Below are 57671 nucleotides of genomic sequence, written 5' to 3' on the forward strand. Positions count from 1 at the left end.
ATCGAATTGGACACTAACAATCAGTCTTATCTAGAAGTTAAACATGAACTAGTCAAAGAGATTGCTCAACTAGAGTTGGCTATCACGGACTTACAGGATAAGCTCACTCATCTTAATAAAGTGGCCGAAGTGCTGCTCAATCTTAACAACTCAGATTCAGAAAGCAGACGTTTAGCCAGATATGATTATGAAAAGATGAACCTGACTGCTGCCGTGCAACTGGAACAAGTTGAGGAAGAAATCAAGTCAGCTCAGCAAGTCTTGGATAAGTTGATAAATGATTATGAATATAAAGTTAACAGACTAGAGCAATTTAGCCAAACACTTTGCTGTTCTACACCTTCTTTGAACCGTATAGACTATCTAAATACAAATGGATTTGATTTCTAATAAATTTTATGGATTTAGTTTCTGTGGTATCAATGACTCCAAACACTCGATAATGATTTCTGTAAAGTTCTTCATAGTCAATGTGACTTCCAATGATGATAATATTTGCAAGTTCTGAACGAGTTCGTATATCTTGTAAATAAAAATTCAGCTGATTTGCTGATAAAAATATTGATTTTATGATAAAATAGGTAGTAGGGACATGAGATTTATAGGGATGATAGTATAGAGAAATTTTGATGTCACGATATTTTGTTTTACTTAATAGATATATCTTTGTTATGAAAGCGATAAAGAAACTAATCAAAGAATTTGGAAAAATTTCAATCATAAATATTCCTTTCCAAAGTTTAGTATGTAGTAGTTTATCATTATTTTAGTTAGTCTTATATGGCATTTCCTGAATGGTTATTAAATTTTCTTAAATAGGAAATAACTTGCCATTCAGGATGTTTCAATTACCATTTGGGATTGAGGACGGATGGATCATTGGTTTTGTGATATTCTTTCATTAAAGGAGGGAAACCAATGAATTTTATGATGATAAAAACGAAACAACATGCGATGAAGGTGAGGATAGCTGATATTTATTACATAAAATCACATCCAGTCAAACCGCACTATATTGAGATTGTGACTGAAAAAAGGAACTATGATGTTTTAGAGAAACTTCAGAATATAGAAAGCCTATATTCAGATTATTTTGTTAGATGTCATAGAAATTGTTTAGTCAATATTTCAAAAGTGACTGAGATTAATTTGCAAGGTAAGACGATTCTTCTTGGAGATGAGGGTGCACATCAGGTTCGTTTTTCTAGACGTCGTTATCAACAGTTAGTAGAACAATGGCTCAATAAAGGAGATTTTTAGTATGGATATTTTTGTGTTGGAAGATGATTTTTTACAACAAACTCGACTTGAGCAAGTGATTAAAAGATTGCTAGAGAGGCATCAGATTGAGCCGACGTATTTTGACATTTTTGGAAAGCCTGATCAGTTGATTAGCGCAATTCATAAGAGAGGTTCTCATCAGCTGTTCTTTTTGGATATTGAGATAAAGTCAGAAGAACTCAAAGGTCTTCAAGTTGCGAAACAGATTCGAGCGATAGACCCTTATGCGATTATTGTATTTGTAACAACTCACTCTGAGTTTATGCCATTATCATTTCGTTATCAAGTATTGGCATTGGATTATATTGATAAGGAATTAGCTGAGAGTGACTTTGAATCTCGCATAGAAACAGCTCTACTCTACGCAAAGAGTAAGGAGGGGAAAACAATAGCTGATGATTCTTTTTATTTCAAATCGAAATATGCTCAGGTTCAATATCCTTTTGAAGACGTCTATTATATAGAGACTTCTCCACGTCCTCATCGAGTTATCCTTTATACGAAGACTGACCGAATGGAATTTACTGCGAGCTTATCAGATATTTTAAAACAGGAGAAGAGATTAGTGCAATGTCATCGTTCATTTGCTATCAATCCTAAGAATGTTATCAAGGTTGACAGGCAGGCTAAGGTCCTTTATTTTCCGAATGGAGCAAGTTGTTTGATTGCACGACAAAAGATGGAGGCAATCTTGTCAGTGATTGAGCATCTACACTAATGGAGGAGGCTTTATGAAGATTATTCAATTCCTAATTGAGGCCTTTCTATCTAATGGTTTAGTTATCGTCTTATTTTTTGATATCAATCGTATCAAATTTTCTCCTCGATCTATTTTCATAGCATTTGTACTTAAAATATTGATAGCTTTTGTTTTAGCGACTGTGAAGCAGGTGATGCCAAATAATGTGTTGGATTATTTATATGAGCCACTGTATGCTTTGTTGTTGGCTTATGTATTGTTGAAACCGCTACCTAAAACCTTGATTGTTTTTTATGGTTTGTTCCCAGTTACCTTATGGAATCTTTTTTATCGTGTCAATTCTTATTTTATTTTAAGTTTATTGGAGCAGGGTAAGGTTTTATCATTAAGTGACAACATTTATTATTTTAGTGGTTTTCTAAGTGTAGTTCTTGTCTTTCTTTTTCTCAAATGGCTACGGTATGATTTTATCAAGTTACAGACCAGTCTGATTGACTTGAAAGATCGACGAGTGCTTTACCGCGCAAACTGGGCTATGGTCTTCTATTATGCCTTGATGCAATGTCTAACTTATTTAGAGTATGGAGAAGGGATTGTGACCCGTGATTATCGTAGATTGATTTTAGTGGTTTATCTCATTATTTTTATGGGGTTTATCAAGCAATTAGATAGGCATGTAAGAGAAAAATTGCAAGAGAAATTACAGTTTCAACAAGATTTACAGCTGAGCAATATGGAAAATTACAGCCATCATGTTGAAGAGCTTTATCGGGAGGTGAGGGGATTTCGACATGATTATGCCAACCTGTTGACGACCTTGCGGTTAAGTATTGAGGACAACAATATGTCTCAAATCAAGGAAATTTACGAAACGGTATTGAAGGATTCGCATAAAAGATTACGGAATCAGAAATATGACATCGGTCGCTTGATGAATATCCCTAACTCAGCCTTAAAAAGTCTATTAGCAGCAAAGTTTATGCAGGCTAGTGAGAATCATATATCAGTCACCCTAGAAGTCCCTGAAGTTATTGAGCCAAGAGGCATGGAGTTGGTTGATTTTATCACGATTGTGTCGATTTTATGTGACAATGCCATTGATGCTGCGATAGGAACTGCTGTGCCTAAAATCAACATTGCCTTATTGCATGTCGCTGATAAACAGATGTTGATTATTGAAAATTCCATGAAAGAAGAAGTAATTGATACCTCAGAAATCTATTCTTTTGAGAGCAGTTCCAAGGGGAGCAATAGAGGAGTTGGCCTATACAATGTGATGAAAATCCTCGAACACTACCCAAATACCTCGCTCAATACGACCAGTCAGAACCATACCTTCTGTCAGATTTTAGAGATAGGTTTTGACCAGTCATAACCACCCGTGAAAACGGGTGGCTTGTACACCGGCTATAAGCCGTTTCCCTCCAGCGGCGCCTAAAGACGCTCGCTGAACTTCGTTCAGGTTAGCTTCTATTACTTGACTAAGGTCCGTAACAACGGGCTTTTATCTTGTTCTAAAACCTCCATCTGAAAATGGATCTTCATACTCTTTAACACTCAACTTATCAAGAGCGATGTCAGTCTTTTCCTGATCACGGATATACTTCGCAACAGTTTTCTCGTTTAATTCTACCGTACTGACGTAATAGCCTCTTGCCCAAAACTTGCGATTTCCATACTTATATTTTAAATTCGCATGTTTATCAAATATCATTAAGGCACTTTTGCTTTTCAGATAGCCCATAAAATCAGAAATCGCAAGTTTTGGAGGAATTAGAACTAACATGTGAACATGATCTGACATCATGTGACCTTCAATAATTTCAACTCCTTTATATTGGCATAGATGACGGAAAATCTCGATTAAATCCTGCCTAATTTTGTAGTATATGGCTTTTCTTCGGTACTTAGGTGTGAAGACAATACGATAGAGCACATCCATTTGGTGTGTGATAAACTATAACTGGTTTTAGTCATTTATTTTTCCTCCTTTGTCTAACCTGAACAATTAGATGATACTAGGAAAAATAAATGAAAGCTAGAAGCCTTGTTAGGAGCCTGGGATAAAAAGTTCTTGACTACTAAAAAACCAGAAGTTCTATTGACGGAACTTCTGGTTTTTCGTTTTTATGCTCTTCTTCGGTTGTATTTGAGGAGATTATTGGCCATAAGGACCAATCCCATATCGATTTTCACCTGACGATTGCCCCTTAGGTTACATCGTTTGTAACCCAAATAAGCCTTTATCTGTCCAAAGACAGGTTCCACATCCACCTTGCGTTGGGCGAATATACGACTGCCTTCTTCAGATAAAAGCGCCTTGCTTTCTTCCTTCTTTAATTGCTGGTATCGCTCATTGATGTAGAGCCCCTTTTGCGGGGCTAGATCAGGATGGACCGCATAATATACCTTGGTTTCTTTCTCAAAACCACTCTCTGTTTGTTCGTGCTTGAGATGATGAAAGACATACTCATGTCCTTCAGGATGTCGATAAGTATCCGTCTTCTCATCATAAATCCAATTCGCAAGATTCTTGTCAGACTGTTGATGCCTTTTCTTCTGCTCTTTATCAAACAGGGAATACTTGATAAGATGTTCAATCCCTTGTTTATTTAATGTGACAAGGTTCTCTTCGCTTCCATAACCTGCATCTGCGACGATTGTCTTGAGAGGATGAGGATAGGAATTCAAGAAAGGCATGAGAGTCCTCGTATCGGTCGGATTTGGAAAGATATCGTAGTGAAGAGTAAATTGATTTTCTGTTGCGATTTGAAGATTATAGGCTGCTTTTAGTTGCCCATTGTTCATGTGGTCATCTTTGAGTCTCATGAAGGTAGCGTCTGTATCTGTTTTTGAAAAGCTATTGCGACCTTGGAAGGTTTCTTGATAGTTCTCATATTTTTCTGCCCGCACTGAAAAATCCTCCCGTACCTTACGGAGAACTTTCCTCAGTTTCCGGCGTTTTCCTTTTCGCTCATCTTTTCCTTTGACAGGCTGTGTTTTAATGTCTTGGTCGATTTCCTCTAGTTCCGATTCCAGCAAGGCTGTAAATTCTGCTAGGTGCTCAGAGGTGATGAGATCCTCTTCGTCCAATTCGATTGCTTCATGGATAAGTGGCGTGATTTCTTCTTGGAAATAAGTCTTTAGTGAGGTCTGTAGCTTGGCAGAGAATTTCTCAGTTGCCTTTTTCCAGACGAAACTATACTTATTGGCATTCGCTTCAATCTTCGTGCCATCAATATAGATACAGTCCAAGGAGATGAGGTCTTCCATTTTCAGACGGAGGTTGAGTTCGATAAATAGGTTTTGAATGATGGTCTCCATGCTATTTGCGACCCGAAAACGGTTAATAGTCCGATAGCTGACCGTTAGTTGCCCCGTCAAATATTGCATGGCTAGATTTTCCTGCATGAGTTTAGCGATTTTACGACCTGAGAAAATCCCTTGGGAGTAGGCGAACAGGAGGGCGGACAAGAGGAGTTTGGGATGATAGGAGGGACGACCGTAGTCATGGTAGAAAGACTGAAATAGCGCATCGTCCAACTCATTGACAACCATTTCAATTGTAAATACGATATGATTAGGTGGCAGACAAGAAGCAAGTTCTAGTGGTAAAATGGTTTGATTTGTGTTATAGTAGAGGTGCATGGGATAGCCTTTCTAATATTTTCTTAGCAACTATATTTTAACAAGACTATCTCTATAACGCAAAAAGCAACGGACAAAAACCGTTGCTTTTTTGGGTACGACGGGCATGTCGTACATCTGAGGTGCAAGTCCTCTGTGGGCACCCGCTACCGGTGAACCCAATAGCGACTCCCAAGCCTGACTATCGTGAGGTAGCGGGGAGAGGAAGGGATAGCGAAATCGTGGCTCTACGAACAGAAACGTGATATAAGGCGTTAACAGCGGATGAGGTGGCTAAGAACACTAAAGTCCCAAAAGGTAGTCGTAACCTGTTGGCGTAAATCACGAGAGTAAACGAGGAAAGATGTACGACTTATCCCGTGAGGTCTCATGAGCGTCGATTAGACGTAGTAACAACGAATCATGAGAAGTCAGCCAATAAAACAATTAGAGATTTGTGAAACGCGTTAGCGTGAACAGAGGTCATAGTAGTGATGAAGCTTCTGTAATGGAAGTGGAGCGAAGGACTGAATATTCAAACAGTCTGGGGAGAGACTGTTTGAACTCTGTCGCAAGAAATAAAAATCGACAGACCGAAGTATGCCTACTTCACTTGTGTCTGAAAAATGAACGGTCTGATAGAACTGGACGCAGTCACGTATTGACTAGAAGAAAGTTCACCAATATAAGATGTCTCTCAGACACCAAAACAAGAAAGGAATACACACATGTCAGAATTACTAGATAATATCTTATCTCGTTCCAACATGCTTGAAGCCTACAATCAAGTCAAATCCAATAAGGGTTCAGCTGGTATTGATGGCGTTACCATTGATGGCATGGATGACTATCTTCGCCAACATTGGCGACCAACCAAGGAACTGATAAAGCAAAGGAAGTATAAACCTCAGCCAGTTCTCCGAGTTGAAATACCCAAGCCAAACGGCGGAATCCGTCAGCTTGGTATCCCAACAGTCATGGACAGAATGATTCAACAGGCAATCGTTCAAGTTATCAGTCCACTCTGTGAGCCTCACTTCGTAGAAACCAGTTATGGATTCAGACCGAATCGGTCATGCGAAAAAGCCATCATCAAGTTATTGGAGTACCTTAACGATGGCTATGAGTGGATAGTGGACATCGACCTTGAAAGATTCTTCGATACAGTTCCCCAAGACAGATTGATGTCACTTGTTCATAACATTATCCAGGATGGGGATACGGAATCCCTTATTCGGAAGTATCTTCATGCAGGTGTGGTTATCAATGGCCAAAGACATAAGACGCTAGTGGGGACTCCACAAGGAGGAAATCTGTCACCGATCTTGTCCAATATTGTCCTCAACGAGCTGGATAAGGAGCTAGAAAATCGAGGTCTCCGCTTTGTTCGCTACGCAGACGATTGTGTCATCACTGTTGGGAGTGAAGCGGCGGCTAAGCGAGTAATGTACTCAGTTAGTCGCTTTATTGAGAAACGTCTTGGACTCAAGGTCAATATGACTAAGACTAAGGTGACACGACCAGGACAATTGAAGTATCTTGGATTTGGCTTCTGGAAGTCAACTGAAGGTTGGAAAAGTCGTCCCCATCAAGATAGCGTACAGAGCTTTAAGAGAAAGCTCAAGCAACTAACAACACGCAAATGGAATATTGACTTGGACAGCCGTATTGAGAAATTAAACTATGTTATCCGAGGATGGATAAACTATTTCTCCTTGACGAACATGAGGAAGTCGATGGTAACCATTGATGAAAGACTGCGAACACGAATGAGGGTGATTATCTGGAAACAATGGAAGAGGAAATCGAGGCGACTATGGGGACTGCTTAAACTAGGGGTCCCAAAGTGGATAGCAGATAGAGTATCTGGATGGGGTAACCACTATCAACTTGTGGCACAAAAGTCAGTCCTAAAACGAGCTATATCAAAACCAGTCCTCATGAAACGAGGACTGGTCAGTTGTTTGGATTATTACCTAGAACGACATGCGTTAAAAGTTAATTGAACCGCCGTATGCCGAACGGCACGTACGGTGGTGTGAGAGGGGCTACCAGTTAGCCCCTACTCGATTGAGCAGAGGACTTATGTCCCAAGCTCTTTTCTTGTTTTTCTCTGCGAGAAAAACTGGCTTGAAGCCATAATAGATAAAGTGAAAAGGTATAGGGAGAATCTCTATTCCTTTTCACTTTATTTTATCCTAGCTGATGTTTGTTAATGCCTCCATTTATTTTCATTTCTTGTGGTTGTGTAAATCTGTTAAAAAAATCAGTCCACCAATCTCCGCCAGAGATGTGATGAAGTTCAGAACAGGGTAGTTCTTTAAATTGTGCTAGTGTTTGCTTCTTGTCCATGTTAGGACCTCCTTTATATAATTTATTTTATTATAATCAAAACTGTATTAATTGTATAGATAATTCGCGAATAGTCCTTGAAAATTCCTAAATGGCGAATTTACTGAGAATTATGTAAGATTTTATCCTTACAGTAATCAAAGTAAGTTTTTTTGTCAATAACGCTGGTCACACGTCCTTGTAAGCCATAGTGGATAAGTGTGCTGTCCTTATCAGGTAGTTGAGCCAATGCTGTAATCTTAAAGAGATTCCCTTGTTCTGTTTTGGTAGCTGTTTTATCAATGGATTGGATATTTCCAATAATAGTAATTGCTTGGTTTCCGATTTTCTCAAGACTGAGACGAACAACCTGCTTTTCTTTTAGTAAAGAGACGTATTCCGAAGTGACATAATAGGTAATGAAAACTTCTTTCGTCTCACTGATATTAGGAAAAATCTGAGCAATTTCACTGCCGTTTGGAATGAGGTTTTTCCCTTCAAATTCCTGATTAAGGTGTATAATTCCCTCTTCAGGCGCCGTAATGGTATCGTTCTTTAATTGAACACCGGCTTGATCTAATTTTGCTTGGAGATCAAGTAGTTGATTGTCAACAGTTGCGAGTTGTTGAGAAGCTGTTTGTAGGAACTGAGTTCGTAGAACTTCGATTTTTGTTCCTAAACTATGATCATAAGTCGAAATGCTTCCTGTACTTGCACGTTGGATTTTGAGATTGGCAATGGAATTTTCAAGACTAGAAATGCTTTGATTGATTTGTGAGATGTACTGCTCTGCTGTAGCAGTATCTTGGGCTTGAGACAAGTATGTATTTAGAGTAGCTTGAAGCGGATTATTTGCTGGTAAGCTAGTAGAGCGACTGCTAATGGCTTGGCGAAGTTCCTCGTATTCGGAGATTTGTTGATGGATTTCGTTAATCTGATTGTCGATTGCTGAGACAGTATTGCTAGCAATAGCAGCTTGGTTGTTCACTTCTGTATTGATCTTTGAGATACCAAGTTCGATATCTTGCGATTGTGTGATAAAGTTATTAAATGTGTTAACATACCCAAATTCATCCTCGCCTGCAAAGAGGTTTGTCCCCTGCTCCAAACTGGATTTGAGCGTTTCAAGTCCAGTTTTTTGTCGTTGAAGGAGGGCTAATTGCGTCTCTATAGCCTGCTTTTGAGAGCTTTCCATCGTTTCAGAGTATTTGATGATGATCTCATCTTTTTTTACCAACTGATTATTGACTAGATTGTTGGTAAGAATGGTGTTATTGCTGGTTGATTGGATAGAAGCGATAATCTTTGTTGGAGTAATTTCTCCTCGTGAGGTGATAGTGACTTCCTTCTTGGCAAATAGCGAAAAAATGACAAGAAAGCTGACAAGTAAGAGTAAGGGAATAATCAAGAGTGTCGCAAAGTTATGGTAACGACGCTGGTAAAATTCAGCGCTTTTAAAAAGATTTGGATTCATGGAATACATCTCCTTACTTACTAAATAAATGGTGATAGAAACCTTGTTTGGCCATTAGTTCCTGATGAGTGCCAGTTTCGATAATCTTTCCTTGGTCAAGGACAATGACTTGATTGGTTCGCTCAGAAATACTAAGTCGGTGAGCTACAAAAATAATGGTTTTATCGGTCATTGTCATCAGATTATCAATCACCTTTTTTTCTGTTAGGACATCAAGACCGCTTGTTGCTTCATCGAGAATCAGAACAGAAGCCTTGGTGAGAAGAGCCCTAGCAAGTGCAATCCGCTGTTTTTGCCCACCGGACAAGCCTGCTCCATCAGAGAGTTCTGTCTGATATCCCATAGGCATCTGTTCGATATCCTGGCGAATCTCTGCAATTTCACAAGCTCTTAAAATATCTTCTTGGCTGATCATCTGATTAGCTCCCAAGGTCAAATTCTCTAACACAGAACCGCTAAAGATATAGGCTTGTTGGGGAAGGTAGTTGATATGCTTTCGTAACACTTTTTTATCCACCATTTTGAGGTTGTTATTGTTAATGGTGATGCGTCCTTTGTAGGGTTCAAAGAAGTTGACAATCATTTTAGCCAAAGTCGTCTTCCCTGAACCACTAATCCCTACAAGACTCACCTTGTCGCCTTTTTTGATTGTCAGATTGATGTCTGATAAGGTATCACGACCAAAACCATACTTGTAGGAAAGGTCCTCAAATTGAATGTCACCAGAAAGAAATTGAGGATCTGTCAGGCTCTGATCACCGCTAAATTCTGATTCAACAAGGTAAACTTCATTCAGACGATTATTTGCTACTTTTGCAGATTGGAGTTTTGTTTGGAGGTTGATGATATTTTCCAGAGGATGGGTAAAATAGCTGAGCAAGGTATTGAAGGTAATCAACTGGCCAATAGAAATCGAGTTATCCATGACTAATCTCGCCCCAAACCAGAGAATACCAGTATTTAGGATTAGCTGAGCACCTTGCTTCAGTGTGCCTTGTAGGATAGAATACTTACTTAGTTTAAAGGATTTATCTAAATAATCAACGAACTCGCTGTCAATTTTCTGATAGCGACTTTCTTCACTGGTCAAGGACTTGATGGTTTCGATACCGTTAATATCTTCGATAATGGCTGAGCTGACCATGGAATTGCTTTGCATGACATCATGATTCATCTTTTCAAATGGTTTCATAAAGATGAAAATAATGGCAATATAGATAGGGATAGAAATCAGTGATAGTAAGAAAAGATGTGTATTTTGTACCAGTAGTACAGCGCCCACGATGATGAGAATAGAGACATCCAAAAAGAGGGATAGGATGGTAGAAGCTAAAGCGTCAATAATGGAATTGGCATCTGTAAAGCGGGAAATCACTTCGCCTGTCCGCCGTGTGGCAAAAAAAGACATGGGCAATTCAAAGATGTGTCGGATATAAGACAAAATGACATCAATGCTTAATCTTTGACTCAGTACCGTGAGCAAATAATCTCGTGAGAAGCTCATCATCTGCTGGAGAATGTAAGTGATAACCAAGCCGATGGAGATAATTCCTAAGGTTGACTTCATCTGATTAGGAATATATTCATCTAAAATTCCTTGGATATAATAAGACCCACTAATATTGATGAGAGTGACTAGGAGACTGGATAGTACAATATAGAAGATGAGAGAACTCTGTTTAAAAATCAGAGGAAGAAAACTCATTAGACCATTCTTCTTATCTTTATGCGGTTTGTAGCTGGCTTCAGGTGCTAGAAAAATGGCAACCCCTGTCCATTCGGAGGCAAATCGTTCTTTTGTCATCTTCGTGACCTTGACTGTCGGATCAGGATCACCGATGATGAGATGGTCTTTTTTTGCTTGGTAGACGACATAGTAGTGTTGGAGCTTCCCCTCTTTATTGACATGGACGATAAAGGGATAAGGGACATCTTCCATATCAAAAAGAGTCATATCTGCCTGAATAGCTCTCGTTTCAAATCCCATTTCATTCGCGGCTTTTACAATACCAAGAGCAGTTGTCCCTTCCTTGTTAGTCTTGGCTAATTGCCTCAAATGTGCTAGAGAATAATCAGAACCGTAGAATCTTGCAATAGAAGCCAAAGCAGCAACCCCGCAGTCCCTAGCATCTATTTGTGGGACAAATGTTCGTTTATAGGATGTCATTTGAATAAGTCCTTTCTTGTGCATTTATAAGTCTATTATGACATGCATAGTTAAGGAAAGGAGGTTCAAATCTTAAATGGTTATTCAAATGTCTTGAATGGTAAGTTAGAAATGAGGCAGTATGATTCATAATGTTCCTGAATGGTTGATCATAGGTATTAAACGGTAAACTTTTCTTATTCTGGAATTTTTAATGACTGTTCAGGAAATGGATAAAAAAGTTTTGAAGAAGGTGCTATACTAAACTTGTCAGAGTTGCAACACGACAAAATAAAAATAATTATATAGAGGTATCCATTATGAATACAATTACATTTGATTCAAGTACTTTTACATCACTTACTACAGAAGAACTGATGGCAATTGAAGCTGGAGCCAATTGGGATCGTGTTTTTGCCGGTGGTTCTGTTTACCTAGGAGCAACATTAGCGGTTGCTATGGCTACTAATCCGATTGGTTGGGGTGCAGGAGCAGTTTATCTTGCTACATGTGCTGCTTCAGGAGCTTATATGGGCTATGGACTTGCAACATAACATAGTTTATTAAAGAGTATAAAATTGGAGGTGAGAAAAATGGTAAAAAAAAATTCGTTCGTTATTTGTGCAGTTGCTATAATTGTTACAAATATGCTCATGATTTCGTTTTTTAATAATGGAGAAGAAATTACATCTAATATATTTATTATAATAATCACTTTGTTTTTGTTGCCACCATTTTTAAGGGCAGTTGATAATCAAATGCAGTCTCTGCTTAGACTAGAATCATACGCTTTACTTTTCTTAGCATCTCTATCTGTAATGCGTCTTATCAATCGTATTACAATAGTACCTATTATGGTGAATTCCATAATGATTTTGCTTGCTTTAGGGACTGGAATTGTGTTGATAACCGCATCCATCATGAGAATATCCCAAAAAAATAGAAATAGTTGAATATCAATCCAAGGAATTGAAATTTAATAACCAATTTTGAATAGTGAATAACTGTTGTCTATTCTATTTTCTCAACTTTCCAACTGTAGCTTTTATCATATTACTAAATTTATAGTTTTCATCTAACTTCCCTTAGATTTATCTTAGGGAAGTTTTAAGTATCAACAGCTTTATAATATTTTGAGTTCGACTAGTATAGTCTTTTAAATTCTAATTAGCTATTTTTAGATTTAGAATTAACGTTAGTTTTGAACTATACTTCTTAACGAACAGTTCTTTGTCATACTATTTCTATCCTAAAAGACGATTTCACAAGTATTTTAATTGGCAAACATTCCCATTTTGGAAATTTCAATGACTGTTCAGGAAATGGTCAAAAATTTTTTAAAGAAGGTGCTATACTAAACTTGTCAAAGTTGCAACGAGACAAGTCAATATGAAATAAATGAGGAGGTATTCGTTATGAATACACAAACAATTGAACGCTTATTGCTATCGGAGCTTTATCAGGAGCTTTTGAAGTCAGCCAGCATTGTATTATAGCAGGGCCACAGACATATTTAATGTGTGCAGCTGGAGGTGCTGTTGTAGGTGGGATTATTGCCTATGGCTTACGTCATTAGAAAGGAAAGCGATGAAATTAATCATATTTCAGATGGCTATTTTGATCATTAGTATTTTATATATTTTGGCGAGTCTCTCTTTTAAAAGCTTTAAAGGTAAAGTTTACAGGGCTTGTGTCTTTATATTTATTTTAGCTGGTTTAGTTTCCTATGCGATGAGAGCTTTACATTGGTTTGATTTTTTTGGAGTCATTGTCCCGCTTATGATACTATACCAGTTCGAAGATCGTTTTAATAAATGATGATTGGATACGAGTGTAAGGCTTAATCTTTTAAATCCGTCTGAAACTTTCGAGATAATCTGAAAAAATTGGACAAGATGTTGTAGGGTAGGGAGAGAAGTCTGGAGACTGAGAGCTGATAGACTTCAGAGTTTTAGATATTATGAATATGGCCCAGTATATCCAGCACCAGTTTTGCCGTGTAGATAACATTTAATGGAATAAAGGATAGCCCATGTTTAATCTAGAATAAGGTCAAACATGGGTTGTCTTGTTTCCATAAAGAACTAAAGCCGAGATGTTGATAGGAGGAGTAAAGGGTGCTAGAGAGAGGAAAATATTTCACCTTTGGGACGATGTTACCGATTATATTCGGGGTAATGAGATACATTATCAATCAAGGGAATTATCATCATAACGAGATTGTATTTATTATTTTTTGTATTGCTTTCTTTTTTTTTGTGTATCAACTATATACGGAAGGGGAAGGTAATTCATTTTAAAAGGATAGAAAAAGAGCAGATATTTCAGATTTTGATATTTGTTATCCTAGATATAGCGTTTCTTTTTATATATACAAGTATTTTTAAAGTATCATCGGGTGCTTCAAGTGCTTTTGTGGATAAAAGAAGTAGTGGTTATAGTCTTTCTTTCCTACTAGCGGTTGCCGTTTTTTCTCCCATTGAAGAAGAATTATGTCTAAGAGGATGTGTTCAAAAAGGTACTTTCCAAAACTCTTGGTTGGGTATAATACTTACCTCCTGTTTTTTTTCTTATTTGCATAGTCCTTTTGATGCGGTATCATTTTTATATTATGCAATAGCAGAGGTTATTTATGGAGTCTCTTACAAACTAAGCGATAATCTACTAGTGCCGATTTTATGCCATATAATCTATAACAGCTTTATTATTTTTTCAAGTTTCTTATGAGAAAGTGGACAGATTTTTTTATTTATTTTGGACAGGAATGATTCAGGGGCTTGTGTTTAAAAATTCCAAAACGATTTATCCACCCCTGTTCCTGCACATGCTTTGGAATGGGTTTCTAGTTTGGTTATCTACTGTATAATAAGTGTAATGCTGTATATTGCATCAGATAAACTTGTGCTAGTCTTTTCCCATTCTGGAATGTTCAATGACTGTTCAGGAAATGGATAAAAATTTTTTAAAGAAGGTGCTATAATAAGCTTATCAAAGTTGCAACACTACAAAATAATTATATAAGGAGGTATTCTATATGAATGCACAAGGAATCTATAGCTTTAATCAAATAACTCTTACAAATCTTGAAAGCGTTTCAGGAGGCTATGTTCCACCTGGTTATTATTCTCCATTTTCGCATATTAGTGATAATATTATTTGTAAAATTGGAACATCATTTAGTCTAAGAAATGGAAATTGTATTGTAAATTATGGTAATATAGTTGCAAATGTAGCTAACAATATGGCAGCTTCTTTGGGAGATTTACATAATCCATTGCCTTAGACGATAAGGAGGCACTATGACAGACATCAGAAAAGAAGCTCATGATTTGATAGATGAGATACAGAATATTTTTCAAGGAGCAGCTCACCAAGCGAACTATGACACCATAAAATTTCAAGAGAATCTATCGGAGATACTGACAGTCTTGCAGGACAGTAAGCCTGTAGATAATAAGCTATTGATATCTCTTGAAAAATTTTACCAACGGACAAGCCTTTTAATCGGCGTTAGTTCTTTAGAGGTGAGTGAAGAACTGAGACAAGCTTGGCGGAGCTATGATCAGTTTCATTACAATCAAGTAAAGCCCAATTTAAGACTTTATGGACCAGTAGGGACTCTGTAAGTGAGTTATACTTCTGAAATTTATCATATTAGCGAAACTTTTAGGGATATGAATACCAGATCATATAATTTCAGGGCTATTTGTGGAAGGAGCGATATGTAACCATGTTGCTCCTTTTGAAATAAGTTCATGTGATATATACTCATTGTTTCTTTCGAGACGTTTCGATAACTATTTAGGATTTGAACGAATATTTCTAATATAAATCAAGTAAAATTGGTTTATTAAATATAAGGAGTTGCTACATGAAGAAAAATTTATTGAAATCTCTATTACTTAGTTCAGCAGCTATCGCTACTTTTGGAACTAGTGTAGTATTAGCAGAAAGTCAAGAAATGCCAACAGGTGCTACACAGGTTTCTGATTCTGTTACAGAAAGCTCTACAACTGAGGAGATGGATAATCAATCAGACAATACAGAAGTTTCTGAAGCAGAGCCTGCAGTGGTAACGCCTGAGGAGTATGCCGTTAATGTTGCTGACTTCAAAAAAGTTGGTATAGAAGATGTTCGTCATGCATTTACAGAAGATAGTCTTGAACATACGCTTTACTTTGGTCGTGGTACCTGTTACTATTGTCGTCAATTTTCACCAGATTTAAAAGAATTTAATCGGATTATTGATAATCGATTGGAATACTACGATACTGACGGTGAAGATTTTAATGATACAGCTAAAGAATTTGTCTTTAAAACAATTGGTATTCCAGGAACACCTACGGTACTGTACCTAAAAAATGGCAAGCCTGTTTCTGGTTGGGTTGGTGGAGGAGTGACTCCGCAACAACTTTATGATTATCTTTATCTTGGCAAAGCTCCAGAACAACCAAATGATAATGAAGATAAAAAAGAGGAGCCCAAAAATGAGCCTGATAAACATTCAGAAGAGATAGTAGAGGTGTCGGATGCTGATAAGAAAAGTGAGAAACAGATGTTCTCCGAAAACAGAGTAGTATCTGATAATCTCTCTACATCATCTCATCAAATAGCAAGTAAAAACCAAGAAATTCAAACTTCGGTATCTACTTCTTTAGACGTTGCTCATTCTTCTAAAGAAGTTAGGAGTGCAAGAGAAGAAACTTCTGTTAATAATTTGGAAACAAAAGCTCCCTCCTCACAAGTCACACCTCTCAGTAACGCTTCATCAGAAACGACTAAAAAGAATATTTTACCTAAGACAGGTGAGCAAGATTCGAATCATTTTTTCCGTTTAGGAGTCGCACTTTGTCTGACTTTGATTGTAATTAGAATGAGATACTTTATGATAAGAAATCGAGAGGAATAATCTATGCAACGATTTAAAAATATCATGAAGTTTATCGGTCTCATCTTACTCAGTTTACTCATCAATATATTTCCCATGAGATTGATTGGGATGCAAGAGACTACGGCAGAACCAATGAGATGGGGAGCAAGTATCGGGTACTTAATTGTGGCAATAGCTATTATTGTACTAGTTTGGAAACAGTATCAAAAGAGATCAGGTAGACAGAAATATAGATTTGGTTGGAAAGATTTTGGGATAGCCTTACTCTTTTATCTAGCCACTCGTGTAGTAGCTATCGGTGGGACAGTCCTTATTCAAGTAGTTACAGGTAATCAAACGTCTGCAAATGATGCGGCTTTGCTTGCGACAAATGAGCAGGTGATGCAGATGTTTCCTCTGTATTTTGTTGCCTTTCATTTGGCTATTGGTGTCTTTGCACCAGTTATGGAAGAGTTGATTTACAGAGGTTTCTTTAGCCAGTACTTTTTCAAGAAAAATCAAAAATGGTTAAAGCTGATTGTCAGCTCTACTATCTTTGGCTTACTACATGTTGTTTATCCGATTGAGTTTCCTACCTATTTTGCCCTTGGAGCGATTTTCTATCTGGCTTATGCCCGTCGGGGTAATGTTGTAGATTCAATTGCTGTTCATCTTTTGAATAACAGTTTGTTAGTGATCTTCTCTGTTATTCAATATTTGTTCTTAATGTTTAGTTAAAAAAATATATATTAGGAGGTATCACTTATGATGAAAGAACTCTCAGCGAGTCAGTTGTCTCATGTTACAGGAGGAGAACTTGAAAATTTCGGAAGTTGTCACTGTATTTGTAAACCTACTCCCAAACCAAAATTTCGTAAACCGATTCCGATTCCCAAACCGATAGAACCACCAAAGGTAATCATGTAGTTAAGTTAGTTGGCGATAGAGCATTTGCTTTATCGTTTTTTATTATACTTTTTGAAAGATAAGCGGTAAAACTATTGAAAATTTTCACTCTTAATAATGAGGTTAAAAAATTGAGAGTGTTAATGAAAAATCGTTCACCGCCCATTCTTCTTCATATTAAAAAATATGAGGAGGAATAGAATGACTTATTTTATCTATGTTAAAGGGCAAAAAATCCCTATTTCTAAAGAAATATACAAAGAATATTGGCGCATAACTAATAGAGAAAAGTATCTAGATCGCTTAGAACGAAAATATCATGTTAGACCTTTTTCTGATTATGATGAGATACAATTAGCTGATTTTATGGTAGATTCTCAGATGGATATTGAGAAAATAATGGAGACACGGGAATTATTACAGCTACTGTATGAGGCATTACTTACTCTAAATACAGAAGAGTTTCAAATAGTGAATGATTTATTTTTCAAAGATAAGACTTTAAATGATGTTTCTAAATCTAGAAATGTCTCTATTTCAACTATTGCTAGGCGTAGAGATAAAATTTTGAAATATCTAAAAAAATTATTACAGTAGGGTGGTAAAAACTCTATTTTTTTCACTCTATATAGTGAGGGGATGAAAGTCCTCTCAGTGCTCCTTGACAACTGAATAATCTGAGGTGGGACTTTCTTATTTGTCGAGCAGTTTAGTTTGATTCGCAATGATACGAGCGGTAACCTATCAACTATAAAATAGATTGGTACTCTATTTGCCAAGACACAAACTAAGGATAATGATACTTCTGAGCGTTCAGGCTGCCAGCGTAAAAGGACAGCGGGTGAGATGCCCATGATGAACTTAACCAGTTCTACCCACTGAAGTCATTATAAAAAATAAAGGAAAATATTATGAGAGAAACAGAATCTAGTAGTGAAACACCGCATGTAATGATTGAGGGTTATAAGGTCACAGTTCAAGTGACGGATAAGCAACTAAGCCTAACAGATATACTAGATGATTTACTGGGACGAAAACTTGAAAAAATTGCCGAATTGTCAAGTTAAGTGCAACAGTGTCTATCTGATACAAAGTTTAGTGGGCATTAGGCTGCTTGGGCTAGCCCAAGCAGGGTTTTGGCAGACTGATAGCCTAATAATCTTCTTGGTCTCTGGTTGATGGCTGAGGTAGCCGTAGCTAAGCTCTCAGCTGTGATGAATTTGAGCGATTTACCTTTTGGGATAAACTCCCTAAGCAAGCCGTTAAAGTTCTCATTGGTGCCTCGTTCGTGTGAGGAATAGGCATGAGCATAGTACACCTGAACCCCTTCTAATTGACTCAGAGTCGCAAACTCCGCCCCGTTATCCGCTGTGATGGATTTGATGGGGTAATCCTTAAGGAGTTGAGACACGGCTTCGTTCACAAACTCCGCCTTCTTCCCAGCCAGATAGACGGTGATCGCGTAGCGTGTCTTGCGTTCAACCAGGGTCAGGATAGATGGCTCTCCAGCTGTTTTCAATCCAAGGACAGAGTCAATCTCCCAATGTCCAAACTCAGAACGATTATTGATTTCTTCTGGGCGTTCCTCAATGGAAGTCCCCAAATGCTTCTTAGTTGATGTACGCTTCTTGACCTTTGGTTTTAGTCGCACGGCACGAGGTAAGTCAATAGGCTTAACTGCCAGTAATCCTTGATGAATATAGGTGTACATGGTTTTAGTGCTGGGAACTAGCTCATCAGGATTGTCCTGCTTATAGGCATGAATAAAGGTATCGACACTATGAATTCTTGGCTTAGCCAACATGGCCTCCGTAAAGGCGGTTAGGAAAGACTCTGAGACCTTTTCAAGTTTCAGACAGTAAACAACCTCCCGCCTCTTTTCAGCCAGATTTTGGGCTGTCTCATCGAAATAGTCCTGAAAATAAACGAGTTTACCATTGACTTTCTTGACTTGCTGGACAGAGCCACGCTTAATCTCGCGTGAGATGCTGGAACGGTGAACACCTATTCTACGAGCAATCTCAGCCATGGAATGACCATCAGACAACCAAGCCTGAATTTTCCCTCTCTGACCAGCTGTCAGATGCGTATAAGAACGTTTTGTGGTACAATCAGTAGTGGACATGTTTATCTATCTTTCTATACTTTGTTTAGCAACTTTAGTATATCAGATAAACATGTCTTTTTCTGTTGCACTTCATTTTACAACGGGGGACTTGAAAAAATTTAGTTTTTTAGCGGACAAGTTCTAGTAAATTATGTAGAATAAAAGAGTAGAACCTCAATCCTTAATCGGTAAGCACCTACTATTCGATTAAGGAGATGACAATGACAAAAGCTTGTATTTATTTACGATTATCACGAGACGATGGAGATAATGTTGAAAGCAACTCTATTATTAATCAACGCTCGCTTTTGCGAGACTATGCTAGAAAGCATGATATTACAATCTTAGAAGAATTTGTGGATGATGGTATTAGTGGACTGACCTTTAACCGTCCTAATTTTATCCGAATGATGACGATGGTTGATGAGAAAATAATTGATACCATTCTGGTTAAAGACCTATCTCGCTTTGGGCGAGACTATATTGAAACGGGTAAGTATATTCAGAGAATCTTTCCTGCTATGGGGGTTCGGTTTATCTCGGTTAACGATCATTATGATAGTTTGACGGCAGATACGAATGAAACCCACTTGGTGATACCAATTAAAAGCCTCATCAATGATAGTTACTGTCGAGATATTTCTATGAAAGTCCGCAGTACCCAGAAAGCCAAGAGACAAAAGGGAGAATTTATTGGAGCTTTTGCCCCGTACGGCTATCGCAAAGATAAAAACCAAAGAAATCATTTGGTAGTAGATGAAGCTGTTCGTCCTATTATTGAGAAGATTTTTTCCTTGAAGTTAGAAGGCTACTCGTCAAATGCAATCGCAAACTATCTAAACCACATTGGTGCTAATACCCCTGGACAATACAAGAAAGCGAATCAAGAAAATTTCAAAGGTTTTTATAGTTATGTTCATAAGTGGGATACTAAGATGGTGAATCGTATTCTAACCAATCGCGTCTATGTCGGAGATTTAGAACAAGGGAAACATACCAAGCTTAATTACAAGTCTCAACGCTTAGTTCAGGTGAATCCCGAAGATTGGATACGAGTGGCAGATACCCATGAGAAGATTATCTCAGAAAGCACATTTGAGATTGCCAATAACCTCTTGCTTCGAGATGTTAAGCATGGTAAGGATAAACCGAATATCTTTGCAGGACTGTTGTTTTGTGGAGCTTGTAAGGCTCAAATGTTACAGAGGAAGAACCGTTATAAAGGCAAGGCAAGCATTCAGTATATTTGTAGTACCTACAATAAAGGACAAGGGTGTAGTCGTCATGCCATAAAATATGAAATACTCCTTGAGGTGGTATCAACCTTAGTTCGTCAACACCTTGATTGGAAGTCTCGCTTGATTGAACATAGTCCCAAGTATCTTGATAAAGAACAGTTCTTTGAGATTGACTTTACTAGTTTGATTGCGGAGCGTCAGAAATATGAACAATTGCTTCAATCTCTCTATATGGATTTGGATGATGGATTGATCGACGATGCAGAATATCAAGAGTTTCAACGAAGCTATCGCCAAAAGCTCAAAAGGATTGATAATACGATTGTCCAAAAGAAAAGAGTAGCACAAGACCTCTATGAGAAATTGCAGAATAAGCAAGCATGGTTGGAAGAATTGAGTAATTCACGAGAGGAAGAAGAACTAAATCGCCTAGCCCTAGTGACCTTGCTAGACCGAATTGAGATTCATGAGGAACAGGAGCTAACGCTGGTGTTCCACGATATAAAAGAGTTAGAAATCCTCCAACAGCTTGCTCAAGTTAAAAGGGAGGTGGTCTAATGGCTCGTACGAAACAGCGTTATCGCTCAGAAGTGACAGAAGAAATTTCCATTCAGACTTATCGAACAGGGATTTATGTTCGTCTATCAAAAGAACGGACGGAAACCTGGCGGAACAAATCTCAATCCTTGGACAGCCAAGAGAGTCTTGCTCGGACTTTTGCCAAAGAGCATGGCTTAAGCGTCGTCAAATGTTATGTGGATTATGAATACTCAGGAACCAATTTCAACCGTCCGGCCTTTCAAGAGATGATGGAGGACATCAAGAAAGGAGCTATCAACTGTATCTTGATTCGAGATTTATCTCGTTTAGGACGAGATTATATTGAGATGGGACGTTTGATTGATAAAGTCTTCCCATTCCTAGGTGTTCGATTTATCTCTATCAATGATCAATTGGATACGCTCCATGGATTGGAAGAGAAGAAGTCTTTTGAAGTGGAAATTAAGAACTTAGTCAATGATTTATATTCAAAAGACATTTCAAAAAAGGTCACAGCTCACAACATCCATCAAGCCAGTCAAGGATATTACATCGGTGGTTTTGCTCCATACGGCTATCAGCTAGTAAAACATGAACGGGGGATAAAGCTTGCTATTGACCCTCTTGTGAAACCTATTTTAGATCTGGTCTTTAAGATGTTATTAGAGGGTAGCTCACTGTCTAAAGTAACGAATCACCTGAATCAACAACAGATTGCCATTCCTACTTCTTATAGGAGAACAGGACACTTGTATCGAACTGAGGAGGATACCAAAGTATGGAGAAGTCCTAATCTTCTTCGTTTAGTTCAAAATCCAGTCTATCTAGGACATCTCGTGCAACGAAAAACCAACAAGAATCTATCTGCAGAAGAGTATGTCCGCTTTGAGTATGCACACGAATCCTACCTCACTCAAGATGAGTATGATAAGATGGTATCTTTGTTTCGAAATCGAAAGCATGTCTGGAAATCAGCCATCCCTAAAACTCCGAACCGTTATAAGGGACTCCTTTATGCTCGAGATAGTTCAACTCAAATGTATCGCTATTGTAAGCATTTTTCAGGTAAGAAATCGGATTATGATTATTACTACTTTATGGATTATGTTTATGACACGGCTACATCCAACAAGCAAAGCGTTTATATTAGCGAACAAATGTTAGATAAGATGATGATACGGATACTTCAAGATGAAATGATACGACTAGGGGATTTCGAAACCTTATTATCTAGTTTAGAAAAAAAGAAAGAACAGTGTATTGCCACTTATCAAAAACAAGCTGCTCGACATCGTCAGACAATTATGCATCTGCGAGCAGAGCTAGGTGATCTTTATGCGTCCTATAGCTTGCTTAGGGAGAGCCAGTCGGACTATCTAGCGCAAAAATCTGAAAAATATACAAAAATTGAAACACTATCAACAGAAATCACCAACTGTGATATATCGATACGACAAGTGGAAGTAGAGTATCAGAGGCAAGTGCTTTGGCTCAAGAATCTTTTCAAAAGTCAGAAACAAATAGTCTTAACCGAAGACCTATTAAGCGGTTTGATCGAACGTATTGAAGTAGATATTGATAAGAATATCACTGTCACATTTAACTGTCAGATAGGTGGTGATTGCGATGTCTAAAGTTGCTTTGTATATGCGTTTATCTGTCGATGATTATGATCGTGATGAGAGTAATTCTATTACCAATCAACGCTATTTACTGCATTCTTTTTTAGATGCTTCATCTGAATTCCAGGCATTTCAGCGATTGGAGTTTGTGGACGATGGTTTTTCAGGAACAAGCGTCAATCGACCTGCCTTTCAGCGTCTGATGGATAAGGTTAAATCAAGAGAGATTCGTGCAATTATAGTCAAAGACCTATCTCGCTTTATGCGTGATTATTTGGAATTGGGGAACTATCTGGAGAACATTTTCCCCTTTCTAGGTGTCCGATTCATTGCTTTAAATGATCAATATGATAGTCTAATGTCTGAAAATAATGGTTTGGAGATTGATGTATCCTTTAGAAATCTGCTCAATGATTTTTACGCCAAAGATGTCTCTGAAAAAGTTAAAAGTGCCATGAATACCATGAAACGCTCAGGGAAAAATATGAGCTGGCTGCCTCCGTTTGGTTATCTGAAGGATCCGGAGGACCGATTTAGAATTATTATTGATGAAGAAGTCGCTTCGATTGTGAGACGAATTTTTCAATTGTGTATCGAAGGACTGGGAACTCAGTACATAGCTAGGTTACTCAACGAAGAGAAGACGATTACTCCAGCTGAACGAAAGATGCAGATTAGTCAAGCGAGATATCAAAAGTCTATCATTTTGACTGATGAGCAGACAAGAAATGTATGGACAAAAACAAGTGTCCGACAGATTTTAAAAAATGAAGCCTATAAAGGGACCTATCTCTTTAATACAAGAACCTATATCAATGGCAAACATTACAAGAGACCTGAATCAGAATGGGAACGAATTGAGAACAATCACGAGGCAATTATACCAGTAGAAATGTTTGAACAGGCTCAACAAGCTTTAAAATCAAGGATTACTGGCAAAGTCAAACAGAAACAAAATCATGAGTTAAGACAAAGTCTGTTAAGAGGCTTGGTATTTTGTGAGCATTGTGGTCATCGCTTATTATTTCAGGGAAACCGTAACCAACGTCATTATTTTTACTGTTTATATTGTAAAAATCAGGGTGATGAAATGAAATATTGTCGTTCGGATAAAATTGAACAAGAGATTATGAAGAGCTTAGCTCCTAGGTTAGAGGCTACTCGTCCCAAACAGTCAAAAGCTAATGTCCTTCGAGAGATTGAGTGTTTGAAAGCACAAAAATTATCCTGTTTTCAGGACTATAAGGAAAATAACCTGAGTCGAGACGCTTATATCAGTAAGAAGCAGCTAATTGATAAGGAAATCGTTGACTTAGAAGAAAATCTGCAAGCAAGAGATGAACTGCAATTACCAAGAAATAATAGCTTGACAAAAGAATTGTTAGAAACTTACGTAGAAAAAGTCATTGTGGACTGCTTGGGATTTTTCAAGGTAGTTTATAAATAATTAGAGAGGAGATCTGTTTAGGTCTCTTTCTTAGTAACAAGAATTGTGCTATAATTGGGTAGAAATGAATTAGAGAAAATGATGTCATTTGCTTGACATAAGAGGGCAGAGTGGAATATTTGGAACTTCCGAGAGATGCTGCTAGGCGTGAGAGTATGGAAGAAGTGAATCAAGAGATCCAACTAGGGGCAATTTTACATGAGGATAGTAATGTCGATGAAACTAAGCAAGCAGTATTTACGCGCTTGGTGTATGAGGCAAAACTTGTGGCTGAGCGTCCCATTATCTTAGATCCAGAGGAACATAGCGACTATCGATGGATTTCTTCCTTGGCAGAATTGGAGGGAGAAAGTGTTGTTCCTTATCTTCAACATCTGATTCCTTAATCTTTAACTCAGCCAAATATTCTTTTTTAAGGTATAATAGAAATAAAAAAGGAGAATATGATGGCTAGTAAGATGTTGCACACCTGCTTGCGGGTTGAGAATTTAGAAAAATCAATCGCTTTTTATGCGGATGCTTTTGGATTTAAGGAATTGCGTCGGAAGGATTTTCCAGACCATAAGTTTACGATTGTTTATTTGGGCTTGGAGGGTGATGATTATGAGTTGGAATTGACTTATAATTATGATCATGGTCCTTATGTGATTGGAGATGGTTTTGCCCATGTGGCACTCAGCACACCTGATTTAGAAGGCTTGCACCGTGAGCATAGCGAAAAAGGTTACGAAGTGACAGAACCAAAAGGTTTGCCAGGAAATCCACCAAATTACTATTTTGTCAAAGATCCTGATGGCTATAAGGTTGAAGTCATTCGTGAAAAATAATAGTATCAAATCCATTCTAGTACGATATGCTAGAGTGGATTTTTTAGTACATGAAATATTTTGATAGATTTTGAGAGATAATGCTTGACTTTGATAGAAATTTGGATATAATAGATACTGTAAACGATTGCAGAAGGAGGACTTATGTTAAAATCAGAAAGAAAGCAAGTGATTTTAGCGGAAATCCGCCATCATCGTGTGGTCTCCTTAGATCAACTAACACAAGCTCTAGAGACTTCTGAATCCACTGTTAGAAGGGATTTGGATGAGCTAGAAGCAGAAGGTCAGCTCAAGCGAATTCATGGAGGAGCAGAAAGTATTCACTCGCTCCAAGAAGAGGAAAGCAATCAAGAAAAATCTATCAAAAACGTTCAAGAAAAAGAGCGAATTGCTCAAAAAGCAGCCAGTTTGATTCGAGAACAGGAAGTGATTTTTATTGATGCAGGTACGACTAATGAGTTGCTCATCAAAGAGTTGACAAACAAGCAAGTGACGGTGGTGACCAATTCGATTCATCATGCGACCCAGTTGGTGGAAAAGCAAATCCCAACAGTGATTATCGGAGGGATGGTCAAAAACTCAACCGATGCTAGTATTGGTGGAGTTGCACTCAATCAAATTGGCCAGTTGAATTTTGATAAGGCCTTTTTGGGGATGAATGGTGTTGATGAGGAATGCTATACCACTCCTGATATGGAAGAAGGAGCAGTGAAGCGAGCGATTTTAGACAATGCGAAGCAGACTTATATCTTGGCAGATGGCTCAAAGATTGGCTATTCTTCCTTTGCTAAGGTAGCTCCTCTAAAGCGTGCTAGTTTGATTACGATTAAGGGCACGTCTCCCCTTTTGCAAGTATTAAAAGAAAAAACGGAGGTTATAGAAGTATGATTTATACTGTAACACTCAATCCGTCCATTGACTACATTGTCCGCTTGGATAAGGTCGAGGTCGGGAGTGTGAATCGCATGGAAAGCGATGATACCTTTGCCGGTGGAAAAGGAATTAACGTTAGCCGTGTCTTGAAACGTTTGGGAATGGAAAGTACTGCGACTGGTTTTATCGGTGGTTTTACAGGGAAATTCATCACCGACACTTTAGAAGAAGAAGCTATCGCAACGAACTTTGTCACAGTAGCAGAGGATACGCGGATCAATGTGAAAATCAAGGCAGATGCCGAAACCGAGATTAACGGAACAGGGCCTTTTGTTTCAGATGAAAAATTAGCAGAACTAAAAGCGATTTTAGAACAATTATCTGCCGATGATACGGTTGTCTTTGCAGGATCTAGCGCTAAAAATCTAGGCAATGAAGTTTATAAGGAATTGATTCCTTTGGCTCGAAAATCCGGTGCTCAGGTGGTTTGTGATTTTGAAGGTCAGACGCTTCTTGATGCTCTTAGCTATGAGCCTTTATTGGTCAAGCCAAATAATCATGAATTGGGAACTATTTTCGGTGTAGAGTTGAAGGATTTGGATGTGATTGAGCAGTATGCGAGAGAATTGCTTACAAAAGGTGCTCAGCATGTCATTATTTCCATGGCTGGAGACGGTGCTCTTCTTGTGACTCAAGAGGGAGCTTACTTTGCAAAGCCAATTAAAGGTGTTGTTAAAAATTCAGTCGGTGCGGGTGATTCGATGGTGGCAGGATTTACAGGAGAGTTTGTTCGTAGTCACGATCCACTTGAAGCCTTCAAATGGGGAGTAGCGTGTGGAACAGCAACTACCTTCTCAGATGACTTGGCAACGGCTGCTTATATTGAGGAAATTTATCAAAAAGTTGAGGTAGAAAAACGATGAAAATTCAGGATTTACTGAGAAAAGATGTGATGTTGCTAGATTTAGCAGCAACTGAAAAAGTGGCAGTTATTGAAGAAATGATTGCAAGCTTGGTGGAGAATGGCTATGTGACAGATTTTGAAACCTTTAAAGAAGGGATTTTAAAGCGTGAAGCTCAGACATCCACTGGTCTAGGTGATGGGATTGCCATGCCTCACAGTAAAAATGCTGCGGTAAAAGAGGCGACAGTTCTCTTTGCTAAATCAAACAAAGGGGTAGATTACGAAAGTTTAGACGGTCAGCCAACAGACTTGTTCTTTATGATTGCAGCGCCAGAAGGAGCAAATGACACGCACTTGGCAGCTCTTGCAGAATTGTCCCAATACTTGATGAAAGATGGTTTTGCAGATAAATTGAGACAAGCAAGCTCGTCAGACGAAGTCTTGGCTTTGTTTGACCAAGCAGAAGAAAAATCTGAACCAGAAGTAGTTGCCCCAGTCAATGGCGATGACTTTATCGTTGCGGTAACAGCATGTACCACAGGAATTGCACATACCTATATGGCTCAAGAAGCGCTTCAAAAAGTAGCAGCAGAAATGGGCGTTGGTATCAAGGTGGAAACCAATGGTGCAAGTGGTGTCGGCAATCAATTAACAGCAGACGATATCAAATGTGCCAAAGCGGTTATCGTGGCTGCAGATAAGGCTGTTGAGATGGAGCGTTTTGATGGCAAGAAAGTCATCAGTCGTCCAGTAGCAGATGGGATTCGTAAAACTGAAGAACTCATCCATTTAGCTCTGAATGGTGGTGGTGATGTTTATCATGCTAGCCAAAAAGAGGCAACATCAAGCAGCGCAAGTGCGGCAGGTGGTTTTTACAAGCACTTGATGAGCGGTGTCAGCCAAATGTTGCCATTTGTGATTGGTGGCGGTATTCTGATTGCTCTTGCTTTCCTATTTGACCAATTTATGGGTGTGCCTAAGGACTCGCTTGGTAGTCTTGGTTCTTACCATGAGATTGCAGCGATTTTCAAGAGTATTGGTGGGGCAGCCTTTGGCTTTATGTTGCCAGTTTTAGCGGGTTATATCGCCTATTCTATCGCGGAAAAGCCAGGTTTGGCACCCGGTTTTGTAGCTGGTAGCATGGCTTCTGCTGGACTTGCCTTTGGAAAAGTACCATTTGCAGCAGGTGGCGAAGCAAGTCTTGCGCTTGCAGGAGTGTCTTCTGGTTTCCTTGGAGCACTTGTGGGAGGATTCCTTGCAGGTTATACCGTTAATTTCTTGAAAAAAGCCCTAGCAGGTCTTCCAAAATCCTTGGAAGGAATCAAGTCAATCCTTCTTTATCCATTGCTTGGAACGATGGTTACTGGCTTGTTGATGCTTCTTGTCAATATTCCAATGGCAGCTATTAACACAGGCTTGAATAACTTCCTTGAAGGCTTGTCTGGTAGCTCAGCTGTTCTCCTTGGTCTTGTCGTAGGAGGCATGATGGCGATTGATATGGGTGGTCCTTTCAATAAAGCGGCCTATATCTTTGGTACAGGAACACTTGCAGCAACGGTATCAACAGGCGGATCAATCGTGATGGCAGCTGTTATGGCAGGCGGAATGGTGCCTCCGCTTGCAGTCTTTGTAGCAACGCTCTTGTTCAAAGATAAATTCACAGAAGAAGAACGCAATTCTGGTTTGACCAATATTGTCATGGGATTGTCATTTATCACTGAGGGTGCGATTCCATTTGGTGCAGCAGACCCAGCGCGTGCTATTCCAAGCTTTATTGCAGGATCAGCTTTAGCAGGAGCTCTTGTAGGTTTGGCAGGTATTAAGCTGATAGCTCCACACGGAGGAATCTTTGTTATCGCTCTTACCAGCAACCCAATCTTGTACCTTGTCTTTATCTTGATTGGCGCTATTGTCAGTGGTATCCTCTTTGGTGCCCTTCGTAAACCATTGAACAAATAAATCTTAACTCTCAAAGCAATGCTTTGGGAGTTTTTTGCTATTATTTTATGAAAATTCAGAATTTAGAAAATTTTTAAGAGATAGAGAAAATCCTTTTAGAATGGTTTGTATTTTTGGTATAATGGATACTATTGAATAAAAAGGAGATGTTTATGATTAAAAAAGGTTCGTTAACAGGACTCCTCCTGTTTGGTATATTTTTTGGTGCTGGAAATCTGATTTTCCCACCAACCTTAGGTGCTTTATCAGGTGAGAACTTCTGGCCAGCCATTAGTGGATTTGTCTTGTCTGGTGTGGGGATTGCAGTTTTGACCCTCATTATCGGAACGCTCAATCCTAAGGGCTATGTGTCTGAGATTTCTCGAAAAATCGCTCCTTGGTTTGCAACGGCATATCTTGTAGCGCTCTATTTATCAATTGGTCCTTTCTTTGCGATTCCACGAACGGCAACGACCGCTTATGAAGTAGGAATTGCGCCACTTCTATCAGGAAGCAGCAACTGGGGCTTGTTGCTCTTTACGATTTGTTATTTTGCAGCAGCTTATTTGATTTCCCTCAATCCATCGAAGATTTTGGACTTGGTGGGGCGTATCTTAACTCCCTTATTTGCTTTCTTGATCGTTGTTTTGGTCATCTTAGGAGCAATCAAATATGGAAATGCAGAGACTCTTGCAGCGTCTGGAACTTACATGAATGCAGCGTTTGGAACAGGATTCTTAGAAGGATATAATACGCTTGATGCCCTTGCCTCTGTTGCTTTTAGTGTAATCGCCGTTGAAACCATGAATCAACTTGGTTTTGCTTCTAAAAAAGAATATGTATCGACCATCTGGGTTGTCGGAATCGTAGTAGCTTTAGCCTTTAGTGCGCTGTATGTCGGACTTGGTTTCTTGGGAAATCACTTCCCAATCCCAGCAGATGTGATGGCATCTGACGCCAACAAGGGTGTTTATGTATTGTCTCAAGCAACACAAGCGATCTTTGGACCAAGTGCACAGATTTTCCTTGCCATCATGGTGACGATGACCTGCTTTACAACAACAGTGGGCTTGATTGTATCAACCTCAGAATTCTTTGTCAAAACCTTCCCGAAATTCGGCTATAAGGTCTATGCAACGCTCTTTACCTTGATTGGCTTTGGTATTGCGAATATCGGCTTGTCTGCCATCATTCAGTATTCAGTGCCAGTTTTGCAAATCCTATACCCGATTACGATTGCTATTGTTCTTTTAGTGATTGTCAATCGTTTGGTTCCTTTGTCAAAAAGAGGCATGCAAATTACGATTGCTTTGGTGACAATTATCGCCTTTGCGACAATTCTTGGAAATCAGTTTAACCTAGAAGGGCTTAATCAACTGATTAATAGCCTGCCATTTGCAGATGCGTCGCTCCCATGGTTAATGCCAGCCTTGATTGGTTTGGTGATTGCCTTTATCTTGCCAGATAAGCAAGTTGCAGAGAGCTTTGAAATGGAATAACTGGAAACATCTATCACGAAAGTGGTAGATTTTTTGTATCATAGTCATTTAGTTTTAATTTATTACCTTGTTAACTCGTCTTACCTAGCTCCAGTTATGTCTGCGCCTTGTTGCCTCGTACTAAATCAAAATTAAATAGCTATAAAATGACTATCATTCAAGGCCTTTTTGAGACAGCTAAGGAATATCATGCCAGTTTTGAAGTGATATTTGTACTGATTTTAGTTTGCTTATATCTTAAAAGAACATGTTGTTCATTATGTAAGGCAAAGGAAGATAAGTAGTAAAAAACTGTTTATCTCCAAGTTGAAGTTAGCTTTTTTGCCTTGGTATTATTCTATTTTCTTGTCAAATAATTAAAATTCTTCTTGACAAAATCTCAGCTTTGATATACAATTAAAAACGGTTACAATGTTATTACGAGTGTAAGCATGACGTAGCTCAATCTTATAATATTATAAAATGGATGTTATCGCATGATTGCGAGCAGGAACCTATTTATACGATGCTTTTTTGGCGTACGATAAATTAGGTTCCTTTTTGTTTTTAGGGAAACAATTTATGATCATAAAACGAATTTTAAACCACAATGCAGTTATTGCAACGAATAAGAAAGAAGTCGATATTCTACTGTTTGGTAAGGGAATTGCCTTTGCCAAGAAGGTGGGCGATGAGGTTAATGTTGATAGTATTGAAAAAAGCTTCCTGTTAAAAAATAGGGACAATATGACGCGATTCACGGAGCTTTTTATCAATGTGCCGCTGGAGTTGGTCTATATCTGCGAAAAGATTATTAACCTCGGTAAGATAAAATTAGGCAATAATTTTGATGAAATTATCTATATCAATCTGACAGATCATATTCAGTCAAGTATCGAACGTCATAAGGAAGGGATTGTGATTACCAATCCTCTCAAATGGGAAATTGCTAAATACTATCCTGAAGAATACAAGGTTGGGAAACAGGCCTTGGAGATTATCAAGAAAGATGCGAATATTGAGCTGGCAGAAGATGAGGCAGCCTTTATTGCCCTTCATTTTGTCAATGCTAATCTTGAGAATAATTTTCAAGAGTCTTATAAAATAACCGAAATTATCATGAAGATTGAACAGATTGTCAAAAATTTTTATGTGACAGAGTTTGATCAAGAATCAATCGAGTATTATCGGTTCATCACCCATATCAAGCTCTTTGCCCACCGTTTGCTAGCGCATGAATATTATCAGGAAGATGACGATGATGATTTGCTGGCTCTGATGAGTAAAAAATATCCCAAAGAATATGAATGTGGGCAAGAAGTTGCTCACTATATTCAGGATGAATATGACTATCGCTTGAGTTCAAGTGAATTACTGTATTTAACAGCCCATATACGTCGTCTAACAAAAAATCTATACTAATTCTAAGGAGAAAGAGATGAAATACAAAGAAACTGCCCAAGCTATTTTAAAGGCTGTTGGGGGAGAAGCTAATGTTGTCAGTGCAACCCACTGCGTGACCAGACTGCGCTTGGTTTTGAAAGATGAACAAGCCGTATCTGATGATGTTGTGAAAAACATTCCAAACGTGATTGGTGTCATGCGTAAGAATGGTCAATATCAGGTAATTTTAGGAAATGATGTTGCTAATTACTACCAAGCTTTTGCAAAGCTAGGACATTTTGGTGGAGAGGCGCAGCCTTCAACTGAGAAAAAAGGAAATGTTTTTGCTACTATTATCGAATATATTGCAGGATCGATGACTCCTTTAATTCCAGCTATGTTGGGAGGAGGAATGCTAAAGGTTCTCGTTATTATCCTACCAATGCTGGGATTATTGCCTGCTGATTCGCAGACCATTGCCTTTTTAAGCGTTTTTGGTGATGCGCCTTATTATTTCATGCCAATCTTTTTAGGATTTTCAGCCGCTAAAAAGCTACATGTGACACCGATTTTGGCCATGTCCGTCGCTGGGATTCTACTGCATCCAAACTTTGTCCAAATGGTGAACGACGGTAATCCTATGGCTCTCTTTGGAGCGCCTGTTACACCAGCTAACTATGGCTCGTCGGTTATTCCAATTCTCATCATGGTTTGGTTGATGAAGTATATTGAAACAGCGGTTAATAAAGTAGTTCCAGCCGTGACCAAAAGTTTCTTGCAGCCAACCATTGTCTTGTTTATCTCTGGTTTTATCGCTCTTGTTCTTGTTGGTCCTCTTGGAGTGATTGTCGGAGATGGTTTATCTAACCTTATTCAGCAAATGTACGGAGCAGCAGGTTGGTTGACTTTGGCAATTTTGGGAGCAATTATGCCATTTATCGTCATGACAGGAATGCACTGGGCTTTTGCACCGATTTTCCTAGCAGCATCTGTTGCAACACCTGATGTCTTGATCTTGCCAGCTATGCTCGGTGCCAACCTCGCTCAAGGGGCAGCATCTATGGCAGTAGCCCTAAAAAGTAAAAATCAAAATACCAAACAAATCGCTTTTGCAGCAGGATTTTCAGCGCTTTTAGCAGGAATTACGGAACCAGCCCTCTACGGGGTAACCTTGAAATATAAGAAACCAATTTATGCAGCTATGATTGGTGGCGGTGTAGCAGGACTGTTTGCTGGAATCGTGGGCTTGCGTGCTTATCTCTTTGCAGTGCCGTCCTTGATTGCCTTGCCACAATTTATCAATGCGGACCAACCTGCTAATTTCACAAATGCCTTGATTGCGGCTGCACTCAGTATCACAATCAGTTTCGTACTTGCCTATATTTTAGGAATTGATGAAGAACCTCAAGTAACGAATTTAGAAAATGTCCCAACAGGTGCTTCAACGACTAAAAAGATTGTCTCACCATTGAAAGGAAAGGTCCTTCCACTTGAACAAGTAAACGATGAAACATTTGCAGGAAAATTGCTCGGTGAAGGTATTGCCATTGTGCCGTCAAATGGAACAGTTGTCTCTCCGATTAAGGGAGTGGTATCATCTGTCTTTCCAACCAAACATGCGATTGGTTTGATAAGCGAAGACGGAGTAGAAGTGTTGATTCATTTCGGTCTAGAGACGGTCAATCTCAAAGGAGAAGGCTTTACGAGCTTTGTGAAAGAAGGAGATAGTGTTCAGCAAGGAGATAAACTTCTCGAAGTGAATCTTGACGACCTTATCGAAAAGGGGTATGATGTAACAACACCGATTATCGTAACCAATACCCAAACTTTCCTGGATGTCTTGCCAATGACGGATAAGACAGAAGTGGAAAAAGGTGACGATATACTAGCGATTTTATAAAAGACTGTAGAAGGAGGATGAAATGGGCGTATTTCCAAAAGATTTTCTATGGGGTGGTGCCTTAGCCGCTAACCAAGTTGAGGGAGCTTATAATGTGGACGGAAAAGGGTTGTCTGTCCAAGATGTCTTGCCAAATGGTGGTCTAGGAGCATGGACAGAGAATCCCACTCCTGACAATTTAAAGTTAGAAGGAATTGATTTCTATCATCGCTATAAGGAAGACATTGCTTTAATGGCAGAAATGGGCTTTAAGGTCTTTCGGACTTCGATTTCTTGGAGTCGTATTTTTCCAAACGGAGATGAGGAGCAACCAAATGAAGCAGGTCTGCAATTCTACGATGATTTATTTGATGAATTGCATAAACATGGGATTGAGCCTCTGGTCACCCTGTCTCACTACGAAACTCCGCTCTATTTAGCTAAAAATTATCACGGCTGGATCAATCGAGATATGATCGGATTTTTTGAAAAATATGCCCGTACAGTCTTTGAACGCTACAAGGACAAGGTTCGGTATTGGTTGACCTTTAACGAAGTGAATTCTGTCTTGGAACTTCCTTTCACCAGCGGTGGAATTGATATTCCAAAAGAAGAGTTGACGAAGCAAGACTTGTATCAGGCTATTCACCATGAATTGGTTGCCTCCAGTTTGGTGACAAAAATCGCTCATGAAATCAATCCAGATTTCAAAGTAGGTTGTATGGTTCTTGCCATGCCTGCCTATCCTATGACGAGCGATCCAAAGGATGTCCTAGCTGCCCATCAATTTGAGAATTTGAATTATCTCTTCTCTGATATTCACGTTCGTGGGGAGTATCCAAATTATGCCAAACGTTTCTTCAAGGAGCATGGAATTGAGATTGCTTTTGCTGAAGGCGATGCTGAACTTTTGAAATCCTATCCCGTTGATTTCCTCTCTTTCAGTTACTACATGAGTATTACGGAAGCCTTTGACAAGAGCAAATATGTCTCGGGACGCGGAAATATCTTGGGCGGTCTCAGCAATCCATTTTTGGAAGCCTCTGATTGGGGCTGGCAGATTGATCCGATTGGATTACGTTTGGTTCTCAATCGATACTATGATCGCTACCAAATTCCTTTATTCATTGTCGAAAACGGACTTGGTGCAAAAGATGAGTTGGTAGCAGGGCCAGATGACAGCCTGACAGTTCTTGATGATTATCGGATTGATTATATGCAAAAGCACTTGGAGCAAGTCAAAGAAGCTCTCTTAGACGGAGTAGAGATTATGGGATATACCTCTTGGGGCTGTATTGATTGTGTGTCCATGTCGACAGCAGAAATGTCTAAACGCTACGGCTTGATCTATGTCAACCGCCACGATGACGGAAGCGGAGATCTAAAACGCTATCGTAAACAATCATTTTACTGGTATAAAGATGTTATTGCCAGCAATGGTGAAAATCTCTAACATATAGTTATGTTTTATTCTCCTTTATTATGTCGTTAACGCATCTTATCTAGTACTAAATAAAAACTAAATAAGCACACTTTACATCTATCACGAAAGTGGTAGATTTTTTGTATTATCTTATCAAATTCTAGTTTTTTCGCATTAAATTCTCTAGTTTTTAGAGAAAAATAGGACTATACTAAAGATACAAAATGATAAGGAGTGATGGCGATGACCTCATTTGTATTTCTGATTTCGGTGTTTTTAGCGGGAATTTTATCCTTCTTCTCACCTTGTATTTTACCGCTTTTACCAGTCTATGTAGGCATTTTACTTGATTCAGACGAACCAAGAACCGTGCGATTTTTAGGATTTGAGATTGCCTGGTATGGCATTGTGAAAACTCTCTTTTTCATCGCAGGTCTATCCATGGTTTTTATTACCTTAGGATATGGAGCAGGGTTTCTAGGAAATCTTCTCTATGCTGCTTGGTTCCGTTATCTCTTGGGGGCTATCGTCATTATTCTTGGGATTCACCAAATGGGGATTATCAATATCTCTCAGCTGCAAAAGCAAAAGAGTGTGCAGTTCAAGCAGGATAAAAAGAGAAATGATTTTTATAACGCTTTCTTGCTAGGCTTGACCTTTAGCTTTGGTTGGACCCCTTGTATCGGTCCGGTCCTCAGTTCAGTCTTAGCGATTGCAGCTTCTGGTGGAAATGGGGCTTGGCAAGGTGCTGTTCTTATGTTGCTCTACACACTTGGCTTAGCGATTCCTTTCTTGCTTGTTGCCTTGGCGTCATCTTTTGTATTGCGTTATTTTAGCAAAATCAAGCCTTATATGGGGACGCTTAAAAAAATCGGTGGATTCATCATTATCTTGATGGGGATTCTCCTCATGCTTGGTAATCTCAATATTTTTGCACAAATTTTTGGATAATCTATTTATAAAAGGAGAAATCTCATGAAAACAAAGACTTTACTAATGGCTAGCTTACTGTCTCTTGGTCTTTTAACCGCTTGCTCGACTCAAAAGACGGATGATATGAGAAAGTCAGATGACAGCTCTATGATGAAAAAAGAAGACAAAATGTCTGATGACAAGAAAATGAGTGATGATAAGATGTCTGATAAGGACAATATGAAAAAAGACGACATAAAAGATAAGATGTCTGATGAAAAGTCCATGAAAGAGGACAAAATGTCTGACAAAGACGGTATGAAGGATGATATGAAAGACAACATGTCTGATGAGAAATCCATGTCCGATGATGAGATGAAAGACGAAGAGAACATGTCTGATGAGATGAAAGACGAAGAGAACATGTCTGATGAGATGAAAGATGAAAACTAGGAGGATGAAGATGAAAAAACGTAGTTTATTCATAACAGGTCTTGCTTGCTTAGGGATTTTAACGGCTTGTTCGACTCAAGCAGCAGAAGACAGTAAAAAAACAGATGACAGCTCCATGATGAAAAAAGAGAACAAGATGTCTGATGATAAGAAAATGAGTGACGATAAAATGACTGAAAAAGACAGTGTGAAAGGAGAGGCTATGAATGATGGCAAACCGGCACCAGACTTTAGCTTAGAAGGTGTGGATGGAAAAACTTATAAACTCTCTGATTTCAAAGGTAAAAAGGTCTATTTGAAATTCTGGGCTTCTTGGTGTTCGATTTGTTTATCAACTCTAAGAGATACTGATGATTTGGCGAAGATGGCTGAAAATGAAGATTATGTCATTTTAACAGTCGTATCTCCCGATCACATGGGTGAAAAATCAACCGAAGATTTCAAAGAATGGTACAAGGGCTTGGATTACAAACACATGCCAGTCCTCATTGACCCAAGTGGTAAATTGCTAGAAGAATACGGTGTTCGTGCTTATCCAACCTCAGCCTTTATCGGTAGTGATGGCGTCTTGGTAGAAGTCCATCCAGGCTTTATGGACAAGGCAGGCATTGAAAGTAAATTGAAAGAAATCAAATAGGAGGTGACCTATGGAAGGTAAAATGAGATTGTTCTTAGTCATTGGAGCTATTTGCTTGGTGCTAGGATTGATGATCTTTGGAGCTTATCGCAACCAATCACCTTCTGCCACTGCCCAAATCAAGGAGGCGGCGGTGAGCCAAGTCAATCCAGTAGCAGAAAAAAAGGAGAAGAAAACCATGAAAGAAGATCTTCGTGAAATCTATCTTGCTGGCGGTTGTTTCTGGGGCGTAGAAGAATACTTCTCACGCGTTCAAGGAGTGACAGATGCTGTTTCTGGCTATGCTAATGGTAAAGGAAGTACGACCAAGTATGAATTGGTCAGCCAGACAGGCCATGCGGAAACCGTCAAAGTGACTTATGATAAAAATCAAGTATCGTTGCGGGATTTACTGCTTCATTACTTCCGCATCATTGACCCGACCAGTGTTAATAAACAGGGAAATGACCGTGGAACTCAGTATCGTACAGGAGTTTACTACACAGACAAGGAAGACTCCGCTGTGATTGAGCAAGTCTTTGATGAGCAGTCTAAGAAATTGGACAAACCGCTTGCTGTTGAAAAAGGTGCCTTGGAAAACTTCATTGAAGCAGAAGAATACCACCAAGACTACCTCAAGAAAAATCCGAATGGCTACTGCCATATCAATGTCAACCAAGCTAGCTATCCTGTCATCGATGAAAGTTTGTACCACAAACCAAGCGATGAAGAAATCAAGAAAATGTTGACCGCAGAAGAGTATGCAGTCACTCAAAAAAATGATACGGAGCGTGCTTTCTCAAACCGATACTGGGATCAATTTGAAGACGGTCTTTATGTAGATATCGTGACTGGTGAACCTCTATTTTCTTCAAAAGATAAGTATGAATCTGGTTGCGGCTGGCCAAGTTTCACACGTCCAATCAGCCCAGATGTCGCAACCTATAAAGATGATACCAGCTTTAACATGGTGCGCACTGAGGTCAGAAGTCGTGTCGGAGATTCCCATCTAGGTCATGTCTTTACAGATGGTCCGAAAGACAAGGGAGGTCTTCGCTACTGTATCAATAGCCTTTCTATCAAGTTTATTCCAAAAGCAGAAATGGAAAGTCAAGGATACGGCTACCTCTTAGACTATGTTTAAGAGTTGCAAAATAGCATACAATAGGGTGAGGTTGAACCTCGCCTTATTTGCTTGAGTTTGCTATACTAGAGAGAGGATGTAAGATAGGAGTGTGCGATGTATAAACTCATGATTGTAGAGGATGAATACCTTGTTCGGCAGGGAATTTCTTCCTTGCTTGATTTTGAAAAGTTAGGGATGATGGTCTTGGCAGAAGCTGAAAATGGCTTAGCGGCTTGGGAATTGTTTCAGAAAGAGCAGGCAGATATTCTCTTGACCGACATCAACATGCCTCATATGAATGGTATTCGCTTGGCGCAGCTGGTCAAGGAGCATTATCCAGAGACCCATATCGTTTTTTTGACGGGTTATGATGATTTTGATTATGCGCTCTCGGCTGTTAAGTTAGGTGCAGATGACTATCTCCTCAAGCCCTTTTCTAAAGCGGATGTGGAGGAGATGTTGCTTAAAGTCAAGGACAAACTAGATCGAGAAGAAAAGCGCCAGCAGATTAGTGATTTAGTCCAGCAAAGTGAGGAATCAAGTCTCGCGCAACTCATTCAAGAACGCTTGGCAGACCAAGATTTGTCCCTCAAATCGCTGGCTCAGAACTTGGGTTTTAGCCCTTCTCACCTCAGCGTTGTTTTGAAAAAAGAGCTAGGCATGCCCTTTCAAGATTACCTCATTCAAGAGCGGATGAAAAAGGCCAAACTCTTGCTCTTGACGACGGAGTTGAAGATTTATGAAATAGCAGAGCAGGTAGGCTTTGAAGATATGAATTATTTTTCTCAGCGTTTCAAGCAGGTTGTGGGGGTAACACCACGCCAATTTAAAAAAGGAGAACAAGGATGAAACGCTATTCTCTGTTTGTCCAGTTAGTCGTCTATGTGGCGGTCACGATGCTATTTCTTCTTGGAATTGTCGGTGCGGTTTATTATCATACTAGCTCAAGTGTGATCCGAGACACGACTGAGCAAAGTACGCAAAATACCATTTCCCAAAGTGGGCAATTCGTCCAGTCCTATTTGGAAAAACTAAAAGAAACAACCAGCAGCCTTGCAGGAAATGACTTGGTCAAGCTCTACGCAGAAGACTCCACTGCTCAACATGAGGAGAATTTGCGCAAGTTGTTTGATACCATTTTATCCACTGACCGAGATTTGATTTCAGCTGTCCTTGTCACAAAATTGGGTCACTTGGTGTCAACGGATGAGGCGGTCAGTATGAAGACCTCTAGCGATATGATGAAGGAAGCCTGGTACCAAGCAGCCATTCATGAACACGCCATGCCTGTCCTGACTCCCGCACGCCAGAACTTATCCGAATCAAGCGACAAGTGGGTCGTTTCTATCACCCAAGAAGTGGTGGATGAAAAGGGAGAGAATCTGGCTGTCGTCCGCCTTGATATTGCCTACGATACCCTATCACGCTACTTAGATAGTCTGCAACTGGGGGAAGATGGCTTTACCTTTATCATCAATAGCAACCATGAATTTGTCTATCATCCAGAAAAGAGTGTCTATTCATCTAGTCAAGAGATGAAAGCCTTAGAGCCATATATTGAAGCGCAGAATGGTTACGTCAATCAAGGATCTGTCTATGTCTATCAGTACCAGATTCCTCAGAGCGATTGGGTGATGATAGGGGTAGCTTCGATGGAAAATCTCCACGAATTGCAACGTAAAATCATGATGTCTTTTGTAGGGACAGGACTGGTAGTGCTCGTCATCTGTCTCTTGGGAATTTGGTTCATCCTGCGCCACTGGATTAGACCCTTGCGGGATTTGCAGGAAACGATTTTGGAGATTGGAAATGGCAATGCGAGCCTTCGTGCCAAAGAAGAAGGAGCGCCTGAATTGGTGGACTTGGCGCAGCAATTTAACCGCATGCTAGATCAGGTAGATAAACTGATGCTTGCCGTCAAGGAAGAAGAGCAAAATGTCCGTAAATACGAGCTTCAAGCCCTCTCTAGTCAAATCAATCCTCACTTCCTTTACAATACCTTAGACACCATCGTTTGGATGGCGGAGTTTAACAATAGTGAGAAAGTGGTGGACGTGACCAAGTCGCTTGCCAAGTATTTTCGCTTGGCGCTCAATCAGGGAAATGAGCAGATTGCTTTGAAAGATGAGATTGACCACGTTCGCCAGTACCTCTTTATCCAGAAGCAGCGCTACGGGGACAAGCTGACCTACGAAATTGAAGAAGATGCGCGTTTTGATGACTTTCAACTGCCCAAGCTCGTCTTGCAGCCCTTGGTTGAAAATGCCATTTACCATGGGATTAAAGAAATCAAAGGTCAGGGCTTGGTGCGCGTGTCAGTCAAGGAAGAAGGAGAGTCACTTGTTGTGTCGATTTCAGACAATGGGCGCGGTTTTATCGCTCATGATACGACAGAAAATCTCTTGGTCAGGCTAGGTGGTGTTGGTCTGAAAAACGTGGATCAGCGTTTGCATTTGCAGTTTGGAGATAATTACCGGATGGATATTGATTCCAAACAAGGTAGCTACACGAGGATTTCCCTATATTTTCCACTGTCTAGCAAACAGATTGATTGAGAAATAGAACCTTTTATGTTATCATAAGGATAGAAAGAAAAGGAGGACGAAGATATGTCTTTAAACTTAGATGAATTAGCAGGCGGATTGAAAGAACAAGCTGGCAAATTGGTTGGCGATAAGAAAACAGAAGTCGAAGGAGCTGTTGAAAAAGTTGCAGCCGAGGCTAAAGAACTAGCAGAAGATGCAACAGAAAAAGCAAAAGGCTTGGTTGAGGATGCTAAAGGTGCCGTAGAAGGCGCAGTTGAAGGTCTTAAAAACGTCTTTGGCAAATAAAAAATAGCAAACATCTCGTAAGAGATGTTTTTTGATAATAGAAGCTTCCCAATAGACTTGTAATTATGCTTAATTGGTGGTACAATAAACGAGTGAAAAATAGAGGAAATAGTCGTTACAAATTGTTCATTTGGCAATATATTCTTGGCGTGGTCTTGGTCTTATCTGTACTAGCTTTTTCATTTTTGTATGTCTTAGAAACAGCGATGAGTCCCTATCGTTTAGAGAAAGATTCTGGCAAGGCGATTGCTCAAAAGTATGCAGATTTAACGGAAGTTGACAGTTTTGATTTTTTTCATGGAAAGGACTCCTATGATAGCTTTCTAGGTAAGAATAGCAAGGGAGAAAAAATAGCTGTCTTGATTCAAAAAAAGAATGGCAAAATCTATGTCTATGACTTGGACAAGGGGATTTCTCAAGAAGACGCAAAAACCATTGCTAAAGAAAATGGAGCTAATGAGATTGACAAAGTAACCTTTGGCTATTTTAAGGATCAGCCGATTTGGGAAGTCAAATCTAGCCAGACCTACTATGCTATTACTTTTGAAGGTGGGCAGTTGCTCGGCAAGGAGGGAATATGAAGTTATCAAAACGAGTACTTGAAATGGAAGAAAGTGTGACCCTGGCTGCGGGAGCGCGTGCCAAGGAATTAAAGGCACAAGGCAAGGATATTTTGTCCTTAACCTTGGGCGAGCCTGACTTTACCACGCCAGACAATATCCAAGAAGCAGCTATTTCTGCTATCAGAGACGGTCGTGCCAGCTTTTACACAGTAGCAAGTGGGCTTCCAGAATTGAAAGCAGCGATTAGTGACTACTTTGAGAAATTTTACGGCTATGCAGTCGCTCCTAATCAAGTGACGGTGGCAACAGGGGCAAAATTCTCCCTCTACACCTTTTTCATGAGTGTCATCAATCCCCTTGATGAGGTGATTATTCCCACTCCTTACTGGGTCAGCTACGCCGACCAAATCAAAATGGCAGAAGGTGTGCCAGTCTTTGTTCAGGCAACAGAAGCCAATGACTTCAAGGTGACGGTGGACCAGTTAGAAGCTGTGCGTACCGACAAGACCAAGGTCCTCGTGCTCAATTCACCGTCGAATCCGACTGGAATGATCTACAGCAAGGACGAGCTCCTCGCAATCGGAAATTGGGCTGTTCAGCACGATATTCTGATTTTGGCAGATGATATTTATGGACGCTTAGTCTATAATGGTCATACTTTCACACCGATTTCAAGCCTGTCTGAAGCTATTCGCAAGCAGACGGTGGTCATCAATGGTGTGTCTAAGACCTATGCCATGACGGGTTGGCGGATTGGCTATGCAGTCGGTGAAGCAGAGATTATTTCTGCCATGAGTAAGATTGCAGGCCAGACGACGTCGAATCCGACAGCAGCAGCTCAATATGCAGCCATTGAAGCGCTTAGCGGCGAGCAAGATACGGTAGAGCGCATGCGCCAAGCCTTTGAAGAAAGGCTCAATACTATTTATCCTTTGCTTGCAGAAGTGCCAGGATTTGAAGTTGTCAAACCGCAAGGTGCCTTCTACCTCTTCCCAAATGTCAAAAGAGCCATGGAAATGAAAGGCTTTACGGATGTAACTGACTTTACCACGGCCATCTTGGAAGAAGCAGGGGTTGCCCTGGTGACAGGTGCAGGATTTGGTGCACCAGAAAATGTCCGTCTCAGCTATGCGACAGATCTTGATACCTTAAAAGAAGCCGTTAAACGCCTGAAAACCTTTATGGAAAATGATTGAGGGATCTTTATGATTGACCATTTTAGTATTCGAGTCAAGGATCTGCAAGCCTCAAAAATATTTTATACAAAAACGCTCGCTCCCCTCGGCTATGAAATCCGATTTGATAATGCCCATGCCGTGAGTTTTGGAGAGGCAGAGAATACGGATCCCGGTGGCGATTTCTGGCTAGAAAAGGGGCAACAAGTTCCCATGCATTTTGCATTTCATGCCAAAACACATAGAGAAGTGGACTTGTTTTATCAGGCTGGTTTAGCAGCTGGAGCTAGGGACAATGGAATGCCAGGTTTGAGACCACACTACCATAGCAATTATTATGCTGTTTTTTTGATAGATCCAGACGGTAATAACATTGAAGCTGTCTGCCATTCTCAAAACAAATAGCAAGCGAATGACGCTTACTATTTTACCGAAGAAAATAACAATATTACGATAGAAGAAAGAAAAGAGAAATTATGTCTAAAGATTTAGTATCCATTATTGATGTCAAAGACCATGTTGGGGAAAAAGTGACCATTGGCGCTTGGGTTGCCAACAAATCAGGTAAAGGAAAACTTGCCTTCTTGCAACTCCGTGACGGAACTGCCTTTTTCCAAGCCGTTGCCTTTAAGCCAAACTTCATCGAAAGCTTTGGTGAAGAAGAAGGAACAGCCAAGTTTGATACAGTGAAACGCCTCAGCCAAGAAACATCTGTTCTTGTGACAGGGATTGTCAAGGAAGATGAGCGTTCAAAATTCGGCTATGAATTAGATATTACAGACCTTGAAGTGGTCGGTGAATCAAAAGATTACCCAATTACACCGAAAGAACACGGAACTGACTTCCTCATGGACAACCGTCATTTGTGGTTGCGTTCCCGCAAGCAAATGGCCATTATGCAAATCCGCAATGCCATTATCTATGCGACCTATGAATTCTTTGACCAAAATGGCTTCATCAAGTTTGATAGCCCAATCTTATCTGGAAATGCAGCAGAGGATTCCACAGAACTCTTTGAAACAGACTATTTTGGCACTCCTGCCTACTTGAGCCAATCAGGCCAGTTGTACTTGGAAGCAGGTGCCATGGCTCTTGGTCGTGTCTTTGACTTCGGACCAGTATTCCGTGCGGAAAAATCAAAAACCCGTCGCCACTTGACCGAGTTCTGGATGATGGACGCTGAGTATTCTTTCTTGTCACACGAAGAGTCGCTTGACTTGCAAGAAGCCTATGTTAAGGCGCTTATCCAAGGCGTCCTAGACCGTGCACCACAGGCGCTTGAGACCTTGGAACGCGATACTGACCTCTTGAAGAAATACATTGCAGAGCCGTTCAAACGTGTCTCTTATGATGATGCGATTAGCCTCCTTCAAGAGCATGAAGCAGATGAAGATACAGACTACGAACACTTGGAGCATGGGGATGACTTTGGTTCACCGCATGAAACATGGATTTCAAACTACTTTGGTGTGCCGACCTTTGTCGTGAACTACCCAGCTAGCTTCAAGGCTTTCTACATGAAACCAGTCCCTGGTAATCCAGAACGCGTGCTTTGTGCGGATCTTCTTGCACCAGAAGGCTACGGAGAAATCATCGGAGGATCTGTTCGTGAGGATGACTACGATGCCCTTGTAGCCAAAATGGATGCCCTTGAAATGGACAAGTCAGAGTATGAATTCTACCTTGACCTACGTAAATATGGATCTGTACCGCATGCAGGATTTGGAATTGGTATCGAGCGTATGGTGACTTTCGTCGCTGGAACCAAGCACATCCGTGAAGCTATTCCATTCCCACGTATGTTGCACCGTATTAAACCGTAATAAGATTCCTTGCTTGATAATCCAAGCAAGGATTTTTTAATAAAAACTAGAAAAAATAAATTCAATATGTTATAATGATAGAAAAATTTCTCGGAGGTGGATCAGATGAAAAAAATCATCGTTTGTATGGGTTTGAGTTTGTCTTTATTTGCACTTGCCGCTTGTGGAAAGACTCAGAAAGAAACAAGCCCAGAAGCACCAGCCGTACAACAAATCGTTGGTAAAGAAGCGCCCACCTTTACGATCAAGGATAAAGAAGGAAAGGGCGTATCTTTGGCTGATTTTAAGGGCAAAAAAGTGTATATTAATCTTTGGGCTAGTTGGTGCGGTCCGTGTAAACAGGAAATTCCTGAGCTTGAAAAGGTGTATCAAGCCAATAAAGACAAGGAAGATTTGGTTTTCTTATCCGTTGTTTCCTCTGCTGAAAAAGAGTTTGAAAATGAGCGACCAGCTGAGCAGGAAAAGGAAAAGATACTGGAAGTAGCAGATGAGCTAGGTATCACCTATCCTGTCTTATTTGATACTAAGGATCAAGTCTTTACATCCTATCAAGTCAGAGCCTTTCCAACCCATGTTTTTATCAATAGTGATGGAGAGATTCAACAAACGGTCATGGGAGGGATGACAGAAAAGACTCTTCAAGAACAGTTGGATAATTTGAAATAAATCGTTTATGAACAATCAAGGCTAGATATAAGATTTCTAGCCTTTTTTCAAACTTTTGTTGCTAGAAAAGAGCAGATATGCTATAATGAATTTACTATTTTTTTTTAGGAGATAATTATGTTTACATCCAGTTATCGAAAGAATATCAAGGTTCTCTACACTGTTGAATTTTTTTCCTTTTTTGGGATTACGACCTTCTGGGTCTTGTTTTTAAGTCAACATGGCATGAGTTTGTTAGAAATTGGTCTTTTGGAGAGTATGTTTCATGGGACCAGTCTTTTGTCTGAGATTCCGTCTGGAATGCTGGCTGATCGATTTTCCTATAAGCTTAATCTCTTGCTTGGAAGATTGTTTGCGATTGTGTCGTGTGTTTTGATGATTTGTGGTCAGGGGCATTTTTGGCTGTATGCCCTTGCTATGACCATAAATGCATGGGCTTATAATTTTGATTCGGGAACGAGTAGTGCTCTGCTGTATGATTCAGCTGTGCAGGCGGGTCTTAAGGATCGCTATCTGACATTTTCCAGTGTGATTTCAGGGGTGGCAGAAGCGACCATGTCTTTAGGGGCAATCGTGGCAGGATTTTTTGTTCATGGGCATTTGGAAGTGACCTATTTCATCATGATTATCTACTCCTTGTGTGCCATGATGTTGATTAGTCTGCTTAAAGAACCTAATGCAAAGTCGCAGATAGAGGAGCGTATCACGATGGTTAGCATTGTGCAGACAGTGGTAAAGGAATTTAAAACCAATCCTGCTTTGCTCTTGTGGCTATTGGTTGGTCAGATCATGTGTGCCATGATGTGCATGTTTTATTTTTACTACCAAAATCAATTACCGAATTTGAGCAGTTGGCAGATTGCAGTGTTTATGACTATTGGTAGTGGTCTGAATATTGGAGCGACTTATCTCGCTAGTCAAGTAGGTAAGAAATGGTCCTCTTTTAAGTTGTTCCCTTGGATTGTTGGTCTGACAGGTTTGCTTTATGGAGCGGTGTTGTTTCATCAAGCACAAGTCTATATGTTGGTTTATTTATTGACCAATGCCCTGTACGCTCTTTACATGCCGATTGTGTCGAATGATATTCAACAGTATCTACCAAGTTCAGTTCGAGCGACCATGCTGAGTGTTAATGCTATGTTTTTTAGCCTGAGTATGATTGTGCTCTTTCCCTTGACAGGCTGGTTGATTGACCAAATAGGCTTTATTTCTACCTTTCTTGCTTTAGGTATTTTCTTAATGGTTTCAGCCTTTATACTCGTTTTTTTGCTTGTAGATATTCAAAGGAGATTACAGCAAAACTAAGAGATTTTTACATTCTTTACCGAGAATGTAAGAATTTTTTCTTACTTTTTGAAAGTAGGTCGAGAATTTGGTATAATAAGGTGGAAAGAGGTGGGCGTGTGAAAAAAGGACTATTAGTGATGATCAATCTGGTCTTAGTGATCATGATGGCAGGAGTAGCTTATCTACTGTATCAGAAATGGCAGGATTACAGCTATACAAGCTCTATTGAGAAGCTTCTAACGAAGATGGACAAAGAGTATGAGACAGAGGATGTTACCAAGCATAGAGGACTGGTGGGGAGTCGGTATGTGACTGCTTATTACCCAAAAGCAAATGGAGGAGAGATCGGTCTCATCAAGGAACAGATGAACACCATCATTCAAACTCTGCCTCAAGGAGAAGCGCCAAAGACGTCACTAACGGGGTTGAATTTCTATTATGCTGAGCTAGGAGATGGGCCTTTTAAGGACAGCCGAAAAGTAGTGTTGAAGTCCAAAGTTTTCCCCCTTTCTAAGGAAGTAGGGAAAGTCCAAGAGGAAGAGTATGGTAGTCTTTTATTAAATGCTAACCAAGAGATTTTTCGTCTGAATCAGCTGTTTTCTGATCCGTTTCTTGCGAAATCCCATCTTTTAGAGCAGATAAAAAAAGATTTAGGTAATCAACAGACTGAGGGAAGCCTGCTGGAAGAGAACCTACTTGCTCTTGATGAAACGCCGCTAGAAAACTGGAATTATCGTTATCAATCTGGTCGATTTGAGATAGACTTGCCAAAAGGTGGGACTGCTCAAGTTGCGATGGAGAGTCTATATGATGTTATGGATACCAATTATTTGCAAGGCGAGGAACTAGCAGCTTACCAGGCTTATCAAGAAAAGAAAGAGAGAAAGCTCGTTGCGCTAACCTTTGATGATGGTCCAAGTCCAGCAACAACACCGAAAGCCTTAGATATTCTTGCCAAATACAATGCCAAAGCTACGTTTTACATGCTCGGTAAAAATGTTGCAGGAAATGAAGACTTGATAAAACGTGTTAAAGCGGCAGGGCATGAGATTGGCAATCACAGTTGGGATCACCCACAGTTGCCGACTCTGCCTTTGGAGATGGCTGTTCAACAAATTACAGATACGCAGGCTGTTTTAAAAGAGGTTCTTGGAGAAGCACCTCGAACGATGCGTCCGCCTTATGGAGCAATTAGTCAAGATATTCAAAATGCGTCAGATGTGTCTTTTATGATGTGGGATATTGATACACTGGATTGGAAGTCTCACAATACAGAAGCGATTATGAATGAAGTGCATAAGACACAGCCAGGGTCGGTCATTCTCATGCATGATATTCACCAAACGACGATTGACGCTCTGCCGTCTGTCCTAGAATACCTAAAACAAAATGGCTATACATTTGTCACAGTGAGTGAGTTATTCGAAGGAAATTTACAACCACATCATTGCTATTATAGCGCTTATCAACAATAGGAAAACCTTGCCAGAGAATTGGCAAGGTTTTTTAGTCTACATATAATTGTTGATTTTTGAGAAACATTGGTCGCACAGAGGCGTATTTTTTAAGCAGTTTAAGCTCTTCTGGGTGGCTAATCAGAGTGATGACGAAGCCGTCTCGTCCCATGCGTCCAGTCCGTCCTACGCGGTGGGTATAGGTTTCCTTATCCCGTGGTACTTCGTAGTTGACGACGCATTCGAGAGCTTCGATATCGATGCCGCGTGCGACCAAGTCAGTTGCAAGAAGTAGAGTGAGGGCATGGTCTTTGAATTTTTCCAAGATGACCTTGCGGAATTTGACATTGACATCGCTGGCAAGAGAAACAGCCTCGATACCGCGGTACTGCAATTTCTCCTCAGCACTTCCTAGGTCAGACAGGGAGTTGAAAAATACGAGACCACGGAAATCTTCGACATGAGCGAGTTTACGAAGGAGATCAACCTTTTCTCGTTTGTCCACTTCGAGATAAAAGTGTTGGATGTTGGTTAGCTCCATCTTGTCGACGGCAATAGTGCGAGTACTTGGGGCTAGTTTATCTGGGTCCACTTGGCTGGTCGCACTCATGTAAATCAACTGATGATCGCGTGGCGCATAGCGACAAATCTTATCGACAAAAGGATATTGAGAATCGCTGAGCAATTGGTCAAATTCATCGAGGATAATGGTATTGACATTCATCATCTTGATTTTCTTGAGTTTAATCAGCTCAAAAATCCGACCCGGAGTGCCAATCAGGATTTCAGGTCCTTTTTTCAAGCGTTCAATCTGCCGTTTTTGACTAGAGCCAGAGAGAAATAGCTGCGCTTGAAGGTCGATGAGTTCTGCCCAGGTCTTGCAGACGTCAAAGATTTGCCCAGCCAGTTCCGTATTGGGAGCTAAAATCAGTAATTGCTGAGCTTTTTTGGGCTTGAGTGTCAAAAGACTAGGGAGCAGATAGGCTAGGGTTTTACCAGTTCCTGTCGGGCTGATTCCAAGGACGGTTTCTCCTGTCCGAATCGGCTCAAACATCTGTTCTTGAATAGGGGTAAAGCTGGTAAAGCCAGCTTGTTCTAGCTGGTTTTGCCAACTAGCGGGAAGTGTTGTTTTCATTCACATCTCCTTCAAAATGGATATGGGCAGTCTGCCGCATGCGGTAAAGCGTGTTGTGGACTGCCTGCGCAGCATCTAACCACTTTTCATAGAGGTCAGGTTGCGGGCTTGTAATCATCTCCGCAAATCGTTCTACCTCTTCTAGCATAGTATGTGGTGCCTGCGTGATGAGGAGCGCCTCAGTTTCTCCTTTTAGCGGGTGGAAGATAGCAGAGCTGACATGCTCGATTGTGTCGAGGACAAGGGTACCTTGGTCTGTATAGATTTCTGCTGGGAGCGAGCTGTTGATATCTTTTCCTGTCTGAATGGTCACTTGGAAGTCAGGATAGATCAATTGACCAGAGCCATTCAAATCCACACTATTTGGCAGTTGATGCGCTAGGTAGTGGGCATTGATTGGCGCACCAAAAAGGCGAACGCTGGCATATACAGGATAGATGCCCAAGTCCATGAGGGCACCGCCTGCGAATTGACTTGAAAAGGCATTTGGTGTTTTTTGAGCGAGGAGGTCAGGCATTTTTGACGAATACTTGGCATAGCTAAAATGTGCGCCCCAAACATCCTTGTCCGCTAAAAAATCAGCAATGACGGTAAAAGCATCTTCGTGGTAATTGCGAGCTGCTTCAAAGACAAAAACTTCTTGTTCTTTTGCTGTTTCCACCAAATCAGTCCATTCTTCTGGTTGTGTGACCGCTGGTTTTTCGATGATGACGTGTTTCTTCGCAAGAAGTGCAGCTTTTGCTTGTCCGTAGTGGAGGGAGTTAGGGCTTGCGATATAAAGAATTTCGATAGGGCTAGCTAGAAATTCTCCCATATCTGTATAGAGTGCGACGTCTTGTTCGTACTCTTGTGCGAAGTTTTCAGCACTTTCCATGGTCCGTGAATAGACGGCTGAGAGTTGATATTTTTTTGTTTTGTGAGCTGCTGCGATAAAATGATGCGCAATAGCTCCTGTTCCGATAATGCCTAGTTGTAACATAAAGAACTCCTTTTCATATAGTTTGTCAAGATTTATCCATTAACTCTTCCATTATACCATGATTTGAGGTAAAATAGATAGGATAACAAATATTGGAGAGACAAATGCAAAATAGACCTATTATTATCGGTGTGACAGGCGGTTCTGGTGGTGGAAAGACCAGTGTTTCTCGCGCGATTTTGGCAAATTTTCCCAATGAAAAGATTGCCATGATTGAGCATGATTCCTACTACAAGGACCAATCTCATTTGACCTTTGAGGAGCGGATTCAGACCAATTATGACCATCCATTGGCCTTTGATACGGATTTGATGATTGAGCAGTTAAAGGAGCTGTTGGAGGGACGTCCAGTGGATATTCCTACTTATGACTATACAGCGCATACAAGAAGTGAGAAAAGCTACCGTCAAGAACCGCAAGATGTCTTTATCGTCGAAGGAATTTTGGTACTTGAGGACAAGCGTTTGCGTGATTTGATGGATATTAAGATTTTTGTGGATACGGATGATGATGTGCGGATTATCCGTCGGATTAAGCGGGATATGGAAGAGCGTGGCAGAAGCCTTGATAGCATTATTACCCAGTATCTAGGGGTGGTAAAACCTATGTATCACCAGTTTATCGAGCCAACCAAGCGCTATGCGGATATTGTGATTCCAGAAGGGGTGACGAACACGGTTGCCATTGATTTATTGACAACAAAGATTGCAAAGATTTTGGAAGAAGCACGAGATGAACAGTAAAAGGGAGTGGGACAAAAGTATCCAACCTTATTAAGCTTTATAGTTTAAATACTTTGACGCAGCAGTTGTCGCTGGGTTCAATATTTCAATGGAGCATTGAAGAGAACATAAAGTTGTGAGCAACTTATCTAAAACGTTGATAAATCAACATTCTACAAATCGCGTCAACCTTGCGGGGGTGGGACTACAAAATCGATTTCTACGAAATCACGATTTTTGTCCCATCCCCTTTTTTGAAATTATTCAAGAAAGTTTCAGTTTACAAAATTTTCTAAAAATATTGAATTTTCTGTTGACAGGCTTTTTTTGCTATGGTAAAATACTACTACATTACATCAAAGGAGAGTCAAACATGAAACCAGCACGCATTTTTGTAGCAAACTTGTTGTTGTGGTATTCGGGCTAGTGCAAAAGCATTAGTCCTGTTTGGCTTACCAAGCGGGAGTAAAGAAACATCTCGCTTGGTCAAGTGAGATGTTTTTATTTATGGAGAAAGAGGAGTAGATTATGCGTACAGTTGAATTTCTTGATACCAGCCTTCGTGATGGGGAGCAGACCCCAGGGGTGAATTTCTCAATTAAAGAAAAGCTTGCCATTGCTAAGCAACTTGAAAAATGGGGGATTTCAGCCATTGAAGCAGGCTTTCCAGCTGCCAGTCCAGATTCCTTTACAGCGGTCAAGGAAATTGCAAAAGCCATGAATACAACCGCTGTTACAGGGCTTGCTCGCTTGGTCAAATCAGACATTGATGCCTGCTATGAAGCTTTAAAAGAGGCTAAATATCCGCAAATCCATGTCTTTATCGCAACCAGTCCCATTCACCGGGAGTTCAAGCTGAAAAAGACCAAGGAAGAGATTCTTGAGAATATCAAGGAGTATGTCAGCTATGCTCGTTCAAAATTCGAGGTGGTCGAGTTTTCACCGGAAGACGGAACACGAACAGAGCTCGATTTTCTTCTGGAAGTCGTGCAAACTGCAGTGGATGCGGGAGCGACCTATATCAACATTCCTGATACAGTCGGCTTCACCACACCTGAAGAATATGGGCATATCTTTAAGTATCTGATTGAACATGTGAAATCTGACCGCGACATCATCTTTAGTCCTCACTGCCATGATGATCTTGGAATGGCGGTAGCAAACAGCCTTTCAGCTATTAAAAATGGAGCAGGGCGCGTGGAAGGTACCATTAATGGTATCGGTGAGCGGGCTGGAAATGCGGCGCTTGAGGAAGTAGCTGTTGCACTCAATATCCGCGCAGATTACTATCAGGTAGAGACAGATATTGTCCTAAACGAAACGATTAATACTTCTGAAATGGTATCGCGTTTTTCTGGTATTGCCATTCCTAAGAATAAGGCAGTGGTCGGAGGCAACGCCTTCTCACATGAGTCAGGAATTCACCAAGACGGTGTTCTTAAAAATCCGCTCACCTATGAAATCATTACGCCAGAATTGGTCGGTGTCAAGAGCAATAGTTTACCGCTTGGAAAACTCTCTGGTCGCCATGCTTTTGTCGAGAAATTAAAAGAATTGGCGCTCGAGTTTGACGAGGCAGAAATCAACGAATTGTTCAGCAAGTTCAAGGCCTTGGCGGATAAGAAACAAGAAATTACAGACGCAGATATTCGTGCCTTGATTGCGGGTGTGACGGTAGAAAATCCAGAAGGCTTCCACTTTGATGACTTGACTCTTGCAGTCGACGGTGAGCACATGGTGGCCATGGTTCGTTTGGTGAATGCCCAAGGTGAGCAGGTAGAATGCCAAGCAACTGGTAAGGGAAGTGTTGAGGCGATTTTCAATGCCATTGATGAATTCTTCCACCAAGATGCCAAACTCTTGTCTTACAATATTGAGGCGGTGACAGACGGTATTGATTCGCAGGCACGGGTGCTTGTGACCGTCGAAAATCAAGCGACAGAGACCATTTTCAATGCCTCAGGTCTCGACTTTGACGTCCTGAAAGCCAGTGCTATTGCCTATATTCATGCCAATATCTTTGTCCAAAAAGAAAACGAAGGAAGCATTGGCCATACCGTATCCTATCGTGATATGGCGGACTATTGAGGAGAAGCAGATGAAAAAAACAATCGTTGCTCTTGCAGGAGACGGCATTGGTCCTGAGATTATGGCGGCAGGCTTAGAGGTCTTAGAAGCGGTCAAGCCCAGCCTTTCCTTTGACTATGAAGTGGTTGAAAAAGCCTTTGGTGGGGCAGGAATTGACGCCGAAGGCCACCCGCTTCCCCTAGACACCTTGGAGGCTTGTCAAGAAGCAGATGCGGTCTTACTTGCTGCGATTGGCAGTCCCCAGTACGATAGTGCTCCTGTTCGGCCAGAAGAGGGTCTACTTTCACTTCGTAAGGAATTAGGGCTCTATGCCAATATCCGTCCTGTAAAAATCTCCCCTGCCTTGAAACATTTGTCGCCCTTAAAGGAAGAGCGGATTGCGGATGTGGATTTTGTTGTGGTCCGTGAGTTGACAGGGGGTATTTATTTCGGTGAGCATGAGTTACAGGACAATGTAGCGCGTGATGTCAACGAGTATCAGACTTTTGAAATCGAGCGGATTTTGCGCAAGGCCTTTGAACTAGCTCGGACGCGCAAGAACAAAGTGACCAGCATTGACAAGCAAAATGTCCTTGCTACGTCAAAATTGTGGCGAAAAGTGGCAGATCGCATTGCCTTAGATTACCCAGATGTGACTTTGGAACATCAGCTGGTCGATAGCGCAGCCATGGTTATGATTACCCATCCTGCCAAGTTTGATGTGCTGGTGACGGAAAACCTTTTTGGCGATATTTTGTCAGACGAGGCTAGTGTCTTATCGGGTACACTTGGCGTCATGCCTTCGGCCAGTCACGGAACGGGAGCCAGTCTTTACGAGCCGATTCATGGTTCAGCGCCTGACATTGCAGGACAAGGAGTTGCCAATCCCGTCAGCATGATTCTATCTGTTGCCATGATGTTGCGGGAGACCTTTGGCGAATTAGCAGCAGCAAGGAAAATAGAAGATGCTGTTGAAGCAAGTTTTGCTGCAGGCGTCTTGACGAGAGATTTAGGAGGAAATGCCTCTACCCAAGAAGCGGTAGATGCGATTATCAAACACTTATGACTATCAAACAAATGGTGAGTATGACCCTTGTGGTCTGGAATGTAATCGTCTTTTTGACTTATGGATTGGATAAGGGAAAGGCGAGAAAGCAGGCCTATCGGATTCCAGAAAAGACCTTGTTGACCATGAGCATTTTGGGAGGCGGTCTTGGAGCGTGGGCTGGTGGCACTCGTTTTCACCATAAGACGAAAAAATGGTATTTTCAAGCGGCTTGGCTGCTTGGGCTCATCATAGATGGCGCTATTATGTATTGGATTTGGAGGTAAGATGGCAGGAAAATCGATTTTAGACAAGGTCTGGGAACGCCATGTCATTACAGGTAATGAAGGGCAACCCCAGCTCATGTATGTGGACCAACATTATATCCATGAGGTAACAAGTCCTCAGGCCTTTCAAGGCTTGCGTGAGGCAGGAAGACGCTTGAGAAGACCTGACTTGACCTACGGAACTTTTGACCACAATGTGCCGACTGTCAATATCTATGATATTCGGGATGTGATTTCAAAGGCGCAGATGGATAAGCTGGCAGAAAATGTGGTCGAGTTTGGCATTGATTGCGCGGATCACGGTTCAGAACTCCAAGGCATTGTCCACATGATTGGACCAGAAACAGGACGCACCCAACCGGGGAAATTCATCGTCTGTGGCGATAGCCATACGGCGACGCATGGAGCCTTCGGTGCTCTGGCCTTTGGGATTGGGACCAGCGAAGTGGAGCATGTCTTTGCCACCCAAACCATTTGGCAGGTCAAGCCCAAGAAGCTCTTGGTTGAGTTTGTAGGACAAGCCCCAAAAGGTGTCTATGCCAAGGATTATATTTTAGCGCTGATTGCTAAGCACGGAGTTGGTCTAGGGGTGGGCTATGCCGTGGAATACCGAGGCGATGCGGTGGAGCGTCTTAGCATGGAAGAGCGCATGACCATTTGCAATATGTCCATTGAATTTGGCTCCAAGATCGGCATGATGAATCCTGACCAAAAGACTTACGACTATGTACGAGAGACAGCTAATGCCCCAACGGACATTGAAGCTGCGATTGCCGATTGGAAGACCTTGGTCTCAGATGAGGATGCGGTCTATGACAAGGTCATTCGCATGGATGTCTCAAGTTTAGCTCCTATGGTGACGTGGGGGACCAATCCTTCTATGGGTGTGGCTTTTGATGAGGCCTTCCCAGACATCAAGGACATCAATGATGAGCGGGCCTATCAGTATATGGGAACCAGACCAGGCCAAAAGATTGAAGAGATTGAGTTGGGCTATATCTTTATTGGCTCTTGTACCAATGCTCGCCTGAGCGATCTAGCGCTTGCGGCTAAGTTTGTCAAGGGCAAGAAAATTGCCCCAAATCTGACTGCCATTGTCGTGCCAGGAAGCAGACCTGTCAAGCGAGCAGCTGAAAAAATGGGGCTTGATAAGATTTTCCTAGAGGCAGGTTTTGAATGGCGGGATCCAGGTTGCTCCATGTGCCTCGGTATGAATCCAGACAAGGTGCCAGACGGTGTTCATTGTGCCTCAACCAGCAATCGAAATTTTGAAGATCGCCAAGGTTTCGGAGCCAAGACCCACTTGTGCAGTCCTGCCATGGCTGCTGCCGCAGCAATCGCTGGGCACTTCGTTGATGTTAGAAAATTGGCGGAGGTAGAATAAATATGGAAAAATTCACCATTTATACGGGAAGAACAGTTCCCCTTATGAATGACAATATTGATACCGACCAGATTCTTCCCAAGCAATTTCTCAAGCTGATCGACAAGAAAGGCTTTGGCAAGTACCTTATGTATGCCTGGCGTTATCTAGATCATGCCTATACGGAAAATCCTGATTTTGTCTTTAACAAGGACGAATACCGTAAAGCCACCATTTTAGTGACAGGGGATAATTTTGGAGCAGGATCTTCCCGGGAACATGCTGCCTGGGCGCTGTCTGATTACGGTTTTAAGGTCGTGATTGCAGGGTCTTTTGGCGATATTCACTACAATAACGAATTGAACAATGGCATGTTGCCCATTGTCCAGCCAAGAAGTGTCCGTGAGAAATTAGCAGGGCTAAGCCCAGATGATGAAGTCACGGTTGACCTAGAAAAACAGGTCATCATCTCTCCTGTGGGCGAGTTTCACTTTGACATTGACAGCGAGTGGAAATACAAGCTCTTAAATGGGCTAGATGACATTGGCATCACCCTTCAATATGAGGATTTGATTGCAGCCTACGAACGCAATCGCCCTGCCTATTGGCAGTAGTAACTATTTACAAAAATGAACTATTAAAAAGAAAAGAGGATAGAACGATGACAAAACATATAGAGTGGATAGGGGAACTTTCACAAGAAGGACTTGAGATTTTACAAGGAAATGGCGGATGTATTGTCTGTCCGACAAAGGTAGGCTATATCATCATGACCAGTGATAAAGCAGGACTTGAGCGCAAATTTACAGCCAAAGAGCGCAATCGCAATAAACCAGGGGTAGTGCTTTGCGGAAGTATGGAGGAGCTCCGTGCCCTAGCTCAGCTCAACCCAGAAATCGAAGCCTTTTATCAAAAACATTGGGATGAAGATATTTTGCTCGGTTGCATCCTGCCTTGGAAAGAGGAGGCAATGGAAAGACTTAAGGCTTATGGTGATGGTCGGGAAGAATTGATGACGGATAGCCGTGGTACGAGTTGTTTTGTTATCAAGTTTGGTACAGCAGGAGAGCAGCTGGCAGCCCGTCTTTGGGAAGAGGGCAAAATGGTCTATGCTTCCTCAGCAAATCCATCTGGAAAAGGAAATCGGGGCAAAGTAGAAGGCATTGGCGAGCGTATTGAATCAAGCGTTGATTTGGTGATTGAAGCAGATGATTATGTGGCGTCCATCCAGCCAGATAAGACCGTAGAAACTCGCTACGAACAAGGAGTAATGGTATCAATGGTCGATAAAGATGGAAACTTGATTCCAGAGCAAGGTAAGGACAGCCGCTCCATTTCCCCATGCCCAGTCGTCATCCGTAAAGGTCTTGACATTGATAAGATCATGATGCATTTATCAGACCACTTCAACTCATGGGACTACCGCCAAGGAGAGTATTACTAATAAGCCAAAAAACTGCTTTAAAGGGCAGTTTTTTCTATGAAATATATAGAAAGGTAAACGTTTTCTATATAGATGTGTTATAATAGGATTTGAAAAAAGTGAAAGAAAAAGGAAGGATTATGAATCAATCATCGAATCAGGGCATGTGGAATCGCCTTTTGAAATTTTCCATTCGAACTCTGGCTGTGGGAGCTGTATCCCTAGCTGTGGGGGATTTTTGGTGTGATTCACATACTTTAACACGAGTTCAAGCAGATATACTTGAGCAAAAGAGCGAGGATATTTCTGTCACCTACCAGTATGTTGCAGAGTCTGAGTTGACTGAGCAGGAAAAATCCCTTATCCAGCAAGGTCTTCCTCAAAATACCAATCAAGATCAGATCTATTATTTGGTCTATCGTGCAAAGCCACTCGCTACTCTTCCAAAAACCAGTGGAAATTCTGCTGAGCTTTCCCTAGCTTTAGGAGCAGTCTTTTTAGTCATTGGAGTAGCCAGTCTTTCTAGTCGAAAATCAACTACAGAAAAGATTATTCTTTCTTTGACCTTGTTAACGGCAGGAGGGGTAGCGATGCAACTTCCTACTATCAATGCCTTAGAAAGCAAGTCCTTATCTGGTTATCAAGAGACTTTTGTCTTGAAAAAAGGGGAGCCATTACCAAAGACGGCAGAAATTCCCAATTTTAGCTATGTAGGCTATATTAAAGGAAGTTCCAGTGTAGAAGCTAAAG

At 40.6% G+C, this 57671-nt stretch carries 57 protein-coding genes and 2 pseudogenes (2 of these 59 only partly in view); 51 read left to right on the forward strand and 8 right to left on the reverse strand.

The genetic code is table 11. The features are described 5' to 3' along the window. The 4 genes from AB1I63_01325 to AB1I63_01340 form a co-directional block, all read left to right on the forward strand. Nucleotides 1–390, forward strand: partial view of an SAG1250 family conjugative relaxase gene (locus AB1I63_01325; protein MEW4353531.1) — the end only. 1491 nt of this gene lie to the left of the window's left edge; only the last 390 of its 1881 coding nucleotides appear in the window; the start codon falls outside the window, past its left edge; its stop codon occupies nt 388–390. 528 nt (nt 391–918) lie between these two features. Further along, nucleotides 919–1260 carry a LytTR family DNA-binding domain-containing protein gene (locus AB1I63_01330; GenBank protein MEW4353532.1) on the forward strand — a complete coding sequence of 114 codons (342 nt, stop codon included), beginning with the start codon at nt 919–921 and terminating at the stop codon, nt 1258–1260. A gap of 1 nt (nt 1261) precedes the next feature. Further along, nucleotides 1262–1999 (forward strand): response regulator transcription factor, encoded by a 738-nt coding sequence (locus AB1I63_01335; GenBank protein ID MEW4353533.1) that lies wholly within the window; start codon nt 1262–1264, stop codon nt 1997–1999. A gap of 13 nt (nt 2000–2012) precedes the next feature. Next, complete coding sequence (locus AB1I63_01340) at nt 2013–3356, forward strand: GHKL domain-containing protein (GenBank protein ID MEW4353534.1); 1344 nt, start codon at nt 2013–2015, stop codon at nt 3354–3356. 129 nt (nt 3357–3485) lie between these two features. On the opposite strand, the pseudogene tnpA reads toward AB1I63_01340, so the two are convergent. Next, nucleotides 3486–3958 (reverse strand): annotated as a pseudogene (gene tnpA, locus AB1I63_01345) (IS200/IS605 family transposase). A gap of 150 nt (nt 3959–4108) precedes the next feature. Beyond that, a complete protein-coding gene (locus tag AB1I63_01350) occupies nt 4109–5629 on the reverse strand; it encodes an IS1182 family transposase (protein ID MEW4353535.1) in 1521 nt (506 codons plus the stop codon). On the opposite strand from AB1I63_01350, the pseudogene AB1I63_01355 reads away from it, so the two are divergent. Together AB1I63_01355 and ltrA are read left to right on the forward strand one after the other, a co-directional pair. Next, nucleotides 5590–5785, forward strand: a pseudogene (locus tag AB1I63_01355) (hypothetical protein). The gene AB1I63_01350 and the pseudogene AB1I63_01355 overlap by 40 nt on opposite strands. Before the next feature lie 551 nt (nt 5786–6336). Further along, nucleotides 6337–7614, forward strand: a complete 1278-nt coding sequence (gene ltrA, locus AB1I63_01360) for a group II intron reverse transcriptase/maturase (protein MEW4353536.1) — start codon at nt 6337–6339, stop codon at nt 7612–7614. A gap of 187 nt (nt 7615–7801) precedes the next feature. On the opposite strand, the gene AB1I63_01365 is transcribed toward ltrA, so the two are convergent. From AB1I63_01365 to AB1I63_01375, 3 genes are all read right to left on the reverse strand, one after another. After that, on the reverse strand, nt 7802–7960 hold the full coding sequence (locus AB1I63_01365; GenBank protein ID MEW4353537.1) for a ComC/BlpC family leader-containing pheromone/bacteriocin: 159 nt from the start codon (nt 7958–7960) through the stop codon (nt 7802–7804). A gap of 100 nt (nt 7961–8060) precedes the next feature. Beyond that, nucleotides 8061–9413: a bacteriocin secretion accessory protein gene (locus tag AB1I63_01370; protein ID MEW4353538.1), complete on the reverse strand. Its 1353-nt coding sequence runs from the start codon at nt 9411–9413 to the stop codon at nt 8061–8063. A gap of 13 nt (nt 9414–9426) precedes the next feature. After that, a complete protein-coding gene (locus AB1I63_01375; GenBank protein ID MEW4353539.1) occupies nt 9427–11580 on the reverse strand; it encodes a peptide cleavage/export ABC transporter in 2154 nt (717 codons plus the stop codon). A gap of 299 nt (nt 11581–11879) precedes the next feature. On the opposite strand from AB1I63_01375, the gene AB1I63_01380 reads away from it, so the two are divergent. The 11 genes from AB1I63_01380 (at nt 11880) to AB1I63_01430 (ending at nt 18402) form a co-directional block, all read left to right on the forward strand. Beyond that, nucleotides 11880–12113, forward strand: a complete 234-nt coding sequence (locus AB1I63_01380) for a bacteriocin-type signal sequence (GenBank protein MEW4353540.1) — start codon at nt 11880–11882, stop codon at nt 12111–12113. Between the two features lie 39 nt (nt 12114–12152). Then, the gene (locus AB1I63_01385; GenBank protein ID MEW4353541.1) at nt 12153–12512 is read left to right on the forward strand and encodes a hypothetical protein; all 360 of its coding nucleotides are present in this window, start codon (nt 12153–12155) and stop codon (nt 12510–12512) included. A 634-nt stretch (nt 12513–13146) separates the two neighbouring features. After that, complete coding sequence (locus tag AB1I63_01390; GenBank protein MEW4353542.1) at nt 13147–13377, forward strand: hypothetical protein; 231 nt, start codon at nt 13147–13149, stop codon at nt 13375–13377. Between the two features lie 597 nt (nt 13378–13974). Then, nucleotides 13975–14286, forward strand: coding sequence for a CPBP family intramembrane glutamic endopeptidase (locus AB1I63_01395; GenBank protein ID MEW4353543.1), 312 nt, complete (start codon nt 13975–13977; stop codon nt 14284–14286). Further along, nucleotides 14252–14425 (forward strand): CPBP family glutamic-type intramembrane protease, encoded by a 174-nt coding sequence (locus AB1I63_01400; protein ID MEW4353544.1) that lies wholly within the window; start codon nt 14252–14254, stop codon nt 14423–14425. Before AB1I63_01395 ends, AB1I63_01400 begins: the two co-directional genes overlap by 35 nt. A 168-nt stretch (nt 14426–14593) precedes the next feature. Continuing rightward, on the forward strand, nt 14594–14842 hold the full coding sequence (locus AB1I63_01405) for a hypothetical protein (protein MEW4353545.1): 249 nt from the start codon (nt 14594–14596) through the stop codon (nt 14840–14842). A gap of 16 nt (nt 14843–14858) precedes the next feature. Further along, complete coding sequence (locus AB1I63_01410) at nt 14859–15185, forward strand: helicase BlpT (GenBank protein ID MEW4353546.1); 327 nt, start codon at nt 14859–14861, stop codon at nt 15183–15185. 245 nt (nt 15186–15430) lie between these two features. Then, the gene (locus tag AB1I63_01415; protein ID MEW4353547.1) at nt 15431–16468 is read left to right on the forward strand and encodes a thioredoxin fold domain-containing protein; all 1038 of its coding nucleotides are present in this window, start codon (nt 15431–15433) and stop codon (nt 16466–16468) included. A 3-nt stretch (nt 16469–16471) separates the two neighbouring features. Continuing rightward, nucleotides 16472–17167, forward strand: a complete 696-nt coding sequence (locus AB1I63_01420; protein MEW4353548.1) for a type II CAAX endopeptidase family protein — start codon at nt 16472–16474, stop codon at nt 17165–17167. Nucleotides 17168–17536: 369 nt separating this feature from the next. Next, nucleotides 17537–17932 (forward strand): sigma-70 family RNA polymerase sigma factor, encoded by a 396-nt coding sequence (locus tag AB1I63_01425; GenBank protein MEW4353549.1) that lies wholly within the window; start codon nt 17537–17539, stop codon nt 17930–17932. Nucleotides 17933–18246: 314 nt separating this feature from the next. Further along, nucleotides 18247–18402 carry a hypothetical protein gene (locus tag AB1I63_01430; GenBank protein MEW4353550.1) on the forward strand — a complete coding sequence of 52 codons (156 nt, stop codon included), beginning with the start codon at nt 18247–18249 and terminating at the stop codon, nt 18400–18402. Nucleotides 18403–18440: 38 nt separating this feature from the next. On the opposite strand, the gene AB1I63_01435 is transcribed toward AB1I63_01430, so the two are convergent. Next, complete coding sequence (locus AB1I63_01435) at nt 18441–19460, reverse strand: IS30 family transposase (GenBank protein ID MEW4353551.1); 1020 nt, start codon at nt 19458–19460, stop codon at nt 18441–18443. A gap of 203 nt (nt 19461–19663) precedes the next feature. Between AB1I63_01435 and AB1I63_01440 the strand changes: the two genes are divergently transcribed. From AB1I63_01440 to AB1I63_01565, 26 genes are all read left to right on the forward strand, one after another. Continuing rightward, nucleotides 19664–21238, forward strand: coding sequence for a recombinase family protein (locus AB1I63_01440; GenBank protein ID MEW4353552.1), 1575 nt, complete (start codon nt 19664–19666; stop codon nt 21236–21238). Continuing rightward, complete coding sequence (locus tag AB1I63_01445) at nt 21238–22854, forward strand: recombinase family protein (GenBank protein ID MEW4353553.1); 1617 nt, start codon at nt 21238–21240, stop codon at nt 22852–22854. Before AB1I63_01440 ends, AB1I63_01445 begins: the two co-directional genes overlap by 1 nt. Then, nucleotides 22847–24289 carry a recombinase family protein gene (locus AB1I63_01450; protein ID MEW4353554.1) on the forward strand — a complete coding sequence of 481 codons (1443 nt, stop codon included), beginning with the start codon at nt 22847–22849 and terminating at the stop codon, nt 24287–24289. Before AB1I63_01445 ends, AB1I63_01450 begins: the two co-directional genes overlap by 8 nt. A gap of 110 nt (nt 24290–24399) precedes the next feature. Beyond that, the gene (locus AB1I63_01455) at nt 24400–24675 is read left to right on the forward strand and encodes an NUDIX hydrolase (protein MEW4353555.1); all 276 of its coding nucleotides are present in this window, start codon (nt 24400–24402) and stop codon (nt 24673–24675) included. Between the two features lie 60 nt (nt 24676–24735). Continuing rightward, complete coding sequence (locus tag AB1I63_01460; GenBank protein MEW4353556.1) at nt 24736–25116, forward strand: VOC family protein; 381 nt, start codon at nt 24736–24738, stop codon at nt 25114–25116. A gap of 144 nt (nt 25117–25260) precedes the next feature. Next, the gene (locus AB1I63_01465) at nt 25261–26004 is read left to right on the forward strand and encodes a DeoR/GlpR family DNA-binding transcription regulator (protein ID MEW4353557.1); all 744 of its coding nucleotides are present in this window, start codon (nt 25261–25263) and stop codon (nt 26002–26004) included. Continuing rightward, complete coding sequence (gene pfkB, locus AB1I63_01470) at nt 26001–26912, forward strand: 1-phosphofructokinase (protein ID MEW4353558.1); 912 nt, start codon at nt 26001–26003, stop codon at nt 26910–26912. Before AB1I63_01465 ends, pfkB begins: the two co-directional genes overlap by 4 nt. After that, nucleotides 26909–28852: a fructose-specific PTS transporter subunit EIIC gene (locus AB1I63_01475; protein MEW4353559.1), complete on the forward strand. Its 1944-nt coding sequence runs from the start codon at nt 26909–26911 to the stop codon at nt 28850–28852. The genes pfkB and AB1I63_01475 overlap by 4 nt, the downstream gene beginning before the upstream one ends. A gap of 152 nt (nt 28853–29004) precedes the next feature. Then, complete coding sequence (brnQ, locus tag AB1I63_01480; protein ID MEW4353560.1) at nt 29005–30330, forward strand: branched-chain amino acid transport system II carrier protein; 1326 nt, start codon at nt 29005–29007, stop codon at nt 30328–30330. Between the two features lie 561 nt (nt 30331–30891). Further along, entirely contained in the window at nt 30892–31731 is an 840-nt protein-coding gene (gene licT / locus AB1I63_01485) for a BglG family transcription antiterminator LicT (GenBank protein MEW4353561.1), read from the forward strand. A gap of 16 nt (nt 31732–31747) precedes the next feature. After that, the gene (locus AB1I63_01490) at nt 31748–33592 is read left to right on the forward strand and encodes a beta-glucoside-specific PTS transporter subunit IIABC (protein MEW4353562.1); all 1845 of its coding nucleotides are present in this window, start codon (nt 31748–31750) and stop codon (nt 33590–33592) included. 22 nt (nt 33593–33614) lie between these two features. Continuing rightward, nucleotides 33615–35024, forward strand: coding sequence for a glycoside hydrolase family 1 protein (locus AB1I63_01495; GenBank protein ID MEW4353563.1), 1410 nt, complete (start codon nt 33615–33617; stop codon nt 35022–35024). 213 nt (nt 35025–35237) lie between these two features. Continuing rightward, the gene (ccdA2, locus tag AB1I63_01500) at nt 35238–35945 is read left to right on the forward strand and encodes a thiol-disulfide oxidoreductase-associated membrane protein CcdA2 (GenBank protein MEW4353564.1); all 708 of its coding nucleotides are present in this window, start codon (nt 35238–35240) and stop codon (nt 35943–35945) included. Nucleotides 35946–35969: 24 nt separating this feature from the next. Continuing rightward, the gene (locus tag AB1I63_01505) at nt 35970–36359 is read left to right on the forward strand and encodes a hypothetical protein (protein ID MEW4353565.1); all 390 of its coding nucleotides are present in this window, start codon (nt 35970–35972) and stop codon (nt 36357–36359) included. 10 nt (nt 36360–36369) lie between these two features. Beyond that, nucleotides 36370–36996: a redoxin family protein gene (locus tag AB1I63_01510; GenBank protein MEW4353566.1), complete on the forward strand. Its 627-nt coding sequence runs from the start codon at nt 36370–36372 to the stop codon at nt 36994–36996. Nucleotides 36997–37006: 10 nt separating this feature from the next. After that, the gene (msrB, locus tag AB1I63_01515; protein ID MEW4353567.1) at nt 37007–38119 is read left to right on the forward strand and encodes a peptide-methionine (R)-S-oxide reductase MsrB; all 1113 of its coding nucleotides are present in this window, start codon (nt 37007–37009) and stop codon (nt 38117–38119) included. Between the two features lie 96 nt (nt 38120–38215). Continuing rightward, on the forward strand, nt 38216–38950 hold the full coding sequence (locus AB1I63_01520) for a response regulator (GenBank protein MEW4353568.1): 735 nt from the start codon (nt 38216–38218) through the stop codon (nt 38948–38950). Further along, nucleotides 38947–40656 (forward strand): sensor histidine kinase, encoded by a 1710-nt coding sequence (locus tag AB1I63_01525; protein ID MEW4353569.1) that lies wholly within the window; start codon nt 38947–38949, stop codon nt 40654–40656. Before AB1I63_01520 ends, AB1I63_01525 begins: the two co-directional genes overlap by 4 nt. 54 nt (nt 40657–40710) lie before the next feature. After that, nucleotides 40711–40932, forward strand: a complete 222-nt coding sequence (locus AB1I63_01530; GenBank protein MEW4353570.1) for a CsbD family protein — start codon at nt 40711–40713, stop codon at nt 40930–40932. Between the two features lie 155 nt (nt 40933–41087). Then, on the forward strand, nt 41088–41513 hold the full coding sequence (locus AB1I63_01535; GenBank protein MEW4353571.1) for a DUF5590 domain-containing protein: 426 nt from the start codon (nt 41088–41090) through the stop codon (nt 41511–41513). Continuing rightward, nucleotides 41510–42691: a pyridoxal phosphate-dependent aminotransferase gene (locus AB1I63_01540; protein ID MEW4353572.1), complete on the forward strand. Its 1182-nt coding sequence runs from the start codon at nt 41510–41512 to the stop codon at nt 42689–42691. The genes AB1I63_01535 and AB1I63_01540 overlap by 4 nt, the downstream gene beginning before the upstream one ends. A 9-nt stretch (nt 42692–42700) precedes the next feature. Beyond that, the gene (locus tag AB1I63_01545; protein ID MEW4353573.1) at nt 42701–43075 is read left to right on the forward strand and encodes a VOC family protein; all 375 of its coding nucleotides are present in this window, start codon (nt 42701–42703) and stop codon (nt 43073–43075) included. Nucleotides 43076–43146: 71 nt separating this feature from the next. After that, complete coding sequence (gene asnS / locus AB1I63_01550) at nt 43147–44493, forward strand: asparagine--tRNA ligase (GenBank protein ID MEW4353574.1); 1347 nt, start codon at nt 43147–43149, stop codon at nt 44491–44493. Nucleotides 44494–44598: 105 nt separating this feature from the next. Further along, complete coding sequence (locus AB1I63_01555; protein ID MEW4353575.1) at nt 44599–45159, forward strand: TlpA disulfide reductase family protein; 561 nt, start codon at nt 44599–44601, stop codon at nt 45157–45159. 117 nt (nt 45160–45276) lie between these two features. Next, complete coding sequence (locus AB1I63_01560) at nt 45277–46464, forward strand: MFS transporter (GenBank protein ID MEW4353576.1); 1188 nt, start codon at nt 45277–45279, stop codon at nt 46462–46464. A gap of 98 nt (nt 46465–46562) precedes the next feature. Further along, entirely contained in the window at nt 46563–47921 is a 1359-nt protein-coding gene (locus AB1I63_01565; protein ID MEW4353577.1) for a polysaccharide deacetylase family protein, read from the forward strand. Between the two features lie 31 nt (nt 47922–47952). On the opposite strand, the gene AB1I63_01570 is transcribed toward AB1I63_01565, so the two are convergent. Together AB1I63_01570 and AB1I63_01575 are read right to left on the reverse strand one after the other, a co-directional pair. Beyond that, the gene (locus tag AB1I63_01570; protein ID MEW4353578.1) at nt 47953–49035 is read right to left on the reverse strand and encodes a DEAD/DEAH box helicase; all 1083 of its coding nucleotides are present in this window, start codon (nt 49033–49035) and stop codon (nt 47953–47955) included. Beyond that, nucleotides 49013–50014, reverse strand: a complete 1002-nt coding sequence (locus AB1I63_01575) for a Gfo/Idh/MocA family oxidoreductase (GenBank protein MEW4353579.1) — start codon at nt 50012–50014, stop codon at nt 49013–49015. Before AB1I63_01575 ends, AB1I63_01570 begins: the two co-directional genes overlap by 23 nt. Before the next feature lie 104 nt (nt 50015–50118). Here AB1I63_01575 and udk point away from each other — a divergent pair, with 104 nt between their 5' ends. From udk to AB1I63_01615, 8 genes are all read left to right on the forward strand, one after another. Further along, entirely contained in the window at nt 50119–50757 is a 639-nt protein-coding gene (gene udk, locus AB1I63_01580; protein MEW4353580.1) for a uridine kinase, read from the forward strand. 507 nt (nt 50758–51264) lie between these two features. Then, nucleotides 51265–52824, forward strand: a complete 1560-nt coding sequence (locus AB1I63_01585) for a 2-isopropylmalate synthase (GenBank protein MEW4353581.1) — start codon at nt 51265–51267, stop codon at nt 52822–52824. Between the two features lie 10 nt (nt 52825–52834). After that, on the forward strand, nt 52835–53869 hold the full coding sequence (leuB, locus tag AB1I63_01590; GenBank protein ID MEW4353582.1) for a 3-isopropylmalate dehydrogenase: 1035 nt from the start codon (nt 52835–52837) through the stop codon (nt 53867–53869). Then, nucleotides 53866–54135 (forward strand): DUF1294 domain-containing protein, encoded by a 270-nt coding sequence (locus AB1I63_01595; GenBank protein MEW4353583.1) that lies wholly within the window; start codon nt 53866–53868, stop codon nt 54133–54135. Before leuB ends, AB1I63_01595 begins: the two co-directional genes overlap by 4 nt. A gap of 1 nt (nt 54136) precedes the next feature. Next, nucleotides 54137–55519, forward strand: a complete 1383-nt coding sequence (gene leuC / locus AB1I63_01600) for a 3-isopropylmalate dehydratase large subunit (GenBank protein MEW4353584.1) — start codon at nt 54137–54139, stop codon at nt 55517–55519. A 2-nt stretch (nt 55520–55521) separates the two neighbouring features. Next, nucleotides 55522–56112 carry a 3-isopropylmalate dehydratase small subunit gene (leuD, locus tag AB1I63_01605; protein ID MEW4353585.1) on the forward strand — a complete coding sequence of 197 codons (591 nt, stop codon included), beginning with the start codon at nt 55522–55524 and terminating at the stop codon, nt 56110–56112. A 47-nt stretch (nt 56113–56159) separates the two neighbouring features. Then, complete coding sequence (locus tag AB1I63_01610) at nt 56160–56942, forward strand: Sua5/YciO/YrdC/YwlC family protein (GenBank protein ID MEW4353586.1); 783 nt, start codon at nt 56160–56162, stop codon at nt 56940–56942. A 119-nt stretch (nt 56943–57061) separates the two neighbouring features. Next, nucleotides 57062–57671 carry the start of a ZmpA/ZmpB/ZmpC family metallo-endopeptidase gene (locus AB1I63_01615; GenBank protein MEW4353587.1) on the forward strand. The gene runs 6059 nt beyond the window's last position, so only the first 610 of its 6669 coding nucleotides appear in the window; it begins with the start codon at nt 57062–57064; the stop codon falls past the right edge of the window.

This window comes from Streptococcus pneumoniae (assembly GCA_040719455.1).
Classification (GTDB): Bacteria; Bacillota; Bacilli; order Lactobacillales; family Streptococcaceae; genus Streptococcus; species Streptococcus pneumoniae_G.

What these genes read in the sequence shown, in the direction of transcription:
- AB1I63_01330 (MEW4353532.1), top strand. Translation starts at nt 919, where the DNA reads ATGAATTTTATGATGATAAAAACGAAACAACATGCGATGAAGGTGAGG.
- AB1I63_01335 (MEW4353533.1), top strand. Translation starts at nt 1,262, where the DNA reads ATGGATATTTTTGTGTTGGAAGATGATTTTTTACAACAAACTCGACTT.
- AB1I63_01340 (MEW4353534.1), top strand. Translation starts at nt 2,013, where the DNA reads ATGAAGATTATTCAATTCCTAATTGAGGCCTTTCTATCTAATGGTTTA.
- AB1I63_01350 (MEW4353535.1), bottom strand. Translation starts at nt 5,629, where the DNA reads ATGCACCTCTACTATAACACAAATCAAACCATTTTACCACTAGAACTT.
- ltrA (MEW4353536.1), top strand. Translation starts at nt 6,337, where the DNA reads ATGTCAGAATTACTAGATAATATCTTATCTCGTTCCAACATGCTTGAA.
- AB1I63_01365 (MEW4353537.1), bottom strand. Translation starts at nt 7,960, where the DNA reads ATGGACAAGAAGCAAACACTAGCACAATTTAAAGAACTACCCTGTTCT.
- AB1I63_01370 (MEW4353538.1), bottom strand. Translation starts at nt 9,413, where the DNA reads ATGAATCCAAATCTTTTTAAAAGCGCTGAATTTTACCAGCGTCGTTAC.
- AB1I63_01375 (MEW4353539.1), bottom strand. Translation starts at nt 11,580, where the DNA reads ATGACATCCTATAAACGAACATTTGTCCCACAAATAGATGCTAGGGAC.
- AB1I63_01380 (MEW4353540.1), top strand. Translation starts at nt 11,880, where the DNA reads ATGAATACAATTACATTTGATTCAAGTACTTTTACATCACTTACTACA.
- AB1I63_01385 (MEW4353541.1), top strand. Translation starts at nt 12,153, where the DNA reads ATGGTAAAAAAAAATTCGTTCGTTATTTGTGCAGTTGCTATAATTGTT.
- AB1I63_01390 (MEW4353542.1), top strand. Translation starts at nt 13,147, where the DNA reads ATGAAATTAATCATATTTCAGATGGCTATTTTGATCATTAGTATTTTA.
- AB1I63_01405 (MEW4353545.1), top strand. Translation starts at nt 14,594, where the DNA reads ATGAATGCACAAGGAATCTATAGCTTTAATCAAATAACTCTTACAAAT.
- AB1I63_01410 (MEW4353546.1), top strand. Translation starts at nt 14,859, where the DNA reads ATGACAGACATCAGAAAAGAAGCTCATGATTTGATAGATGAGATACAG.
- AB1I63_01415 (MEW4353547.1), top strand. Translation starts at nt 15,431, where the DNA reads ATGAAGAAAAATTTATTGAAATCTCTATTACTTAGTTCAGCAGCTATC.
- AB1I63_01420 (MEW4353548.1), top strand. Translation starts at nt 16,472, where the DNA reads ATGCAACGATTTAAAAATATCATGAAGTTTATCGGTCTCATCTTACTC.
- AB1I63_01425 (MEW4353549.1), top strand. Translation starts at nt 17,537, where the DNA reads ATGACTTATTTTATCTATGTTAAAGGGCAAAAAATCCCTATTTCTAAA.
- AB1I63_01430 (MEW4353550.1), top strand. Translation starts at nt 18,247, where the DNA reads ATGAGAGAAACAGAATCTAGTAGTGAAACACCGCATGTAATGATTGAG.
- AB1I63_01435 (MEW4353551.1), bottom strand. Translation starts at nt 19,460, where the DNA reads ATGTCCACTACTGATTGTACCACAAAACGTTCTTATACGCATCTGACA.
- AB1I63_01440 (MEW4353552.1), top strand. Translation starts at nt 19,664, where the DNA reads ATGACAAAAGCTTGTATTTATTTACGATTATCACGAGACGATGGAGAT.
- AB1I63_01445 (MEW4353553.1), top strand. Translation starts at nt 21,238, where the DNA reads ATGGCTCGTACGAAACAGCGTTATCGCTCAGAAGTGACAGAAGAAATT.
- AB1I63_01450 (MEW4353554.1), top strand. Translation starts at nt 22,847, where the DNA reads ATGTCTAAAGTTGCTTTGTATATGCGTTTATCTGTCGATGATTATGAT.
- AB1I63_01460 (MEW4353556.1), top strand. Translation starts at nt 24,736, where the DNA reads ATGGCTAGTAAGATGTTGCACACCTGCTTGCGGGTTGAGAATTTAGAA.
- AB1I63_01465 (MEW4353557.1), top strand. Translation starts at nt 25,261, where the DNA reads ATGTTAAAATCAGAAAGAAAGCAAGTGATTTTAGCGGAAATCCGCCAT.
- pfkB (MEW4353558.1), top strand. Translation starts at nt 26,001, where the DNA reads ATGATTTATACTGTAACACTCAATCCGTCCATTGACTACATTGTCCGC.
- AB1I63_01475 (MEW4353559.1), top strand. Translation starts at nt 26,909, where the DNA reads ATGAAAATTCAGGATTTACTGAGAAAAGATGTGATGTTGCTAGATTTA.
- brnQ (MEW4353560.1), top strand. Translation starts at nt 29,005, where the DNA reads ATGATTAAAAAAGGTTCGTTAACAGGACTCCTCCTGTTTGGTATATTT.
- licT (MEW4353561.1), top strand. Translation starts at nt 30,892, where the DNA reads ATGATCATAAAACGAATTTTAAACCACAATGCAGTTATTGCAACGAAT.
- AB1I63_01490 (MEW4353562.1), top strand. Translation starts at nt 31,748, where the DNA reads ATGAAATACAAAGAAACTGCCCAAGCTATTTTAAAGGCTGTTGGGGGA.
- AB1I63_01495 (MEW4353563.1), top strand. Translation starts at nt 33,615, where the DNA reads ATGGGCGTATTTCCAAAAGATTTTCTATGGGGTGGTGCCTTAGCCGCT.
- ccdA2 (MEW4353564.1), top strand. Translation starts at nt 35,238, where the DNA reads ATGACCTCATTTGTATTTCTGATTTCGGTGTTTTTAGCGGGAATTTTA.
- AB1I63_01505 (MEW4353565.1), top strand. Translation starts at nt 35,970, where the DNA reads ATGAAAACAAAGACTTTACTAATGGCTAGCTTACTGTCTCTTGGTCTT.
- AB1I63_01510 (MEW4353566.1), top strand. Translation starts at nt 36,370, where the DNA reads ATGAAAAAACGTAGTTTATTCATAACAGGTCTTGCTTGCTTAGGGATT.
- msrB (MEW4353567.1), top strand. Translation starts at nt 37,007, where the DNA reads ATGGAAGGTAAAATGAGATTGTTCTTAGTCATTGGAGCTATTTGCTTG.
- AB1I63_01520 (MEW4353568.1), top strand. Translation starts at nt 38,216, where the DNA reads ATGTATAAACTCATGATTGTAGAGGATGAATACCTTGTTCGGCAGGGA.
- AB1I63_01525 (MEW4353569.1), top strand. Translation starts at nt 38,947, where the DNA reads ATGAAACGCTATTCTCTGTTTGTCCAGTTAGTCGTCTATGTGGCGGTC.
- AB1I63_01530 (MEW4353570.1), top strand. Translation starts at nt 40,711, where the DNA reads ATGTCTTTAAACTTAGATGAATTAGCAGGCGGATTGAAAGAACAAGCT.
- AB1I63_01540 (MEW4353572.1), top strand. Translation starts at nt 41,510, where the DNA reads ATGAAGTTATCAAAACGAGTACTTGAAATGGAAGAAAGTGTGACCCTG.
- AB1I63_01545 (MEW4353573.1), top strand. Translation starts at nt 42,701, where the DNA reads ATGATTGACCATTTTAGTATTCGAGTCAAGGATCTGCAAGCCTCAAAA.
- asnS (MEW4353574.1), top strand. Translation starts at nt 43,147, where the DNA reads ATGTCTAAAGATTTAGTATCCATTATTGATGTCAAAGACCATGTTGGG.
- AB1I63_01555 (MEW4353575.1), top strand. Translation starts at nt 44,599, where the DNA reads ATGAAAAAAATCATCGTTTGTATGGGTTTGAGTTTGTCTTTATTTGCA.
- AB1I63_01560 (MEW4353576.1), top strand. Translation starts at nt 45,277, where the DNA reads ATGTTTACATCCAGTTATCGAAAGAATATCAAGGTTCTCTACACTGTT.
- AB1I63_01570 (MEW4353578.1), bottom strand. Translation starts at nt 49,035, where the DNA reads ATGAAAACAACACTTCCCGCTAGTTGGCAAAACCAGCTAGAACAAGCT.
- AB1I63_01575 (MEW4353579.1), bottom strand. Translation starts at nt 50,014, where the DNA reads ATGTTACAACTAGGCATTATCGGAACAGGAGCTATTGCGCATCATTTT.
- udk (MEW4353580.1), top strand. Translation starts at nt 50,119, where the DNA reads ATGCAAAATAGACCTATTATTATCGGTGTGACAGGCGGTTCTGGTGGT.
- AB1I63_01585 (MEW4353581.1), top strand. Translation starts at nt 51,265, where the DNA reads ATGCGTACAGTTGAATTTCTTGATACCAGCCTTCGTGATGGGGAGCAG.
- leuB (MEW4353582.1), top strand. Translation starts at nt 52,835, where the DNA reads ATGAAAAAAACAATCGTTGCTCTTGCAGGAGACGGCATTGGTCCTGAG.
- AB1I63_01595 (MEW4353583.1), top strand. Translation starts at nt 53,866, where the DNA reads ATGACTATCAAACAAATGGTGAGTATGACCCTTGTGGTCTGGAATGTA.
- leuC (MEW4353584.1), top strand. Translation starts at nt 54,137, where the DNA reads ATGGCAGGAAAATCGATTTTAGACAAGGTCTGGGAACGCCATGTCATT.
- leuD (MEW4353585.1), top strand. Translation starts at nt 55,522, where the DNA reads ATGGAAAAATTCACCATTTATACGGGAAGAACAGTTCCCCTTATGAAT.
- AB1I63_01610 (MEW4353586.1), top strand. Translation starts at nt 56,160, where the DNA reads ATGACAAAACATATAGAGTGGATAGGGGAACTTTCACAAGAAGGACTT.